The 55,954-nt window shown below is 71.7% G+C and carries 56 protein-coding genes (2 of these 56 running past the window's edge); 29 read left to right on the forward strand and 27 right to left on the reverse strand.

The features are described 5' to 3' along the window. The 5 genes in view from ABD733_RS00515 to ABD733_RS00535 are tightly spaced (at most 14 nt apart) and all read left to right on the forward strand, a layout consistent with a single transcriptional unit that may run on beyond the window. On the forward strand, positions 1-612 hold the 3' portion of the coding sequence (locus tag ABD733_RS00515; RefSeq protein ID WP_344793089.1) for an acyl-CoA dehydrogenase family protein. 594 nt of this gene lie to the left of the window's left edge; the window shows 612 of its 1,206 coding nt (coding positions 595-1,206); its start codon lies off the left edge, out of view; the stop codon is at positions 610-612. Beyond that, a complete protein-coding gene (locus ABD733_RS00520; protein WP_344793090.1) occupies positions 609-1,835 on the forward strand; it encodes an acetyl-CoA C-acetyltransferase in 1,227 nt (408 codons plus the stop codon). Before ABD733_RS00515 ends, ABD733_RS00520 begins: the two co-directional genes overlap by 4 nt. Next, the gene (locus ABD733_RS00525) at positions 1,832-2,950 is read left to right on the forward strand and encodes a zinc-binding dehydrogenase (protein WP_344793091.1); all 1,119 of its coding nucleotides are present in this window, start codon (positions 1,832-1,834) and stop codon (positions 2,948-2,950) included. Before ABD733_RS00520 ends, ABD733_RS00525 begins: the two co-directional genes overlap by 4 nt. Before the next feature lie 14 nt (positions 2,951-2,964). After that, positions 2,965-3,720 (forward strand): 3-oxoacyl-ACP reductase FabG, encoded by a 756-nt coding sequence (gene fabG, locus ABD733_RS00530; RefSeq protein ID WP_344793092.1) that lies wholly within the window; start codon positions 2,965-2,967, stop codon positions 3,718-3,720. Then, complete coding sequence (locus ABD733_RS00535) at positions 3,717-4,205, forward strand: MaoC family dehydratase (RefSeq protein ID WP_344793093.1); 489 nt, start codon at positions 3,717-3,719, stop codon at positions 4,203-4,205. The genes fabG and ABD733_RS00535 overlap by 4 nt, the downstream gene beginning before the upstream one ends. 111 nt (positions 4,206-4,316) lie before the next feature. Here ABD733_RS00535 and ABD733_RS00540 read toward each other — a convergent pair whose 3' ends face one another. Further along, positions 4,317-4,781, reverse strand: a complete 465-nt coding sequence (locus ABD733_RS00540) for a heme-binding protein (RefSeq protein ID WP_344793094.1) — start codon at positions 4,779-4,781, stop codon at positions 4,317-4,319. A gap of 94 nt (positions 4,782-4,875) precedes the next feature. Here ABD733_RS00540 and ABD733_RS00545 point away from each other — a divergent pair, with 94 nt between their 5' ends. Beyond that, complete coding sequence (locus ABD733_RS00545; protein WP_344793095.1) at positions 4,876-6,396, forward strand: LCP family protein; 1,521 nt, start codon at positions 4,876-4,878, stop codon at positions 6,394-6,396. A 27-nt stretch (positions 6,397-6,423) separates the two neighbouring features. Here the strand turns inward: ABD733_RS00545 and ABD733_RS00550 are convergent, their stop codons facing one another. Beyond that, positions 6,424-6,771, reverse strand: a complete 348-nt coding sequence (locus tag ABD733_RS00550) for a hypothetical protein (protein WP_344793096.1) — start codon at positions 6,769-6,771, stop codon at positions 6,424-6,426. A 180-nt stretch (positions 6,772-6,951) separates the two neighbouring features. Here ABD733_RS00550 and ABD733_RS00555 point away from each other — a divergent pair, with 180 nt between their 5' ends. Next, a complete protein-coding gene (locus ABD733_RS00555) occupies positions 6,952-7,257 on the forward strand; it encodes a hypothetical protein (RefSeq protein ID WP_344793097.1) in 306 nt (101 codons plus the stop codon). Between the two features lie 327 nt (positions 7,258-7,584). On the opposite strand, the gene ABD733_RS00560 is transcribed toward ABD733_RS00555, so the two are convergent. The 6 genes from ABD733_RS00560 to ABD733_RS00585 form a co-directional block, all read right to left on the reverse strand. Next, entirely contained in the window at positions 7,585-8,364 is a 780-nt protein-coding gene (locus ABD733_RS00560; protein ID WP_344793098.1) for a TetR/AcrR family transcriptional regulator, read from the reverse strand. Positions 8,365-8,381: 17 nt separating this feature from the next. Then, positions 8,382-10,169 (reverse strand): allophanate hydrolase, encoded by a 1,788-nt coding sequence (atzF, locus tag ABD733_RS00565; protein ID WP_344793099.1) that lies wholly within the window; start codon positions 10,167-10,169, stop codon positions 8,382-8,384. Further along, complete coding sequence (uca, locus tag ABD733_RS00570) at positions 10,166-13,870, reverse strand: urea carboxylase (RefSeq protein WP_344793100.1); 3,705 nt, start codon at positions 13,868-13,870, stop codon at positions 10,166-10,168. Before uca ends, atzF begins: the two co-directional genes overlap by 4 nt. Further along, a complete protein-coding gene (locus ABD733_RS00575; RefSeq protein ID WP_344795935.1) occupies positions 13,867-14,514 on the reverse strand; it encodes an urea amidolyase associated protein UAAP2 in 648 nt (215 codons plus the stop codon). The genes uca and ABD733_RS00575 overlap by 4 nt, the downstream gene beginning before the upstream one ends. A gap of 71 nt (positions 14,515-14,585) precedes the next feature. Continuing rightward, positions 14,586-15,419 (reverse strand): urea amidolyase associated protein UAAP1, encoded by an 834-nt coding sequence (locus ABD733_RS00580; protein ID WP_344793101.1) that lies wholly within the window; start codon positions 15,417-15,419, stop codon positions 14,586-14,588. Beyond that, on the reverse strand, positions 15,416-16,999 hold the full coding sequence (locus ABD733_RS00585) for an APC family permease (protein ID WP_344793102.1): 1,584 nt from the start codon (positions 16,997-16,999) through the stop codon (positions 15,416-15,418). Before ABD733_RS00585 ends, ABD733_RS00580 begins: the two co-directional genes overlap by 4 nt. Positions 17,000-17,200: 201 nt before the next feature. Here ABD733_RS00585 and ABD733_RS00590 point away from each other — a divergent pair, with 201 nt between their 5' ends. Then, positions 17,201-17,818 carry a dihydrofolate reductase family protein gene (locus ABD733_RS00590; RefSeq protein WP_344793103.1) on the forward strand — a complete coding sequence of 206 codons (618 nt, stop codon included), beginning with the start codon at positions 17,201-17,203 and terminating at the stop codon, positions 17,816-17,818. A gap of 116 nt (positions 17,819-17,934) precedes the next feature. Here ABD733_RS00590 and ABD733_RS00595 read toward each other — a convergent pair whose 3' ends face one another. Then, positions 17,935-18,945, reverse strand: coding sequence for an NADPH:quinone reductase (locus ABD733_RS00595; protein WP_344793104.1), 1,011 nt, complete (start codon positions 18,943-18,945; stop codon positions 17,935-17,937). A gap of 66 nt (positions 18,946-19,011) precedes the next feature. On the opposite strand from ABD733_RS00595, the gene ABD733_RS00600 reads away from it, so the two are divergent. Continuing rightward, entirely contained in the window at positions 19,012-19,428 is a 417-nt protein-coding gene (locus ABD733_RS00600) for a hypothetical protein (RefSeq protein WP_344793105.1), read from the forward strand. A 112-nt stretch (positions 19,429-19,540) separates the two neighbouring features. Here ABD733_RS00600 and ABD733_RS00605 read toward each other — a convergent pair whose 3' ends face one another. Continuing rightward, entirely contained in the window at positions 19,541-20,845 is a 1,305-nt protein-coding gene (locus tag ABD733_RS00605) for an MFS transporter (protein ID WP_344793106.1), read from the reverse strand. Between the two features lie 175 nt (positions 20,846-21,020). Here ABD733_RS00605 and ABD733_RS00610 point away from each other — a divergent pair, with 175 nt between their 5' ends. The 4 genes from ABD733_RS00610 (at position 21,021) to ABD733_RS00625 (ending at position 24,528) form a co-directional block, all read left to right on the forward strand. After that, the gene (locus ABD733_RS00610) at positions 21,021-21,878 is read left to right on the forward strand and encodes a LysR substrate-binding domain-containing protein (RefSeq protein ID WP_344793107.1); all 858 of its coding nucleotides are present in this window, start codon (positions 21,021-21,023) and stop codon (positions 21,876-21,878) included. Positions 21,879-21,924: 46 nt separating this feature from the next. Next, positions 21,925-22,302: a DoxX family protein gene (locus tag ABD733_RS00615; RefSeq protein ID WP_344793108.1), complete on the forward strand. Its 378-nt coding sequence runs from the start codon at positions 21,925-21,927 to the stop codon at positions 22,300-22,302. Between the two features lie 195 nt (positions 22,303-22,497). Next, positions 22,498-22,683, forward strand: a complete 186-nt coding sequence (locus ABD733_RS00620; RefSeq protein WP_344793109.1) for a hypothetical protein — start codon at positions 22,498-22,500, stop codon at positions 22,681-22,683. A gap of 393 nt (positions 22,684-23,076) precedes the next feature. Then, positions 23,077-24,528, forward strand: coding sequence for an NCS2 family permease (locus ABD733_RS00625; RefSeq protein ID WP_344793110.1), 1,452 nt, complete (start codon positions 23,077-23,079; stop codon positions 24,526-24,528). A 43-nt stretch (positions 24,529-24,571) separates the two neighbouring features. Here ABD733_RS00625 and ABD733_RS00630 read toward each other — a convergent pair whose 3' ends face one another. After that, positions 24,572-25,297, reverse strand: a complete 726-nt coding sequence (locus tag ABD733_RS00630) for an SDR family oxidoreductase (RefSeq protein ID WP_344793111.1) — start codon at positions 25,295-25,297, stop codon at positions 24,572-24,574. A 123-nt stretch (positions 25,298-25,420) separates the two neighbouring features. Here ABD733_RS00630 and ABD733_RS00635 point away from each other — a divergent pair, with 123 nt between their 5' ends. After that, the gene (locus ABD733_RS00635; protein WP_344793112.1) at positions 25,421-25,840 is read left to right on the forward strand and encodes a MerR family transcriptional regulator; all 420 of its coding nucleotides are present in this window, start codon (positions 25,421-25,423) and stop codon (positions 25,838-25,840) included. Here ABD733_RS00635 and ABD733_RS00640 read toward each other — a convergent pair. Both ABD733_RS00640 and ABD733_RS00645 read right to left on the reverse strand, forming a co-directional pair. Then, positions 25,827-27,590: a cytochrome c biogenesis protein DipZ gene (locus ABD733_RS00640; RefSeq protein ID WP_344793113.1), complete on the reverse strand. Its 1,764-nt coding sequence runs from the start codon at positions 27,588-27,590 to the stop codon at positions 25,827-25,829. The genes ABD733_RS00635 and ABD733_RS00640 overlap by 14 nt on opposite strands. 17 nt (positions 27,591-27,607) lie before the next feature. After that, positions 27,608-28,381, reverse strand: coding sequence for an SDR family NAD(P)-dependent oxidoreductase (locus ABD733_RS00645; RefSeq protein ID WP_344793114.1), 774 nt, complete (start codon positions 28,379-28,381; stop codon positions 27,608-27,610). 100 nt (positions 28,382-28,481) lie between these two features. Between ABD733_RS00645 and ABD733_RS00650 the strand changes: the two genes are divergently transcribed. Then, complete coding sequence (locus ABD733_RS00650; protein WP_344793115.1) at positions 28,482-29,372, forward strand: helix-turn-helix transcriptional regulator; 891 nt, start codon at positions 28,482-28,484, stop codon at positions 29,370-29,372. A gap of 13 nt (positions 29,373-29,385) precedes the next feature. Here ABD733_RS00650 and ABD733_RS00655 read toward each other — a convergent pair whose 3' ends face one another. Further along, entirely contained in the window at positions 29,386-29,928 is a 543-nt protein-coding gene (locus tag ABD733_RS00655; RefSeq protein ID WP_344793116.1) for a YbhB/YbcL family Raf kinase inhibitor-like protein, read from the reverse strand. A 208-nt stretch (positions 29,929-30,136) separates the two neighbouring features. Here ABD733_RS00655 and ABD733_RS00660 point away from each other — a divergent pair, with 208 nt between their 5' ends. Beyond that, entirely contained in the window at positions 30,137-31,081 is a 945-nt protein-coding gene (locus ABD733_RS00660) for a hypothetical protein (RefSeq protein WP_344793117.1), read from the forward strand. A gap of 59 nt (positions 31,082-31,140) precedes the next feature. Here the strand turns inward: ABD733_RS00660 and manD are convergent, their stop codons facing one another. From manD to ABD733_RS00700, 8 genes are all read right to left on the reverse strand, one after another. Continuing rightward, on the reverse strand, positions 31,141-32,379 hold the full coding sequence (gene manD / locus ABD733_RS00665; RefSeq protein WP_344793118.1) for a D-mannonate dehydratase ManD: 1,239 nt from the start codon (positions 32,377-32,379) through the stop codon (positions 31,141-31,143). Further along, positions 32,376-33,848 (reverse strand): mannitol dehydrogenase family protein, encoded by a 1,473-nt coding sequence (locus ABD733_RS00670; protein WP_344793119.1) that lies wholly within the window; start codon positions 33,846-33,848, stop codon positions 32,376-32,378. Before ABD733_RS00670 ends, manD begins: the two co-directional genes overlap by 4 nt. Before the next feature lie 82 nt (positions 33,849-33,930). Further along, positions 33,931-34,785: a sugar phosphate isomerase/epimerase family protein gene (locus ABD733_RS00675; RefSeq protein WP_344793120.1), complete on the reverse strand. Its 855-nt coding sequence runs from the start codon at positions 34,783-34,785 to the stop codon at positions 33,931-33,933. Beyond that, positions 34,782-35,939: a Gfo/Idh/MocA family protein gene (locus ABD733_RS00680; RefSeq protein ID WP_344793121.1), complete on the reverse strand. Its 1,158-nt coding sequence runs from the start codon at positions 35,937-35,939 to the stop codon at positions 34,782-34,784. Before ABD733_RS00680 ends, ABD733_RS00675 begins: the two co-directional genes overlap by 4 nt. Further along, on the reverse strand, positions 35,936-36,790 hold the full coding sequence (locus ABD733_RS00685) for a sugar phosphate isomerase/epimerase family protein (protein ID WP_344793122.1): 855 nt from the start codon (positions 36,788-36,790) through the stop codon (positions 35,936-35,938). The genes ABD733_RS00680 and ABD733_RS00685 overlap by 4 nt, the downstream gene beginning before the upstream one ends. After that, complete coding sequence (locus ABD733_RS00690; RefSeq protein ID WP_344793123.1) at positions 36,787-37,668, reverse strand: carbohydrate ABC transporter permease; 882 nt, start codon at positions 37,666-37,668, stop codon at positions 36,787-36,789. The genes ABD733_RS00685 and ABD733_RS00690 overlap by 4 nt, the downstream gene beginning before the upstream one ends. Further along, the gene (locus ABD733_RS00695; RefSeq protein ID WP_344793124.1) at positions 37,665-38,672 is read right to left on the reverse strand and encodes a carbohydrate ABC transporter permease; all 1,008 of its coding nucleotides are present in this window, start codon (positions 38,670-38,672) and stop codon (positions 37,665-37,667) included. The genes ABD733_RS00690 and ABD733_RS00695 overlap by 4 nt, the downstream gene beginning before the upstream one ends. Before the next feature lie 9 nt (positions 38,673-38,681). Continuing rightward, on the reverse strand, positions 38,682-40,034 hold the full coding sequence (locus ABD733_RS00700) for an ABC transporter substrate-binding protein (protein ID WP_344793125.1): 1,353 nt from the start codon (positions 40,032-40,034) through the stop codon (positions 38,682-38,684). 113 nt (positions 40,035-40,147) lie between these two features. Here ABD733_RS00700 and ABD733_RS00705 point away from each other — a divergent pair, with 113 nt between their 5' ends. The 4 genes from ABD733_RS00705 (at position 40,148) to ABD733_RS00720 (ending at position 44,490) form a co-directional block, all read left to right on the forward strand. Then, complete coding sequence (locus ABD733_RS00705) at positions 40,148-41,179, forward strand: LacI family DNA-binding transcriptional regulator (protein ID WP_344793126.1); 1,032 nt, start codon at positions 40,148-40,150, stop codon at positions 41,177-41,179. Beyond that, positions 41,176-42,594: a glucuronate isomerase gene (uxaC, locus tag ABD733_RS00710; protein ID WP_344793127.1), complete on the forward strand. Its 1,419-nt coding sequence runs from the start codon at positions 41,176-41,178 to the stop codon at positions 42,592-42,594. Before ABD733_RS00705 ends, uxaC begins: the two co-directional genes overlap by 4 nt. A 112-nt stretch (positions 42,595-42,706) precedes the next feature. Then, complete coding sequence (locus ABD733_RS00715; protein WP_344793128.1) at positions 42,707-43,360, forward strand: DUF1345 domain-containing protein; 654 nt, start codon at positions 42,707-42,709, stop codon at positions 43,358-43,360. A gap of 125 nt (positions 43,361-43,485) precedes the next feature. Then, complete coding sequence (locus ABD733_RS00720) at positions 43,486-44,490, forward strand: aldo/keto reductase family protein (protein ID WP_344793129.1); 1,005 nt, start codon at positions 43,486-43,488, stop codon at positions 44,488-44,490. Between the two features lie 81 nt (positions 44,491-44,571). Here ABD733_RS00720 and ABD733_RS00725 read toward each other — a convergent pair whose 3' ends face one another. Next, positions 44,572-44,973 carry a DUF3224 domain-containing protein gene (locus ABD733_RS00725; RefSeq protein ID WP_344793130.1) on the reverse strand — a complete coding sequence of 134 codons (402 nt, stop codon included), beginning with the start codon at positions 44,971-44,973 and terminating at the stop codon, positions 44,572-44,574. A gap of 96 nt (positions 44,974-45,069) precedes the next feature. Here ABD733_RS00725 and ABD733_RS00730 point away from each other — a divergent pair, with 96 nt between their 5' ends. Together ABD733_RS00730 and ABD733_RS00735 are read left to right on the forward strand one after the other, a co-directional pair. Further along, positions 45,070-45,705 (forward strand): hypothetical protein, encoded by a 636-nt coding sequence (locus ABD733_RS00730; RefSeq protein WP_344793131.1) that lies wholly within the window; start codon positions 45,070-45,072, stop codon positions 45,703-45,705. 55 nt (positions 45,706-45,760) lie between these two features. Further along, complete coding sequence (locus ABD733_RS00735; protein ID WP_344793132.1) at positions 45,761-47,008, forward strand: MFS transporter; 1,248 nt, start codon at positions 45,761-45,763, stop codon at positions 47,006-47,008. 77 nt (positions 47,009-47,085) lie between these two features. Here ABD733_RS00735 and ABD733_RS00740 read toward each other — a convergent pair whose 3' ends face one another. After that, the gene (locus ABD733_RS00740) at positions 47,086-47,973 is read right to left on the reverse strand and encodes an aldo/keto reductase (RefSeq protein WP_344793133.1); all 888 of its coding nucleotides are present in this window, start codon (positions 47,971-47,973) and stop codon (positions 47,086-47,088) included. Positions 47,974-48,025: 52 nt separating this feature from the next. Then, positions 48,026-48,997 (reverse strand): aldo/keto reductase, encoded by a 972-nt coding sequence (locus tag ABD733_RS00745; RefSeq protein ID WP_344793134.1) that lies wholly within the window; start codon positions 48,995-48,997, stop codon positions 48,026-48,028. A 101-nt stretch (positions 48,998-49,098) separates the two neighbouring features. On the opposite strand from ABD733_RS00745, the gene ABD733_RS00750 reads away from it, so the two are divergent. Next, the gene (locus ABD733_RS00750; protein ID WP_344793135.1) at positions 49,099-49,464 is read left to right on the forward strand and encodes a TIGR02611 family protein; all 366 of its coding nucleotides are present in this window, start codon (positions 49,099-49,101) and stop codon (positions 49,462-49,464) included. Between the two features lie 80 nt (positions 49,465-49,544). Here the strand turns inward: ABD733_RS00750 and ABD733_RS00755 are convergent, their stop codons facing one another. Further along, complete coding sequence (locus tag ABD733_RS00755) at positions 49,545-50,096, reverse strand: hypothetical protein (RefSeq protein WP_344793136.1); 552 nt, start codon at positions 50,094-50,096, stop codon at positions 49,545-49,547. A gap of 114 nt (positions 50,097-50,210) precedes the next feature. Here ABD733_RS00755 and ABD733_RS00760 point away from each other — a divergent pair, with 114 nt between their 5' ends. The 4 genes from ABD733_RS00760 to ABD733_RS00775 all read left to right on the forward strand — a co-directional run bounded on the left by ABD733_RS00760 (position 50,211) and on the right by ABD733_RS00775 (position 53,077). Continuing rightward, a complete protein-coding gene (locus ABD733_RS00760) occupies positions 50,211-51,161 on the forward strand; it encodes a DnaJ domain-containing protein (protein WP_344793137.1) in 951 nt (316 codons plus the stop codon). Between the two features lie 70 nt (positions 51,162-51,231). Beyond that, positions 51,232-51,612 (forward strand): VOC family protein, encoded by a 381-nt coding sequence (locus ABD733_RS00765; RefSeq protein WP_344793138.1) that lies wholly within the window; start codon positions 51,232-51,234, stop codon positions 51,610-51,612. A 66-nt stretch (positions 51,613-51,678) separates the two neighbouring features. Then, positions 51,679-52,101: a hypothetical protein gene (locus tag ABD733_RS00770; protein ID WP_344793139.1), complete on the forward strand. Its 423-nt coding sequence runs from the start codon at positions 51,679-51,681 to the stop codon at positions 52,099-52,101. A gap of 91 nt (positions 52,102-52,192) precedes the next feature. Then, on the forward strand, positions 52,193-53,077 hold the full coding sequence (locus ABD733_RS00775) for an NUDIX hydrolase (RefSeq protein ID WP_344793140.1): 885 nt from the start codon (positions 52,193-52,195) through the stop codon (positions 53,075-53,077). Positions 53,078-53,135: 58 nt separating this feature from the next. Here ABD733_RS00775 and ABD733_RS00780 read toward each other — a convergent pair whose 3' ends face one another. After that, positions 53,136-54,896, reverse strand: a complete 1,761-nt coding sequence (locus ABD733_RS00780; protein WP_344793141.1) for a S1C family serine protease — start codon at positions 54,894-54,896, stop codon at positions 53,136-53,138. Positions 54,897-55,081: 185 nt separating this feature from the next. Here ABD733_RS00780 and ABD733_RS00785 point away from each other — a divergent pair, with 185 nt between their 5' ends. Then, entirely contained in the window at positions 55,082-55,573 is a 492-nt protein-coding gene (locus ABD733_RS00785) for an FHA domain-containing protein (RefSeq protein WP_344793142.1), read from the forward strand. Next, positions 55,573-55,954 carry the 5' portion of a transcriptional regulator FtsR gene (gene ftsR, locus ABD733_RS00790; protein ID WP_344793143.1) on the forward strand. 317 nt of this gene lie beyond the right edge of the window, so 382 of the gene's 699 nt are visible here — the first part of the coding sequence; the start codon lies at positions 55,573-55,575; its stop codon lies beyond the right edge, outside the window. The genes ABD733_RS00785 and ftsR overlap by 1 nt, the downstream gene beginning before the upstream one ends.

Consider the following 55,954-nt stretch of genomic DNA (forward strand, 5'->3'; position numbering starts at 1 on the left):
AAGGGCTTCCTCGTCACGAGCGACACCCCCGGCTTCGTCGCGACGAAGATCGAGCGGAAGCAGTCGCTCCGCTCGGTCCAGAACGCCGACATCACCCTCACCGACGTCGTCGTCCCGGAGGAGCGTCGCCTTCAGCGGGTCAACTCGTTCCGCGAGACCGCCGAGGTCCTGCTCCTCACCCGCGCCGACGTCGCCTGGCAGGCCATCGGCAACGCGATCGGCGCCTACGAGGCAGCCGTCGCCTACGTGAAGGAGCGCGAGCAGTTCGGCAGGAAGCTGTCGTCCTTCCAGCTCGTGCAAGACCTCCTCTCGCGCTGCCTGGCCAACATCTCGTCGTCGATCGCGCTCTGCATGCAGACGTCCGACCTCCTCGACAAGGGCCGTCAGACCGACGCGCACGCATCGATGGCCAAGTCGTTCGCGACCTCCCGGATGCGCGAGACGGTCGCCTGGTGCCGCGAGGTCATGGGCGGCAACGGCATCATCCTCGACTACGGCGTCGCCCGCCGCTTCGCCGACGCCGAGGCGATCTACTCGTTCGAGGGCACCCGCGAGATGAACTCCCTGATCGTGGGCCGCGCCATCACCGGCACCTCGGCGTTCGTGTCGTGACCGAGGCAGTCATCGTCGCGGTCAGCCGCACGCCGATCGGCCGCGCCTTCAAGGGGTCGCTCCGAGACGTCCGGGCCGACGACCTCGCCGCGTTCATCGTCCGGGACGTCCTCGACAAGGTCCCGGAGCTCGACCCGCGCTCCATCGACGACCTCATGATGGGCTGCGGCATGCCGGGCGGCGAACAGGGCATGAACATCGCCAGGATCGTGGCCGTCGCCCTCGGCCTCGACCACCTCCCGGGCACGACGGTCAACCGCTACTGCTCGTCGAGCCTCCAGACCACCCGGATGGCGTTCCACGCGATCAAGGCCGGGGAGGGCGACGTCTTCCTCTCCGCCGGGGTCGAGTCGGTCTCGCGGTCCGCCCGTGGCTCGAGCGACTACATCCCCGGAGAAGACCTCGAGAACCCGCTCTTCGCCGAAGCCGTCGCCCGCACGGCGACGCGCACCCAGGGCGGGGCGGCCGCCTGGACGGACCCGAGAGACGACGGCGAGCTCCCCGACGCGTACATCGCGATGGGACAGACCGCCGAGAACGTCGCGAGCCTCACGGGCGTCTCGCGCGCCGACCAGGACGAGTTCGCGGCCCTCAGCCAGAACCGCGCCGAGCAGGCGATCGCCGACGGCTTCTGGGAGCGCGAGATCACGCCGTTCACCCTGCCCTCCGGCGATGTCGTGAGCGTCGACGACGGCCCTCGCGCCGGCGTCACGGTCGAGGCCCTCGCAGGCCTCAAGCCGGTGTTCCGGCCCGACGGCACGGTCACGGCCGGCAATGCCTGCCCGCTGAACGACGGCGCGGCGGCACTCGTCGTCATGAGCGATGCTCGCGCCGCCGAGCTCGGCCTGACACCGCTGGCCAGGATCGTCTCGACCGGCGTCACCGGCCTCAGCCCCGAGATCATGGGCCTCGGCCCCGTCGAGGCCTCACGCCAGGCCCTGAGGCGCGCCGGCCTGACGATCGACGACATCGACCTCGTCGAGATCAACGAGGCCTTCGCAGCGCAGGTGATCCCCTCGGCGCGCGAGCTCGGAGTCGACTATGACAGGCTCAACGTCTTCGGCGGAGCCATCGCCGTCGGCCACCCGTTCGGCATGACCGGTGCCCGGATCACGGGGACCCTCCTCAACGGACTCCGCACCCGCGACGCCCGCTTCGGCCTCGAGACGATGTGCGTCGGCGGCGGCCAGGGCATGGCGATGGTGATCGAGCGCCTCTCGTGACGACCAGCATCCGCGGGGTCGTGCTCGAGCGCACCGACGCCGAGAGGCCGTTCGCAGGATCACGGCCGCTCACGGTCTCGACGCTCGCTCTCGACGATCCTGGGCCGGGCGAGATCCTGCTCAGGATCGAGGCCGCCGGCGTCTGCCACAGCGACCTCTCGGTCGTGGACGGGAACCGGGTCCGGCCGGTGCCGATGCTGCTCGGGCACGAGGCCGCGGGCATCGTCGAGGGGCTCGGCGACGGAGTCGACAGCCTCGCGGTCGGCGACCGCGTCGTGATGACGTTCCTGCCGCGCTGCGGCGAGTGCGACCACTGCCGGACCGACGGCCGCCTGCCGTGCCGGGTCGGGAGCGCCGCCAACAACGAGGGTTCGCTCGTCGGAGGGGGCAGCAGGCTGCACCGCGACGGGGAGACGGTCCACCACCACCTCGGGGTCTCCGCGTTCGCGACGCACGCCGTCGTGAGCACCACCTCCGTCGTCCGGGTCGACCAGGACGTCCCCGCCGACGTGGCAGCACTCCTCGGGTGCGCCGTCCTGACCGGCGGGGGAGCGGTGCTGAACGCCGGTCGCCCGCGCGAGGGCGACGCGGTCCTGGTGGTCGGGCTCGGCGGCGTCGGGATGGCGGCCGTCCTCGTCGCGAAGGCGACCGGACACCGCGTGATCGGCGTCGACGCCCTGCCCTCGAAGCTGTCCCTCGCGCTCGACCTCGGCGCCGACGAGGTCTACACGCCGGAGGAGGCCGAAGAGAAGGTGGTCCGCGCCCCCGTGGTCATCGAGGCTGCCGGCCACCCGCGCGCCTTCGAGACCGCCGTCGCGCTGACGACACCCGGAGGGACGACCGTCACCGTCGGCCTCCCGCGGCCCGACGCCCGCTCGTCGATCTCGCCCCTCACTCTCACTGCGGAGGCCCGGACGATCGTCGGCAGCTACCTGGGGTCGTCCGTCCCGAGCCGCGACATCCCGACCTACGTCGACCTGTGGCGAAAGGGTCTCCTCCCGGTCGAGAGGCTGGTCTCCTCGACCGTGCCGCTCGACCGGCTCAACGAGGCGATGGACGCGCTCGCCGCGGGCGACGCCCTCCGCCAGCTCATCGTCTTCGACACCACCCCCTGACCGAAAGGAATCCCATGGCCGACACACGAGTCGCCATCGTCACCGGAGCCGCCCGCGGGATCGGCCGCGCAACGGCCGCCCGCCTCGCCTCCGACGGCTACGCCGTCGCGTTGCTCGACCTCCGCGAGGAGGACGCCGCAGCGGCAGCCGCCGAGATCGCCGAGAGCGGCGCCTCGACCGTCGGACTCGCTGTCGACGTGGCCGACGAGGCCTCCGTCGAGACAGCGGTGGCCGCCGTCGCCGAGCGCCTCGGTGCACCGACGGTCCTGGTCAACAACGCCGGCGTCCTCCGCGACAACCTGCTCTTCAAGATGACCGCCGACGACTGGGACACCGTCCTCGGCGTGCACCTCCGCGGCGCGTTCCTGATGAGCCGCGCCGTTCAGAAGCACCAGGTGGAGGCGAAGTGGGGGCGCATCGTCAACCTCTCGTCGTCGTCGGCGCTCGGCAACCGCGGCCAGGCCAACTACTCGGCCGCGAAGGCGGGCATGCAGGGCTTCACCAAGACGCTGGCCATCGAGCTCGGCCCGTTCGGCGTGACCGTCAACGCGATCGCGCCCGGCTTCATCGAGACGGCGATGATCGAGCAGACCGCCGCGAGGATGAAGGTCTCGCTCGACACGTTCCTCGAGGAGGCGGCGAAGCAGATCGCCGTGCGTCGCGTCGGCCAGCCCGACGACGTCGCCGCAGCAGCATCGTTCTTCTGCTCGGAGGAGGCCGGTTACGTCTCCGGTCAGGTGCTCTACGTCGCGGGCGGGCCGCTGTCGTGACCGGCAGCCCCGTCGTCTTCGCCTCGCCCGCCGCACTCCTCGAGCCCCAGCACGACGGACGCGCCGTCGTCGGCACGGAGCTCGGCCCGTCGAGGTGGGTCGAGATCGACCAGCAGCGCATCCAGGCGTTTGCGGACGCGACCGGCGATCAGCAGTGGATCCACACCGATCCTGCGCGCGCCGCCGAGGGCCCGTTCGGGGTGACGATCGCCCACGGGTACCTGACGCTGTCGCTCCTGCCGACCCTGACCGACGACCTGGTGCGCGTCGACGGGATCTCGGCGGCGATCAACTACGGGGCCGACCGGCTGCGCTTCGTTCAGCCTGTCGTCGTCGGGAGCCGCGTGCGGGCTGTCGGCACGATTACGTCCGCCGACGCAGGATCGACCGGGGTCAAGCTGGGCTACCGGGTCACCGTCGAGATCGAGGGCTCCGAGAAGCCCGCGGTGGTCGTCGACACGATCACGCTCTTCGTCCCGGTGTAGCCGCTGCCGTGCACTGTCTAGCGGCGCGGCCTCTGCCTCGCAACGTCTGGCGGACTACCCACCCCGCCGCGGCAGGGTGCACAGTCCGCGAGACGTTGCGCGGCGTCCGCCTCAGTTCGCGAGGTAGCTGCGGAGCGCGCTCACGACCACGTCGTGGTCGACGACGTCGGGCTGGCCTGAGCCGGTGATCGTGCCGACGACCTCGCCGTCGACCAGGATCGGGAACGCCCCGCCGTGCGACGCGTGGTCGGTGTCCTCGAAGGGCTCCTCGCCGCGCGCCTCGGCCCGGCGCCGGACGAGCAGCGACGGCACGCCCGCCTCCACCGCGACGTTCGCCTTGCGTCGCAGCCAGTCGGTCGTGCCCTGCTCCACTCCACCGAGCGCGGCCTTGTAGACGATGTGGTCGCCGATGACGACCTGCACCGCCAGGGCGAAGCCGCGCTCCCGCACGATCTCGGCGGCCAGAGTGCCGAGCGAGTACGCGGCCTCCTGGTCGAAGCTCTCGAAGACGAGCTCTCGCAGCTGCTCCTCGATCTGGTCGGCGGTGAAGGTGGGCAGGTCGTCAGGAGTGGTCATGACCCCATCCTGGCCGCTCCGGGTGTCGCCTCGCCCGGCGCCGTGTCGGCAGCTTCGCCGGAGAGGCGCAGGAAGCGTCCCCTACCCTGGACGCGTGGCTGACGCAGGAGACCAGACGAGAAGCGGCGCCCGGGAGCAGCGAGCCCTGCCCCAGGGACCCCGGCACGCCAGGCGGCCGAGACGACGGGTGCTGCCGTGGGTGGCGTTCGGGCTCGTCGCGATCCTGCTCATCGGCACCGGCTACGGCGTGTACAACTACCAGCGCTTCGTCGGCGGCGTCACGCGCATCGATGCGATCACGCCGCACTCCTCGTCGACCACGGGCACCGTGACCGATTCGAAGGCGCAGAACATCCTGCTGGTCGGCGACGACCACCGCCCGGCGGGAGCGACCGCCGCGCAGATGGCCGAGCTCGGCACCACGCAGGACGGCGGCAGCTCCAACACCGACACGATGATCGTGCTGCACCTCTCGGGCGACGGGAAGAAGGCGACGATGATCTCGTTCCCGCGCGACTCGTACGTCCCGATCCCCGGCCACGGCACCGGCAAGCTCAACTCGGCGTTCTCGCTCGGCTCCGAGAACGGCGGCGGCGACTCCGGCGGAGCGAAGCTCCTCATCCAGACCATCGAAGACCTGTCCGGCCTCAGCATCGACCACTACGTCCGCATCTCGCTCCTCGGCTTCTACCAGCTGGTCAAGGCGCTCGGGCCGGTCTCCGTGTGTCTGAACAACGCCGTCCAGGACCGCTACTCCGGCATCGACCTCCCGGCCGGGACCTCGTCTCTCGACGCGAAGGAGGCGCTGGCCTTCGTCCGGCAGCGGCACGGGCTCCCTCGCGGCGACCTCGACCGCCAGGTGCGGCAGCAGTACTTCCTCACCGTCGAGGCCCGGCAGATCGCCTCTGCCGGAACGCTCCTCAACCCGGTCAAGCTCGGCAACGTCATCGACGCCGTCTCGCAGTCGATGCAGGCCGACCCGGGTCTCGACTTCCTGCAGCTCGCCAACGAGATGAAGAACCTCCGCGCCGACGACATCCGCTCCGCGACCATCCCCATCACCGGGACCCCGACGATCACCGTGAACGGAGCACCCCTCTCGATCGTCGCGGTCGACACGGTCGGCATGCCCGCCTTCATCCAGAACCTCTTCGGCCCCCCGCAGGCGTACCTCGATGCGAAGGCGTCCTCGCCGACCGCGACCAGCGTCACGGTCCTGAACGGCAGCGGCGTGCAGGGCGCGGCGACGGCGGCGACGACCGCGCTCACGGGTCTCGGCTACAAGACCGGCCCCGCAGGATCGACATCGGTCACCAAGCAGACGCTGGTCGAGTACCCCAAGGGCCAGGAGGCGGGCGCCAAGGCCGTCGTCGCCCGGGTTCCCGGTTCCACCGCGGTGCAGACCAGCGCCGTGTCGTCCGTCACCCTGGTGCTCGGCACGGACGGCCGCTCCGTGACCGTGCCGTCGACGACTCCCGCCACTGCGCCTGCCACGACGCCTGCCACGAGCCCCGTCGTCCCGTCCGTCCCGGCGGCCAGCACTCCGGCGTCGCAGCCGACCCCGAGCTCCACTCCGGCCGGCACGAGCTACACGAAGTCCTCCTGCATCAACTGACGCGCCTCTCCCGGTGAGCGTGTTCGGTTACGCGTCCGCATCGAGCCGCTGCTGGGCGGCCGGTCCGACGGCTGGCCCGACGGCACGGATGACGGCGCCTGCGGCCACGCGTACCGCGATCACCACCACCCCGGTGCACCCGACGACGACGGCCGCGAGGACCGCCGTCTCGGAGAGGTGCCGGAGTCGCGGGTAGCCCGCCCCGGTGTCGTGCGGCGTCTGCAGCGGAAGAGCCAGCACGATCCCGGCCGCGACCAGCAGCGCGACTCCGAGCCACGTCAGGACCCGCAGCCCCGGCAGGATCACGGCCCCGTCGCCCGGTCGTGACTCTCGTGCCCGCGCCCCCTGCCGCTCGTACTCCCGTGTCTCGTTCATCTGGTCCCCCTCGCTCGCCGACGCCTCATGCGTCTGACGACAGTGTGCCCGTCCTGCGGGTCGCCCGCGAGGCTTCTGGCGGTGCCTGTGGAGAAGCCCTCGGTGCGCGGTGGCTGGGGAGCAGGGATGAAGCCCGAGGTGATCGGCGCGGGGTTGATGGCGCCGGTGTAGAACGGCCCGATGACGAACCAGGAGCCCGACCCGAACTTCGTCCGGAACCAGCCCGCCCTCCGGCGCTCCCGCGGCACCGAGTGGATCGTCGTCGGCGGCATCTTCGCGGCGGTCACGGTCACGGTCCTGCTGCTGACGGGTACCGTCCCGGGCATCGTCGGAGCGGTCGTCAACGCGGCGGCGTTCGTGGCGATGGTCGTGGTCCGGTTCGTCGCACCGCTGCAGCGGCCCCGGCTGTGGACGCTCGCGATCCTGCTCGGGGTCATCGCGGTGTCGTCGCTCGTCGCGATCCTGCTGGCCATCGCGGTCACGTAACCCGCCCGCCCGTGCCGAGATCGCAGAAGACGTCGCTCGGCGGGGCCTGGAGGCGACAGGTAGTGCGATCTCGGGGGAGGGGCATGTCGAGATCGCAGTTCGACGAGGTCCTGGGGCCCGCGAGCGTGTCGAAGTGCGATCTCGGCGGGCGGCGCAGGGGTGAGATCGCAGTAGTCGTCGCTTCGCGGGGCCTGGAGGCGACAGGTAGTGCGATCTCGGGGGAGGGGCATGTCGAGATCGCAGTTCGACGCGGTTTGGGGGCCCGCGAGCGTGTCGAAGTGCGATCTCGGCGGGAAGGAACCGCGCGCCAGGGACACCGCGACGAACTCAGACGACCGGCAGCAGCCCCGCGGCGGCGCCGGCAGCACGAGCGATCGCTTCGTCGTCGAGGCCGAGCAGGCGCAGGCACGACGCGGCGATCGCGGGCCCGTCGACCTCGGCGGGGACGGACGCAGACCCCGGGCCGGCCACCGCAGAAGCCCGCCGCAGCTGGATGACGACCTCCACGAGCTGGATGAGCACCGCCCCGAGAAGCGGCTCTTCCAGGGAGGCGACGCCACCGGCAGCAGACCCGCCGACACTGCCGGCACCGCCGACACTGCCGGCACCGCCGGCACCACCCGCCCCCCGCACGATCGCCCCGAGCCGCCCGTAGATGCCCTGCAAGCGGTCGCGCTCGCCTCGGAAGCCGTCGTAGCGGGGATCCTGCGTCTCGGGCAGGAGGTACAGGGTCCCGATGTTGTGGGGCGTGCCGGCCAGGGTGCGGACGTCGACGAGGGCGAGCGCGTAGAGGGTCGCGGCGGCAGCGACAGGATCGTCGCCGACGCGCTCCAGGAGGGCCTGGGCGATCTCGACGCTCGGCCGGACCGAGGTCTCGAGGAGCTCGCTGAGGATCTCGTCCTTGCCGGCGAAGTGGTAGTAGAGCGACGCCTGCCGGATGCCGACGGCCTCGGCGATGGCGCGGGTCGACGTTGTGCCGAAGCCCTGCTCGACGAAGAGGCCGGCAGCGGCGCGCAGGATCTGGTCGCGCGGCGACGTGTCGGGCTCGGCGTCGGAGACCGCTCGGGGTCGTCCGACCTTGGCCGGGCGGGGGGTGCGGGTGGTCATGCGGTCCATTCTGCCGCTCAGGGCCGCGCGTCCGCCTTGCCGGCCGGCGCATCCGCGCCGGCCCGCGCGTCCGTGCCGCCCCGAGCCTCCGCGCCGCCCCGCGCGTCCGCCGCGCGGCCGGCGAGGTACGCGACCCAGCCGCCGTACCTCGTGACGTCGCGCGCCCCCACGAGCGCCGCGGGCTCGCAGACGAACCCCCGGAGCACCCGGCCGTCGGCCAGAGTCACCGCTCCGATCGCCATCGGTGCGGGGAGCGCGTCGACGAACGTCGCGAACCCTGCCGCCGGCAGCGACCAGACCTCTCCCCGGATGGAGGCGCCGCCCGACGCGACAGCGACGAGGCCCGGCTTCGGCGGGGTGGTAGGGAGCGCGTGCAGCCGGTACGCGGGCGCCGTCTCGACGGCCTCCGAGAAGGCGCCGCCCGCTGCGACGAGCTGGACGTTCAGCGGCTGCCCGCGGAGGTGCGCCCCGACGACGAGCAGGTCGATCCGGGGCGAAAGGAACCGCCGCGCCAGGTCGGCCAGGGCCCGGTCCGAGAACGCGCGCCCGGTCAGCATGACGCCGAACGGCAGGCCGTCGACGAAGCCGGCGGGCACGGCGACGGCGGCGAGGTCGAGGAGGTTCGCGAAGTTCGTGAAGCGCCCCATCCTGCTGTTGGCCCCGACCGGATCGGCGGCCACCTCGTCGAGCGTGGGGTGCCAGGTGGTCGTCGGCGTGAGGAGCGCGTCGAACCCGGCGAGGGACGCGAGCCCCCGCTGCCCGAGGAGGTCGAGCCGCTCCCGGTCCCGGTAGAGGTCGACCGCGCGCGCCTCGGCGCCGCCGAGCACGATCGACGCGACGGTCGCGTCGAGGTCGTTTCCGACGAGGTCCGGATGCGCCGCGATGAACTCTCCGACCGCCGCGTACCGCTCGGCCACGAACGCGCCGCCGTAGAGGAGGGTCGCAGCCTCGAGGAGATCGGCGATGTCGACCTCCACGATCTCGACCCCGGTCGCCCGCAGGCGCTCGACGGCCGCGGCGAATGCCTCCGGCCACCCGGGAGCCAGGCCGTCCAGGTGCTCGGGCGTGGGGATCGCGACGCGCGGCCGGGCCGGGAGCACGACCGCGCGGGGATCGTCGTCTCTCGCGAGGGAATCGCGCCCGTCGGGGCCCGACACGAACTCGACGGCCAGCCGGGCGAGGTCGAGGTCGCGCGCGAAGACGGTGATGCAGTCGATGGAGCGGCACGCCGGGACGGATCCTGTGGTGGGGAGCAGCCCGCGCGTCGCCTTGATCCCGACGATCCCGTTGAGCGCGGCGGGAACGCGTCCTGATCCCGCGGTGTCGGTCCCGAGGGCGAGGTCGACGATCCCGAGGGCGACCGCGACCGCCGATCCGGACGACGAGCCGCCCGAGATCCTGCTCGGATCCCAGGCGTTCCGCACGGCTCCGAAGGGGCTCCGGGTGCCGACGAGGCCGGTGGCGAACTGGTCGAGGTTCGTCTTGCCGACGACGACGGCCCCGCGTGCCCGAAGACGCGCGATGACGGTCGCATCGACCTCGGGATCGTAGGCGTACGCGCGCGATCCCGCCGTCGTCGGCAGCCCCTCGACGTCGATATTGTCCTTCACGGCGACGACGAGACCCGCAAGCGGCAGGATCACGCCCTCCGCCACTCGAGCATCGATCCCCGCGGCCTCGGCCAGAGCATGCTCCCGGTCGCGGAGGCTGATGAACACCTCGGGCCGGTCGACCTCGGCGATCCGGTCGAACGCCGCGGCGACGCGCTCGGCGGCACTCGCGACACCGGTCGTGAACCCGCTCACGACACGGCCCCGATCGACACGAGCACCTGGCCCGGCGCGACCTGGTCGCCCGCCTTCGCGTAGACCTCGAGCACGCGGCCCGACACGGGCGCCTGGATCACCGACTCCATCTTCATCGCCTCCACCGCCAGGATCCTGTCGCCCGCCTCGACGACGGCCCCGACCTCGACGTTCAGCTGCCAGATCGTCGACAGGAAGGGCGCCGACACCCCCGTCACACCGTCCGGCAGCACGATCTCGTCGCTCGCGACGGCTGCGGGCTCGTCGCGCACGTCGAACTCGCCGGACGCCCGCCAGCGCTCCTTCTCCTCGTCGAAGGCTCGCGCCTGCTGGGCCCGGAACGCGGCGATCGAGTCGTCGTTGTCGACCAGGAAGCGCTCGTAGGCGGCGATCGAGAACTCGCCCCCGACGGTCTCGAAGTGCCCGCGCCCGGCGTCGGTCTCGGCCCGGAGCTCGAGGAGCTCGTCGGCCGACACCGGGTACCACTCGATCCGGTCGAAGAAGCGCAGTGCCCAGGGCTGCTCGTCGAAGAGCCCGCCCTTCCGGAACCGGTTCCAGATCGGCACGGTGCGGCCGACGAACTGGTAGCCGCCGGGGCCCTCCATCCCGTAGATGCAGAGGTAGGCGCCGCCGATCCCGACGGAGTTCTCGGCCGTCCAGGTCCGGGCCGGGTTGTACTTCGTCGTCACCAGACGATGCCTCGGATCGAGCGGCGTCGCGACCGGGGCGCCGAGGTAGACGTCGCCGAGCCCGAGGACCAGGTAGCTGGCGTCGAAGACGGTGCGGAAGACGTCGTCGACGCTCTCGAGCCCGTTGATCCGGCGGATGAACTCGATGTTCCAGGGTGTCCACGGGGCGTCGCTCCGGACTCCCGCCATGTACCGCTCGATGGCGAGCCGGGTCGCAGGATCGTCCCACGACAGCGGCAGCCGGACCGTCCGCGACGGCACCACCAGCTCGCTCGTCGCGGGGATCTCGTCTTCGAGCTCGCGGAGCAGCGCCGCCATCCCCGACGCCTTCAGGATGCTCGCGTCGGTGTGCACCTGCAGCGACCGGATGCCCGGGGTCACGTCGACGATCCCGCGGGGGGAGTGCTCGGCGAGCTTCTCCTGGAGGGCGTGGACGCGCATCCTGAGTCCGATGTCGAGGGTCATGTCGCCGTACTCGACCAGGACGTTGTCGTCGCCGTCGCGCCGGTAGGTGACGCTCGGGCGCGCGTCGGTCTCGTCGAGGCGCGCGAGCACCCCGTCGTCGCCGTCGCCGCCGGAGGTGAGGAGCGTCAGCGAGGCGCGCTGATCGATGAGACCCGCGGCCTCGTCCTCGCGGACCGGCACGAACCGGATGGTGTCGCCCGGGCGGAGCTGCCCGAGCTTCCAGAGCTCGCCGCTCGCCACGACGGCGGGGCAGACGAAGCCGCCGAGGCTCGGGCCGTCGGGCCCCAGGATGATCGGGGTGTCACCGGTGAAGTCGATGGCGCCGACCGCGTAGGGGGTGTCGTGGATGTTCGAGGGGTGCAGGCCCGCCTCGCCGCCGTCCTCACGGGCCCAGCCGGGGCGCGGCCCGATGAGCCGCACGCCGGTGCGGGCCGAGTTGTGGTGGACGCCGTACTCGGTGGCGTAGAAGACGGCGAGGTCGCCGCGGGTGAAGAAGGTCGGCGCTGCGTGCGGGCCCTCGGTGACGCCGATCTGCCAGGTGGAGGTCAGGGCCGGGCGTCGGTGCGCGGGCGTCGGCCCCGGGATCCTGGTCAGCCGCTCGTCACCCGCGATCGCCGGGTGCGGGGCCTCCGAGTCGGGCGATCCCGTGCGGAGGACGTCGCCGGCGAGGAGGGCTCGGCCGGCATGCCCGCCGAACCCGCCGAGGGTGAAGGTCGAGGCGCTGCCGAGGTAGGCGGGAACGTCGATCCCGCCGCGGACCGCGAGGTAGGCGCGGAGGCCGGGGCCGGGGATCGTCCCGACGCTGAGGGTCTGGCCGGCGGCGACGTCGAACGGCTCCCAGAGCGGGACCGCGACGCCGTCGAGCGTGACGGGGGCCTCGGCGCCCGTGACCGCGACGACGGAGGCAGCCGAGAAGGTCAGCACCGGGCCCGTGGCCGTGATCTCGAGGGCGGGCGCACCGTCGGGATTGCCGACGGCCAGGTTGGCCTCCGCGAGCGATACAGGATCGAAGGGTCCCGACGGCGGCACGCCGACCTGCCAGTAGCCGATGCGGCCCGGGAGGTCCTGCACCGTCGTCTGGAGTCCGGGGGAGACGACGTCGATCCGCGGGTCGGGATCGGAGGTCGTGTCGAGGGTGGAGGTCGAGTGGGTCGCGGTCCGGAGGTCGGGATCGTCGGCGAGCGAGCGGACGAACCCGAGGTTCGTGACGACGCCGTCGATCCTGGACGCGTCGAGCGCCTCGCCGAGGAGGTCGAGGGCGCCGTCGCGCGTCGGCGCCGAGGCGATGACCTTGGCGAGCATCGGATCGTAGAACGGCGACACGGTGAGGCCGGTCTCGATCCAGCCGTCGACCCGGACCCCGTCGAGGGCGTCGCCGCCCTGCCCTGGGAACACGGCCCGCGTGACGAGGCCGGAGCTCGGGAGGCTCTGCTTGGCAGGGTCCTCCGCGTAGACGCGCGCCTCGACGGCGTGACCGGTGGGCGTGGCGGGCCGGTCGAAGAGACCCGCGTCGGGGCCCCGGTCGAGCCCGGGTGCCCCGTCGCGCGCCAGCCGGAGCATGAGCCCCACGAGGTCGACCCCGTAGACCTCCTCGGTGACCGGGTGCTCGACCTGCAGGCGCGTGTTGACCTCCAGGAAGGACGCCTCCTCGCGCACCGGGTCGTAGACGAACTCGACGGTGCCCGCCGATCGGTACGACACGCTCTCGGCGAGTGAGCGGGCCGAGGAGTGCAGGATCGCGCGCACGTGATCCGGCAGGGCGGGCGCCGGCGCCTCCTCGATCACCTTCTGGTTGCGGCGCTGCAGCGAGCAGTCGCGGTCGCCGAACACGGCGACCCGCCCCTCGCCGTCGCCGAAGAGCTGCACCTCGACGTGCCGGGCCGGCCGGACGAGGCGCTCCAGGAACACCCCGGCCGAACCGAAGTTCTTCTCGGCGAGGCGGGCGACACCGAGGTACGCGTCGCGCACCTCGTCGAGGGTGTGGCAGGCCTGCATGCCGATCCCGCCGCCACCGCCGGTCGCCTTGAGCATGACCGGGAGGCCGATCCTGCGCGCCTGGTCGACGGCCTCGTCGACGGATGCCAGGAGCCCGGTGCCCGCGAGCATCGGCACGCCGGCCTCGGCGGCGAGGGCCCTGGCCGTGTGCTTGGCACCGAACGAGACGATCTGCTCGGGCGTCGGGCCGATGAAGACGAGTCCGCGCTCCTCGACGGCGCGGGCGAACTCGACGTTCTCCGAGAGGAAGCCGTAGCCCGGGTGCACCGCGCCCGCGCCGGTCCGCTCGGCGGCGTCGAGGATCGCCTCGATCCGGAGGTACGACTCGCGCGCCGGGGCAGGCCCGAGGTGCACGCGCTCGTCGGCCTCCCGGACGTGCGGCGCTGCGCGGTCGGCGTCGGAGAAGACCGCGACGGCGCGCAGGTCGTTCTCGTGGGCCGCGCGGATGATCCTGCGCGCGATCTCGCCCCGGTTCGCGATGAGGACCGTGTCGAAGCGGGCGGTGCCGCTGCCGGCGCTGCCCGAGCTGCCGGTCCCGCTACCGGCGCTCACGCGGCGGTCTCCTTTCGGGTCACGAGCATCCTGAGCGGGGTCGGGTTGAAGTCGTTGCAGGGGTTGTTCATCTGCGGGCAGTTCGACACCACGACGAGCACGTCGCGCTCGGCCGTGATCGCCACGCGGCGGCCGGGCGCGCTCATGCCGTCGACGATCCCGAGGGTGCCGTCGGCTTCGACGGGCACGTTCATGAACCAGTTGAGGTTCGACACCAGATCGCGGGCGCCGAGCCCGTGCTTCTGGCCCTCGGCGAGGAAGTTCTCGCGGCAGCCGTGCTGGAAGTGCGTGTGGTAGCCGTAGCGGAGGGTGTTCGACTCCTTCGAGCAGGCGCCGCCGATGGTGTCCTGGCGGTCGATCTCGTTCGCGGTGACGGTCATCAGAGCCGCTCCCGATCCTGAGCGGAGGACGGTGCCGGTGCGGACGTAGGCGTTGCCCTGCCAGGTGATCGTGTCGGGGACGCTGTACCTCTCGTCGTGGTCGAGCGCGTCGAAGATCAGGCAGTCGGCCGACTGGTTCCCGCCGACGTCGACGATGGTCAGCGTGTCTCCTCGGGCGACGACGGCCGACCAGGAGGCGCGGGGCTCGACCCGCTCGTCGAGGACGACGCGGCCGTCGGACAGCGGGGACGACCAGTCGAGCACCGAACCGGGAGCGAACGACGCCCCGACGGGAACGCTGGTCTCGAGGGAGCCGAGAGGGGTGGTGAAGGTGCTCACTGTGCGCGGGCCTCCCAGTAGTCGGTGGTGTTGAGGTAGGCGCGGGTGCGCTCGGGGCTGGCGGTGTACGCGTCGTCGCCCGGCCCGGTCGGCGAGCCCGGCCAGGCGTGCACCCGGAGCGGCCCGACCGTGTACGCCGGTCGAGGGTCGAGCGGGTGAGGGACGTTCGCCAGCAGGATCACGAGAGGCAGCTCGGCCGTGAACTCGACCGCGGTGCCCGGCCCGGCACTCCCCGTGTACGTCACCCCGCCCTCGTCGTCCACGCGGGCGCCCTGGAAGAACGACACCGACGGCGGCAGGTCGCGCGGGGTGAGGCCGTGTTTGGCAGCCCCGAGCGCGAACAGCGACCGACCGGCGGGAGCCGGGCCCTCGGGGATGCTCGAGCCGTACTTCCGCTCGTTCCACGCCGCCGAGGAGGTGCCGCAGAATGCGTCGTGCCGACCGGAGGTGTCGGTCCGGATCGTGGCGAGCACGCGACCGTCGCCGGAGAGGAGCGGGTGACCCGCCGACAGGTAGGCCTGCCACGGGATCTTCAGCGTGTCGGCGACGTTCAGCCGCTCCCACGGCTCCAGCGCGTTGAACAGCAGCAGGTGCGCGCACGCGTCGCCGGTCGGGTCGTCCAGCCGGAAGCGCGTGCCCCGGGCGACGACGCGGTGCGTGTAGCCGCCGGGCGCGACGGTCTCCGCCCAGACGAGCGATTCCGGATCGACGCCCGCGGGCGCGAACGGCGACGACGAGGCCGGCAGGTAGGGCATGAAGTCGCTGGTGAGGTCGGCCCGGGCGCGCGCGTCGCTCCGCGCGGCCCAGACGGTGTCGGTCTGGTTCGTCATGCGGCCTCCGCGCCCTGGACGGTCGGGATCTGCGCGGTCGTCGCGACGGTCCGCAGCTCGCTGTGACTGCGGTGCGTCGTCGCGTAGTAGGCCGCTCCGACCGCGAGCGTCGCACCGATGAAGAGGGGCGCCGACCACTGCAGCCACCAGCTGTGCCCGGTGAGGTCGTAGATCGCGGCCCTCGGCCAGGCGAGGTTCACGACCATGAGCACCTGGAACACCACGGCGACGATGTTGACCGGGATCGCCCAGCGCCCCATCGAGAAGAGCGGCTTGCCGTCCTCGTCGACGCCGGCCTCCTTGTCGCGGGTCCAGCCCTGGATCCTGCGCACCAGGAGCGGCACGGTCACGCCGAGGTAGGCCAGGTAGAGCATGGCGATGCAGAGGCTCGACAGGGCGGTGAACAGCGCGGACTGCCCGATGTTGACCAGCAGGGCGATCGCAGCGCCCGCACCGACGACGATCGAGGTGCCGATCGGGGTGCCCGTGCGCGGCGAGACGCGCGACAGGAAGTCGGAGAAGGGCAGGGCGCGCTCGCGGGCCATCGAGTAGACCATCCGGGAGCCCGAGGTCTGGACGGCGAGGGTGCAGGCGAACACGGCGACGGCGACGCAGCAGAGGAGGAGGCGGCCGAGGACGCCGCCCAGGCGGGTCTCGACGAGGCCCGCGAGGCCTCCCGAGACGAGCGATCCGTCGGTCAGGCTCGGCGCCGCGACGAGGGCGGCGACGATGAGGAGCGCGCCCCCGAGGCCCGATACCGTGAGGGCGCGGATGATCGTCTTCGGCGTGGTGCGGCGCGGGGAGTGCGTCTCCTCGCTGAGCTCGCCGGCGGAGTCGAAGCCGACCATGACGTACGCGGCCATCAGCGCCGAGGCGAGCCACACCCAGAGGTAGGCGCCGCCGGGGGCGCGGCCCTCGTCGGTGAAGACGACCGAGGGGGAGCGCTCGGGCAGGAGGAACAGCGCCACGACCAGGACGACGACGCCCACGATCTCGATGAGCACGCCGATGCTCGTGACCCGGGCCATGAGCCGCACCGACACGATGTTCACGGTCGTGGTGATCACGAGCATGATGCAGCCGAGGAGCACGGCGTTCGCAGCTCCGGTCGGCGACAGCGGGGCCGAGTCGGCGGTGGGGCCTCCGACGATCTGGAAGCCCGACCAGATGGCCGGCAGGACCGCCTGCACCGCGACGGCGGCGACCGCGACGGTCAGGATCTGCCCGATGATCATCGTCCAGCCGGTGAACCAGCCGACGACACTGCCCGCGAGGCGGCTCGACCACTGGAAGATCGCGCCGGAGATCGGCCACCAGGCGGCGAGCTGCGCGAAGTTCAGCGCGACGAGGAGCTGCCCGGCGAAGACGACGGGCCAGGCCCAGAAGAACGCGGCGCCCCCGAACGAGAAGCCGAGGCCGAAGAGCTGGAAGACGGTCGTCAGGATCGACACGAACGAGAACCCGGCGGCGAATGAGGCGAAGGAGCCCACGCCGCGGTGGAGGTCCTGCGGGTAGCCGTGCGAGGCGATCGTCTCGCTCCGCTCGGGAGCCGGGGCCGTGGTGGTGCGAGAGGAGCTCATGAGGTGCCTTTCGCTTGCGCTGGTCTGGGGATATCTGTCGGGCGACAGGTATTGATCCCTCAGTCTGGGAGCGCGCGGTCACGAGCCGATTTCCCGCCTGTTTCGAGCGCATTAAATGCGTCGGGCGGCACCCGCCGACCGCGGGGGTAGCGGGATCAGGCAGACCGGAGAAGGATCGGACGACGACGAAGGGGAGACGACATGGGTTCGATCGTGGTCCAGGCTTTCATCACTCTCGACGGGGTGGTCCAGGCGGGCGGTGGTCCCGACGAAGACCGCGAGGGCGACTTCCCGTTCGGCGGCTGGCAGCAGGGGTACGACGCCGAGGACGAGGGCGACACCATCGCCCGATGGGAGAGCCGCGACGAGGCCCTCCTCCTCGGCAGGAAGACGTACGACATCTGGTCGAGGTCGTGGGGTGTGTGGGACGCCGACGCCGAGGGCTTCCTCGGCGACCTGACGAGGCTCTACAACCGGATCCCGAAGTACGTCGCCTCGCGCACCCTGAGCACCCTCGACTGGCAGAACTCGCACCTGCTCGGTCCCGACCTGGCGGCCGACGTCGCGCGGATCCGCGAGCGGACAGACGGCGAGATCCGCGTGTGGGGGAGCACCGAGCTGATCCGGACCCTCGCCGAGCACGACCTGATCGACGAATACCGGCTCATGGTCCACCCCCTCGTGCTGGGGCGAGGCAAGAAGCTCTTCCCCGAGGGATTCCCCCTCGCGAGACTCGCCCTGACCGAGACCCGCCGACTGGGTTCGGGCATCCTGATCACCGTCTATCGGCCTGTTCGCGATGAGGCGGCCGCGCCCTAGATCGCGGATGCGGTGCTCCGTGCCGCCTTCGCTCGCGCGCCGCCCGACGTCTCCCGGACATCGCACCCGGCCTCGGCAGGGTGGGATGTCCGGTAGACGTCGGGCGGCAGAAGTGCCTAGCGAGAGACGTCGATGAGCACCTTCCCGACGACGCTGTCCTCCACGGCCTGGTGCGCCTTCGCCGTGTCGGCGAGCGAGAACCGGACGAGGGGGAGTCCTGCGTCCTCGCCGACGGGCAGTGCGCGGGCGACGAGCGCTGCGGTGACGTCCTCGACGCCCCGGCGGAGCGCCTCCTCGCCGATCGTGTACAGGAGGACGAACTGGTAGCGCGTGTTCTTGCCCATGTTCGGCCGCACCGCGAGCTCGGCGGTCGAGCCGCCGTCGTCGGCGTACATCGCGACGACCGCGCGCTGCCCGACGACCTGCGCGTCGAGGTCGGCGTTCTTGACGATCGACACCTCGACGACGATGTCGACGCCGTCGGGGGCGATCCTCGAGATCACGTCGGCGGCGTCCTCGGTGCGGTAGTTCACGACGTGGTGCGCTCCGGCGTTCCGGGCGAGGGTCGCCTTCTCGTCGCTCGAGATCGTCGAGACGACGGTGGCTCCGGCCCAGCGCGCGAGCTGGATGGCCGCGTGGCCGACCGCCCCCGCGCCTCCTGCGACCAGAACGATCTTCCCCGCCAGCGCGCCGGGGGAGAGGCGGTCGGGGCCGTCCTCCAGGACGGTGAGGGCCCGGTGGGCGGTGATCGCCGGGACGCCGAGCGAGGCGCCGATGTCGAAGGAGGTCCCGTCGGGCAGCGGCACGACGTGGGCGGCGTCGACGGTGGCGAACTCCTGCGCCGTCCCCGAGGCCCGCTGGTAGGCGGAGAGGTACAGCCAGACGCGGTCGCCGACGCCGAGGTGCGTCACTCCCTCGCCGACGGCGTCGACGACGCCCGCGCCGTCCTGGTTCGGGGTGACCTCGGAGTCGGGGTCGGTGTTCGAGCGCGACTTCCAGTCGGTCGGGTTGACGCCCGAGACGACGATGCGGACCCGGACCTCGCCGGGGCCGGGGTCGACCGGATCACGGTCGACGAGCTGGAGGACGTCGGGCGAGCCCTTGTGCGAGTAGACGATGGCTTTCATGCCTGAAGTCAACTCCTGCTGACCCCGAGAGCATTCCGAGCATCGGCCCGGTCGTAGGATCGCAGCGTGGACGACCGCTTTCGCATCGACGGGGTCGAGCTCGGCGTGGACGCCCGCCGGTCGTCCGCCACGCTGTCCGCCGAAGGCGTGCTCGATGCGACCGTCGTGGCGCTCGGGGTCCCGGGGAGCGTCGCCGAGTGGGCGACGGTGCCGCCCAGGCTCCTGCTCGAGCTGGTCCCGGTCGCCTTCGACGGCGAGGGGCTCGGCGCGACGGTCGATCAGGACCTCCTCGACGACCTGTCGTTCGGCGACGGCGGGTTCTCGTTCTCGCTCAGCTCGCGCTTCGACCCGCAGGGCCGCCTGGCGGTGCTGGCCGGCGACCGCCTGCGCTTCACCGGCGAGGTCGAGACGCCCTGGTCGTCGACGCCGTGGCGGCTCGACGTCTCGCTCGGCTTCGGCGGCCGGCGGAGACCTCTGATCTGATGCGGACCGTCGGCCATGCCCGGCCCTCCGACCCGCGCTGGGAGCGGGTGCAGAGCGTCGCGAATCCCTGCCTCGCGGGAACGCCTCGCGATCCCCGGGCCGGTCTCTCGCGCTAGGTGATCGTCACCGTCGGCAGGTGGTGCCGCATCCGCACGTGCAGGTGGAGCTGGCCGCGCCTCGCGAGAGCGATCCCGGCGACGACCGCGGCCAGCGCCGGCATGCCCCCGGAGACGAGCATCCCGATGTGCACGCTGAAGGACGACACGATCCAGCCCATGACGGGTCCGCCGATGGCCTGCCCGCCGAGGAGCACCAGCACGTACAGCGACATCACGCGCCCGCGGACGGCGATGTTCGACGACATCTGCACGAGCGAGTTCGACGCGGTCTGGAACAGCAGCGCCGAGAGGCCGACGGTGATCAGCAGGATCGAGAACGGCACGATCGACGGCATGAGACCGGCGGTGGCCTGCAGGATCCCGGTCACACCGACCCCGACCACGACGGTGCGCAGCCGGAGGTTCGCGCGCCGCGTCGACAGCAGGGCGCCGGTGAGGGCGCCGACGGCGATCATGGAGTTGAAGAGGCCGTAGCCGCCCGCGCCGACCTTGAAGACCGTGTCGGCGTAGGTCGCCAGGAGCACCGGCATGGTCAGCCCGAAGACGGCGAAGACGGCGACCAGGAACACCGGCCAGATGATGGTCGGCTTGTGGACCGCGTAGCGGAGGCCCGCCCGGAGCTGCCCGGGCTCGCGCGGCGGCGGCGCGATCCTGGTCATCTGACTCGTGCGGAGCCTCGACAGCGTGAAGACGACGAGAGCGCAGGCCAGCCCGTTGATGACGAAGGCCCAGCCCGCGCCGACCGCGAGGAGGAGGACGCCCGCGAGCGCGGGCCCGATCATGCCGCCGAGCTGGAACACCGACGAGTTGACGCTGATGGCGTTCCGGAGGTTCTTCTGGCCGACCAGCTCGGTGACGATGACCTGCCGAGCGGGGTTGTCGATCACGGTCACGAGGCCCGTGGCGAACGCGATCGCCCAGACCATCCAGGCCTCGACGTTGCCGGACAGGGTGAGGGCTGCGAGACCGATCGACAGGACGGCGAAGGTCGACTGCGTGATCATCATCAGCATCCGCTTCGAGAAGCGGTCGACGACGACGCCGCCGAAGAGGCCGAACAGGAGCATCGGGGCGAACTGCATGGCGACGGTCACTCCGACCGCGGTCGCGCTGCCGGTGAGCTCGAGCACCAGCCAGTCCTGAGCGACCTTCTGCATCCAGGTCGCGGTCATCGCCACGAGGTTGCCCGCGGTCCAGATGCGGAAGTTCGGCACCGACAGCGCGATGAACGTGTGGCGCCACGGCGGCCGCTCGGTGACGACGCGGAGAGGCTCGGTGGGCGGGTAGGGAGTCGGCACTGCCTGACTCGAAGGGGCCTGGGTGGGAACGGCGGAGGTCGACGTCGACGTGGTCACGCGGAATTGTCCTGAGGTCGAGAGCGAGAGGTGATCTCCCTCCACGCTAGGGGGAGCGCTCACATTTGGTTCCCGAATCAGCCCTATCAGTGTCATTCGTTCCTGTAATACTGGTCGGGTGTACGATCCTGCGCTCCTCCGGACCTTCCTCGTCGTGGCCGAGACCCACAGCTTCACGCTGGCCGCCCAGCGGCTGGGCATCAGCCAGCCGACCGTGAGCCAGCACGTGTCGAAGCTCGAGAAGGCGGCGGGCAGGATGCTCGTGGCCCGCGACACCCGAGAGGTCGCCCTCACCGACAACGGCGACGCGATGGCCGGCTTCGCCCGGACGATCCTCGCGGCCCACGCGTCGGCCGAGAGCTACTTCTCGGGCTCGGCGATGGCGGGGCGGCTGCGGTTCGGCGCGGCGGACGACCTCGCCATCACGCAGCTCCCGCGGATCCTGCGCCACTTCCGACAGCTCTACCCGCAGATCAACCTGGAGCTCACCGTCAACCAGAGCGTGCCGCTCCGACGTCGGCTCGCGTCCGGCCAGCTCGACCTCATCTTCGTGAAGCAGAACGCGGGGGAGTACGACGACGGCACCCGCGTCGCCGGCGACCCCATGGTCTGGATTGCCCAGGAGCGCATGCGCCTCGAGCCCGACCAGCCGGTGCCCCTCATCACCTACCAGGCGCCGAGCCTCTCCCGGCAGATGGCCATCGACGCGCTCGAGCGGTCCGGCCGCACCTGGCGCATCACCTGCAACACGCGCGACGTCAACGGCATCCTCGCCGCCGTCCGCGCCGGCATCGGCATCGCCGTCTTCCCGTACTCGCTGATCCCGGCCGACCTCGTCAAGGTCTCGGTCCGGTTCGGGCTCCCCGACCTCGGCGACGTCGACTATGTGCTCGTCGCCAACCCGACGGCCGCGCGCGAGCCCGTCGAGGCGCTCACCTCCGCGATCCTGAGCCGGGGCGTCAGCCGAGCCGAGTGAGCGGGGCCGGGTCCGCGCGCACTGTCTTCTGAGGCAGGATCGAGGCATGACCTCCGCCTCCCCGAGAACCCTCGCCGCCGCCCTCGCCGCCGTGCTCGCCGCCTCCGGCACGCTGCACCTCGTCCGCCCGCAGACCTTCGACCCGATCGTGCCGCGCGCTCTGCCCGGCGAACGGCGGACCTGGACCCTCGTCTCGGGCTACGCCGAGCTCGCCACGGCAGCCGCTCTCGCGGCGAAGCCCTCGCGCAGGATCGGCGGGAGCCTCGCCGCCCTCCTGTTCGTCGCCGTGTTCCCGGCCAACATCGTGATGGCCAGGCAGTACCTCCGCAGCTCGAAGACGACTCGCACCGCGAAGGCGATCGTGCTCGCCCGGCTGCCGCTGCAGGTGCCGCTGGTCCTATTCGCGCTCCGCGCCCGCGGCTGAGCCCGGTCTGGGCCATAGTGCGCGATCGGAGGCTGCGCGGAAAGAAGCAGCGGCCCTCGGGCGACGTCACCGACACGAGGTGGCGGTGGTCGCTGATGAACTGGGGCCACGATCCGGAGAAGTGACGGCGGGTCGTCCGGTCTTGTCCCCCGATGCGGTGCTCCGTTCCAGGGGCCTCGGCGTACCGTCCCGCCCATGAGCGATCAGACGAACCACACGGAGCACACCGGACACCACTCGAGCTCGGACGGGTCCACGGACGTCACCGAGAGCGACAAGGAGTACACGGAGGAGCTCGGCGACGGAAGCGCGTCGGGCGACACCCAGGACTCGCAGGGCGACACCGACTTCGTCTCCGGCGGAGACCCGGAAGGCGAGTGATGAGCGACCCGAAGCGCGACGACGAGCCGATCGACCCGTCGACTCCGAGCCCCGACGAGGTCGACCCCGGTGAGGGCACGACCGAGGAGGGCACGCCCGTCGAGAACCCCTCGGGCTGACCGGCTCCGAGACAGAGGGCCCAGTCCCCACCGCCCCGAAGCCCAGGCACCCCGGTGCACTCATGGAACGAAGCAGCGGGGTCTGGGCCTTCCCCCCGCCCTGATCCAAGCGTGGGGTGCCCACAGGCTACGCCACCACCCGCTGCCCGGTAGACCTCCCGTTCGGGGGGTGCCGGTGCGCGGCGGGGGCTCGTCACGGGGGGCGGGATGGAGCGCTGCGGCCGATCCAATAGGCTGTGAGGGTTTGCCTTCTGTGAGCCTGAGGAGAAGCCCGATGACAGCCACCACCGAGACCGGCATGATGTCGCGGGTCGACCGCTTCTTCGAGATCACGAAGCGCGGATCGACCTGGGGCCGCGAGGTGCGCGGCGGCCTCGTGACGTTCGTCACGATGGCCTACATCGTCATCCTGAACCCGCTGATCCTGGGCGGCTTCTCGGGCGACCAGGCGGCGAAGGACGTCCTCGGCCACTGGCTCCAGAACGCACAGGTCGGAGCCGTCACCGCTCTGACAGCCGGCGTCATGACGATCCTGTTCGGCATCGTCGCCCGCCTCCCGTTCGGTCTCGCCGCGGGCCTCGGCATCAACTCGTTCCTCGCGGTCAGCGTCGTGAAAGACGTCACCTGGCCCGAGGCGATGGGCCTGGTCGTCATCGAGGGCCTCGTCATCGTCATCCTCGCCGCCACCGGCCTCCGCACCCTCATCTTCAAGGCGGTGCCGCAGGCGCTCAAGACGGCGATCACCGTCGGAATCGGCCTCTTCATCGCCTTCATCGGGCTGGTCGACGCCGGATTCGTCCGCTCGAGCGGCGCCGCGTCGCCCCCGGTCCAGCTGGGCGACGGCGGATCGATCGAGACCCTCCCGACGATCGTCTTCGTGATCGGCCTCATCGTCATCGGCGTGCTCGTCGCGCGTCGTGTGAAGGCCGCGATCCTGATCGGCATCGTCGCCACGACGGTCGTCGCGATCATCCTCAACGCGATCTTCAAGGTGCCCGAGTCTCTCGGCACGAATCCGGCCGGCTGGAACCTCAACGCCCCGGTCCTCCCGAAGGGCATCGTCTCGCTCCCCGACCTGTCGCTGGTCGGCCAGTTCGACTTCGGTGCGTTCGGCAGGATCGGCGGGGTCGCGGCCACCATGCTCGTCTTCACCCTGGTCTTCACGAACTTCTTCGACGCCATGGGCACGATGACGGGCCTCGCCCGCCAGGCCGACATCGCCTACCCCGACGGCACGTTCCCCCGTCTCCGCCCGGCGCTCATCGTCGAGGGCATCGGCGCCGTCGCGGGCGGTGCGACCAGCGGGTCGTCCAACACGGTCTTCGTCGAGTCGGCCGCGGGTGTCGGCGAGGGCGCCCGGACGGGCCTCGCCTCGGTCGTCACCGGCGTGCTGTTCCTGCTGGCGATGTTCTTCACGCCCCTGACGCAGGTCGTGCCGCTCGAGGTGGCCGCGGCTTCTCTCGTCGTCGTCGGAGCTCTCATGGTGTCGCAGATCAAGGACATCGACTGGTCCGACTTCTCGGTCGCGCTGCCCGTGTTCCTGACCGTGATCGTGATGCCGCTGACGTACTCGATCTCGAACGGGATCGGCGCCGGCTTCCTCAGCTGGGTGCTCGTGCGGTCGCTGTCGGGCAAGGCGCGCGAGATCAGCCCGCTGCTGTGGGTCGTGGCCGCCGGGTTCCTGATCTACTTCGCGCGCGGGCCGATCCAGGCCTTCATCGGCTGATGCGCGGCGGGCCCCCGAAGGGCCCGCCGCACCGGTGCACCGGTCAGCTCGCGCCGAGGATCTCCGCCATCTGCGCGTAGAAGGCGGCAGGATCGCCCGCGAGCGACGCCTTGACCATCGCGGTCCAGTCGTCGACGATCACCTCGATCGAGCCCTGCTCGAGGCCGTCCAGCGACCTGCGGGGCACGTCGCGGGGATCGATCTTCGGGCCGTCGTAGGAGGCGGCGATGTCGGTGTCGGCGGCTCCGAGCAGGACGCCCTGCACGAGCGTGCCCTGCGCTCCGAGCTCCAGCCGGACGGCGTTCGTGAGATTCCACTCGGCGGCCTTGGCCGACGCGTAGGCGCCGGTGCCGCGGGTGGCGAACCACGACAGCGCGGAGAGCACGTTCACCACGGCGCCGCCCCCGTTGCCGGCGAGGACGGGGGCGAACTCGCGGATCACGTCGAGCGTGCCCCAGAAGTGCGTGTCGAACTCGCGGCGGATGTCGGCGAGGTCGCCCGCGACGAGGTCGGCGCCGGTCGAGATGCCCGCGTTGTTGACGACGATCGTGACGTCTCCGGCAGCGCGGGCCGCCGCGACCACCGAGTCGTGGTCGGTCAGATCAAGTCGGAGCGGGACGACCCGGGCGTCGTCGAAGTCGAGGGTCTCGGGTCGGCGAGCGGTCGCGTAGACCCGCGCCGCGCCGCGGTCGAGGAGTTCGAGGACGAACTCGCGGCCGATGCCGCGATTCGCTCCGGTGACGAGGGCTGTCTGATCGGTGATGTCCATGGTGTTCTTCCTGTCGACGTTCCGCGGGCCTTCATCGACCCGCCTTCGGGTACGGTAGACGTTGACGTCAACGTCAGGTGCAAGTCGGCATCCGGCGACGGCGTCCGAGACGAGGAGGACGCCGTGCGCATCGGAGACGTGGCCGGCCGGTCCGGGGTCTCGACGAGAGCCCTCCGCTACTACGAGGAGCAGGGGCTCCTCTCGTCCGACCGGACGGCGTCGGGGCAGCGCGTCTACCCGGAGTCGGCGGTCGAGCGGGTGCGGATGATCCAGCGGTTCTTCACCGCGGGCCTGGCCAGTCGCACGATCCTGCGGATGCTGCCCTGCGTCGACGCCGGAGTGGCCTCGCCGGAGGTCTTCGAGCTGCTCGAGTCCGAGCAGGAGCGGATCCGCACGGCCATCGCCGACCTGCAGGCGGCCCAGGCCGAGCTCGACCGCATGATCGAGATCGCGCACCACCCGACGCCCGAGCACTGCCCGGCCCTCCGCGACGTGGCCTGGGGGCCGTACGCGGCGGAGGCGGCCGGCGCTACCCGAACGTGAACGAGTGGGCCGACAGCCCGGGGGAGAGCTCCACGGTGACGGTGCCGCTCCGGGCTCTGCCGGCATCGACCACGGCGTGGATGTTCGGGGCTCCCGAGACGCGGATCGTCCTGGTCGAGGAGCCGGAGCGGACCGTCAGCGTGCCGGTGCCGCCGACGTCGAGGTAGACCTTCGACGCGGTGTACGCCAGCTCGATGCTCGAGGAGGAGACGCTCGTGAGCGCCTCGTCGGACGCCTTCCAGCGGCCGCCGAGAGCGAACGTGTCCTGCTCGACCCCCTGGGGCGCCGTGAACGTCGTCGTGCCGTTCCGGAGCCTCATCGTGCCCGAGTAGGCGGTCGCCCGCTTCGTGCCGAGATACGTCTCGGGTGTCTGCGAGCGGTCCGTCGGCGTCGTGTCGGCGACGTCCGTGCGGGCGGGGAGGGTCACCTCGGGGTCGGCTGCCGTGAGGAGCTGACGGATCATGCCCTCGATCCCGTCGTAGTTCCCTTCGCCGACCGAGACGTGCCGGATCTCACCGGTGGCGTCGATCAGGTAGTCGGAGGGCCAAGAGGTGTTCGCGTACGCGGTCCACGTCGTGTAGTCGTTGTCCTGCGCCACCGGGTAGGTGATTCCGAGCCGCTTCGCCCCGGCGACCACGTTGGCGTGCTCGTGCTCGAACGCGTACTCGGGCGTGTGCACACCGATCACGACGAGGCCGTCGGGCTGGTAGGTGCGGTACCACTGCTCGACGTGCTGGATCGCGCGCTGACAGTTGATGCAGGAGTACGCCCAGAAGTCGACGAGCACGACCTTGCCGCGGAGCGAGGCCAGCGTCACCGGCTGGTCGTCGGCGGTGTCGAACCAGCCGTCGAGTCCCGTGAGGGCGGGCGCCCGGCCGCAGTTCCGGAGGGTCTTCGGGGTGGTGAAGGCGGCCTCCGAGGCGCAGGCGGCGAGCGTGCCCGGGCCCGATCCTGCGCCGGAGGTGCCGGTGCCTCCGCCGGTGCCTGTGCCAGCGCCGCTACCACTGCCGCCGCCGCCGGTCAGCGCGCCCGCGCCCGTGTCGCCCTCGAGCTGGTGGTTGAGCGACGCCGTGTAGTCGGGGATCGCCCGCTGGATCGCGTCGGTCGCGTTGAACGCCAGGGCGACCGCGAGGGCCAGGACGACCACGCCGGCACCTGTGCGGACGGCGCGCTGCCTGGTCCGGAACGCCTTCACCCGCTCTGCGACGCCGCGTCCGGCGAGGGCGAAGAAGAGCAGCGGGGCGGCCGTGCCGATGGCGAACGCGACGGTCAGGATCACGGTCGACGCGCCGATCCTGCCGGTCGCTCCGGCCACGGTGATCGCGGCCAGCACCGGACCCGCGCACGGGACGTAGACGGCGCCGAGGGTGAGCCCCAGGACGAAGCCGCCGCGGTCGGTCTGCGCCCGGGCCTGCGGGAGACGGGAGAACGGCTTCTCGAGCAGGTGCTGGAACCGCGGCACGATCATGCCGACGCCGATCAGCACGAGGGCGGCGAGCCCGACCCAGCGGATGATGTCCTGCGGCACCGGCAGGGCGCTCAGCACGAGGGTGCCGAGGAGGGTGAACAGGCTGAAGCTGATCGTGAGCCCCAGGACGACGAGGAACGGCCTCCTGCCTGGTCCCCGGCCGTCGGGCCGGGCACCCTGGGCGCCGCCCGAGAGCAGGATCACGGGCAGCACCGGCAGGATGCACGGCGAGATCCCGGTGATGAGGCCGCCGACGAGGCCGAGGAACAGGAGGGTGATCACCGTCGGAGCATAGGCGCTCAGTTCTGACGCGTGGCTGAGATGCCCCCGTCGACGTCGAGCGTGGTCCCGTGGATCGCTCGCGCCCGGTCGGAGACCAGGAAGAGGACGGCGTCGGCGATGTCCTGGGGGAGGACGACGCTGCCGAGCGGCGTTCCGGCCGTCATCTGGTCGAGGACGTCCCGTGCGGCCTCGTTGCCCGGCGTCAGCGTCGCACCCGGCGCGACCGTGTTGACGCGCACGCCGCGCGGCCCGAACTCGGACGCCCAGGTGCGCGTGAGCTGCTCGTCGGCGGCCTTCGTCGCGGAGTAGAGGGCCGCGAAGCCCACGCCGGTGCGCGACATCCACGAGCCGATGCCGACGATCGCGCCCGATCCCCGCTCGGCCATCCTCGGGGCGATCTCGCCGACGATCACGTGCGGGGCGCGGATGTTGACCCGCAGCATCAGGTCGAGGTCCTCGTCGGACAGGTCCGCCGTCGCCGTCGCCGGGTAGACGCCGGCGTTGTTCACGAGGATGTCGGGCGTGCCGCCGAGGGCCGAGGCCGCTTCGGTTGCGAAGGCGCGGAGGGCTGCGGGGTCGGCGTCGAGGTCGGACGCCACGAAGACGGCGCGGCCGCCCGCCGCGGCGATCGCGTCGACCACGGCCTGCCCGCGCTCGGCGTCGCGGCCGGACACGGCGACGGTGGCGCCGGCTCCGGCGAGGGTGAGGGCGATGGCGCGGCCGATGCCGCTGGTGGAGCCGGTGACCAGGGCGGTCCGGCCGGTGAGGGAGAGGTCGTTCGAATTCGTCATGACCCGAGTCGACCAGCGCCCGGTCGATCGGACCAGAGCAGGATCGACCTGGGCACGGCGTGACCAGGCTGACCCGGCCTGGCGCTCCTAGCATGGGGGCATGACGCAGGATCGGCGGGCACTCGGGGCGTTCCTCCGTTCTCGGCGCGACGCGATCAGCCCGGCCAGCGCCGGCATCGAGCCCTTCCCCGGAGCCAGGCGCGTCCCCGGCCTCCGCAAGGAGGAGCTCGCCGTGGCGGCAGGCCTCAGCCCCGACTACTACAGCCGGGTGGAGCAGGGCAGGCAGGCCACCGTCTCCCGGGAGGTCCTCGACGCCCTCGCCCGCGCCCTCCGGCTCGACGACGTGGAGCGCGCGCACCTGCACGACCTGGCCGATCCCGTCGAGAGCCGCGGAGTGCGGCGCGCCGACGGCCACGAGGCCGCGCAGCGGGCCGATCCGGGACTCCTCCGCGTGATGGACGCCCTCGGCCACCTGCCGGTCCTCCTGCTCGGCCGGCGAGGCGACGTCCTGGCGGTCAACCCGCTGGTCGGAGCGGTGCTCGGCACGACGCTCTCTGCCGGGTCGTCGTTCCTCGGCTGGCTGTTCCTCGACCCGGTCGCCCGGGAGCGCATCGTCAACTGGGAGGTCTTCGCACAGGCGTCGGTGGGAGCGCTTCGCCGCGAATCGGGGCGGCATCCGGGCGACGCGCGGCTCCGCAGGCTGGTCGCCGAGGTGAGCGCCGCGGACGACGACGTGGCCCGGTGGTGGGACGACCAGGGGGTCCGGGACTACGCCTCGGTGGCGAAGCGGATCCGGCATCCTGCGCTCGGCGACCTGGAGTTCGGCATCGAGATCGTCACCGGACCCGCCGACCCCGAGCAGCGGCTGGTGGTCTACACGGTCGAGGCCGGCTCGGAGACGGCGCGGACGCTGCCGATCCTGGCCAGCTGGGAGGCCGACGGACAGCCGGCCCCCGTCCTCGGTGGACGGGAGCCGGCTGGTCCTGCGTGATGCGGTCTGGTCGTCAGTCGACCTGGTAGACCGGCGTGATGACGGCGCGAGCCAGGGTGTGGCCGAACATGTTGAACCCGAGGAACGCAGGCGACGCCGACGCGTCGACGTCGAGGTGGTCGACGTCGAGCGCGTGGACGCCGATGAAGTAGTGGTGCGTGCCGTGGCCCGAGGGCGGGGCCGCGCCGAGGTAGTGGGCGAGGCCGCCGTCGTTCTTCAGCTGCACGGCGCCGTCGGGGAGCCCTGAGCCCTCGGCGTCGCCCGCTCCGGAGTCGAGCGAGGTGACCGACGCGGGGATGTTTGCCACGGCCCAGTGCCAGAAGCCGGCGCCGGTCGGGGCGTCGGGGTCGTAAACGGTGACGACGAAGCTCTTCGTCCCCTCGGGGAAGCCCGACCACGACAGCTGGGGGCTGACATCCTCCCCTCCGGCGCCGAAGATGCCGCTGACGTGCGGCTGGGCGAGCGTCTGACCGTCGGCGACGTCGGTCGAGGTCAGTTCGAACGACGGCACCTCCTGGATCTCGTCGTAGGGGGAGCGGGGCGTGGACGTGGACATCTGGTCTCCTTCGGTGATGCGTGCCCTCAGCCAACACCAGGTTGCTCGGAGCTCTCTTGCAGGCCGCGCCGAGATCGCAGAAGACGTCGTCTGCCGGGGGCCAGAAGCGACACCTGCTGCGATCTCGCCACTCGGGCGCTGTGGACAGAGAGTGCACGGTTGTGGAGAGGAGCTCCGGCGTGCCGGTGAGAGTCCGCAGGATGCTCGTATGAAGCCAGCAGCTCTTCCTCCCGACCTCGCAGCGCGCCCCTTCCTCGTGCGCGAGGCGCTCCCGCTGACAGGGAGCGAGCGGCTCAGACGCCTGGATCTCTGCGCGCCCACCCGCGGCGTCCGAGCGCCGCCTGACACGGCGCTCACACCCGCGATCCTCCGCCTGGTCCTCGGCCCGTCGCAGTTCATCAGTCATACGACGGCGGCGCGCCTCCACGGGCTGCCCGTCCCGACGCGCGAGCAGGAGACCCTGCACGTGAGCACCGTGGGCGACGGCTCGGTCATGCGTCGCGCGGGCGTCACGGGTCACCGGATCGCGCAGGATCTCGCCCAGGTCGACTCGGCCGGGCCCGTCCGCGCCTCGACGCCGGCGGCCTGCTGGGCCGAGAGCGCGACTCTCCTCGCCCTCGACGACCTGATCGTCCTGGGCGACGCCGTCATCGCTCGGAACCGTCCTGGTTCGGTCGCCGACCTCGCCGCGCTGGTCCGGCTGCGGGCAGGACGCCGACGGGCCGGAGTCCTCCGGGAAGCGCTCCGTCTCATCCGGGAGGGATCGGAGTCGCCGCAGGAGACGCGTCTCCGTCTCCTGATCGTCCGAGCGGGTCATCCGGAGCCGGCGCTGAACGTGCCGGTGCTCGACTCACGCGGCCGCAGCATCGGTCGTCCTGACCTCAGCTACCCCGAGCTGCGCATCGGCATCGAGTACGAGGGCGACCACCATCGCACCGACGTCGGCACCTGGCGCTCCGACATCCGTCGTCGCGAGCGCTTCGCCGCCGAGGGATGGCGCACCCTCCGAGTGGTGGCGGACGATCTGACCGTCCACGCGCAGTCGTTCCTCACTCGTCTCGAGCGTGCGCGTTCCGTCGCTGCTGCCGAGCGCGGCGCGACTTCGCGAGATCGCACTCGCCGTCGCGTCGGAGCGCCCGGAGGCGACGACTAGTGCGATCTCGGCGCCCCGCGCGCGGCGCGAGCGCGCGGAGGCGCAGGCGCGCACGCGAGCTACCAGTCGTGCACAGTCCCGTCGGCGAGGCGGTTGTACGGCAGGTACGCCTTCTCGTAGGGGTACCAGCCGGCCTCGTCGACGTCGAGGGTCACGCCGATGCCCGGCTCGTCGCCGGGGTGCAGCATGCCGTCCTCGAACGTGAAGGTCTGCTGGAACACGCGGTCGGTCGCCGCCCCGTGCTTCATGTACTCCTGGATCCCGAAGTTGTGGATCGACAGCCCGAGGTGCATCGCGGCGGCCATCCCGACCGGCGAGATGTCGGTCGGTCCGTGCATGCCCGACTTGATCTGGTACTGCGCCGCGTACTCCAGGACCCGCTTCAGGTGCGTGATCCCGCCGGTGTGCGTGACCGCGCTCCGGACGTAGTCGATCAGCTGCTCGCGGATGATCAGCTGGTAGTCCCATACCGTGTTGAAGATCTCGCCGATGGCCAGCGGCGTCGTGGTGTGCTGCCGGACGAGGCGCAGCGCCTCCGGGTTCTCCGCGGGCGTGACGTCCTCCAGCCAGAAGAGGTCGTACGGCTCGAGCGACTTGCCGAGGGTGGCGGCCTGGATCGGCGTCATCCGGTGGTGGCCGTCGTGCAGCAGCGGGATCTCGGGGCCGAACTCGTTCCGCACCGCCTCGAAGACGGTGGGCACGTGGCGGAGGTAGGAGCGGGTGTCCCAGTCCTCCTCGTTCGGCAGGGCTCCGCGCTGGGCGGGCTCGTGGTCGTAGCGCACGCCCTTGTTCGCCTCGAAGGTCGCGTTCGACGCGATGCCGTAGATCGACTTGAGGCCCGGCACGCCGGTCTGCACCCGGATCGCCTTGTAGCCCTGCTCCTGGTGGGAGCGGATCGAGTCGAACAGCTCGGGCAGGTCTTTGCCCGACGCGTGCCCGTAGGTGAGGAGCCCCGTCCGAGACGCTCCGCCGAGCAGCTGGTAGAGCGGCATGCCGGCGGCCTTGGCCTTGATGTCCCAGAGCGCGACGTCGACCGCGGCGATGGCCGCCATCGTCACCGGACCGCGCCGCCAGTACGCCGACCGGTACAGGAACTGCCACATGTCCTCGATGCGGTGGGCGTCCTTGCCGATGAGGAGGGGGACCACGTGCTCGGTGAGGTAGGCGACGACGGCGAGCTCCCGCCCGTTGAGGGTCGCGTCGCCGAGCCCGGTGAGCCCGTCGTCGGTGGTGAGCTTGAGGGTGACGAAGTTGCGGTCGGGGCTGGTGACGACCACTTCGGCCTTGTCGATGATCATGCGGGGACTCCGGTGTCGAGGGGGGAGGAGGCGGATGGAGAAGAGGTGGCAGGGTCGGCGGGCGACAGGCGCAGGATCCGCGCCCGCGCCTCCTCGACCGCGGTGACGAGGCGGTCGTCGCCTGCGAGGTCGGGTGCGACGAGCCGCAGGATGTCGCGGGCACCGAGATCGGCGGAGAAGTCGCCCGAGCGCGGGTCGGCCACGAGCGACGGGTCGCCGGTGACGTGCAGCCACCAGGCGGCGAGCAGCGTGGCTGCGCCCGGGCCGATGCCCGATCCTGCGACACCGCCTGCGCCTGCACGAGCGCCGTCGGCCCGCGCGAGCCGCCGCCGCAGCGGATCCACGACCCGGATCGGCAGCTTCACCGACCCGTCCGAGGCGATCTGCTGCAGGCGGTGCCGGATCCGCGGGTTGCCGAAGCGCTCGCCGAGAGCCGCCCGCGCGGCAGCGATCTCGTCGGCCGGGAGCGGCAGCTCGGCGGCGGCCTCGTCCCAGAGCTGCTCGAGAGGCTCGACGCAGCGGGGATCGCCGACGGCCTCGTCGACCGTCTGGTGCCCGAGGTGCAGACCGAGGTACGCGAGCAGCGAGTGTCCTGCGTTCAGCAGCCAGAGCTTCCGCTGCTCGTACGGCTCGAGGTCGTCGACGAAGCGGGCGCCCGCGGTCTCCCAGGCGGGGCGCCCGGCGGGGAAGCGTCCCGACAGCACCCACTCCGCGAACGGCTCGGCGACGACGACGGCCGGGTCGTCGAGGCCGGTGAGCGCGAGGGCGTCGGCACGGTCGCCGTCGGTGGTGGCGGGCGTGATCCTGTCGACCATGGACGCGACGAACGAGACCTCGCGCAAAATCCACGCGCCGAGGCCCGCATCGACCTCGTCGGCGAGCGAGAGCACCATGTCACGCGTCATCCTGCCGTTGTCGGTCAGGTTGTCGCAGCACACCACCGCGACGGGGCCCGATCCTCGGTCGCGGCGCGCCCGGAGCCCGTCGACCAGACGCCCGGGCGCGGTCGTGCAGGCCTCGGGTGCTCCGCGCCGGAGCAGCTCGGCGTCGGCCGCGACGTCGGGGTCGTCGAGGTCGATGCGTCCGTCGGGGGCGCGGTGGTAGGCGGCCTCCGTGACGGTGAGCGTGACGACGGCGGTCTGAGGGTCGGCCAGGGCGGCTCGCCAGCGAGGGGCGTCGGCGCCGTCGTGCGCTTCGACGATCGCGTCGACGAGCTCGGCGGTGGCGCCGTCGGCGGCGCGGGTGAGGAGCGTGTAGACGGCGTCCTGCCGGGACAGCAGGTCGGCCTGGTCGGGGCGCCGGCCGGTGAAGGCGACGATGCCCCACGGGGCAGACCCGGAGGCAGACCCGGAGCTGGACCCGGAGCCGCCCGACCCTTCGGCGACGTGCTGAGTGAACCACGCCTGGTGCGACCGGTGGAACGCGCCGAGCCCGAGGTGCACGATCCTGCGCTCCCGAGCGTCGCGCACCGCGCGCTGCTCAGCAGACAGGGCCCCGAGGCCGACCGGGCGCGAAGCCCCGCCCGCAACCCGGCCCGAGCCCGCCTCCGCCTCAGACATGCGCCCCGACGAGCGCCCGCAGGTAGGCGAGGTCGTCGCGGAGGCGCTCCTCGAGCGGCAGGTCGGTGGAGAAGTCCTCGATGGTCACCCATCCGTCGTACCCGTGATCGCGGAGGTCGGTGAGGTAGCGCCCCACATCGGCCTGCCCGTCGCGCAGCGGCGCCCACTCGTGCCGCCAGGTCAGCGACCCGTCGGCGGATCGCTCGCCGTCGGCGACCCAGCGCGCGTTCTTGACGTGCACGTGCGCGAGGTACTCGCCGAGCAGCTCGAACGAGGCCCGGTGGTTCTCCCGCCCCTCGATGACGAGGTTGCCGAGGTCGTGGATGACGCCGACGTGCCGGGGGTCGAGTCCTTCGAGGAGCCGCCGGGCCGCCGAGGCCGACGGGGTGATCGTCTCGTGGTGCAGCTCGACGAGTGCCTTGACGCCGTGCTCCCCGGCGCGCGACACGACCCACTCGAGGTCGGTGCGCGTGCGGGCGAAGACCTCCGGGTAGGGGACGCCCGTGTCCGTCCGCGGCATGGTGACCCGCACCTGACCCGCACCGAGCGCGGCGGTCGCGGCGAGCACACGGTCGACGTCGTCGTGCAGCCACGCGCCCGCGTAGCCGCCGAGCCCAGAGAACCCGAGCCCGGCCTCCTGGGTGATCCTGCGGATCTCGGGCACCGCCTCTTCGAGCCCGGTGAGCGGCCAGGTCGCCCGGTTGCCGGACCAGAAGCCGGGCGTCTCCGACTCCTGCTGGTCGACGACGCGCCACTCGACGCCGTCCCAGCCCTGCTCGGCGAGCTTCCTCGCGACGACGTCGGGCGTCCAGTCGGGGGTCGACGCCGTGAAGACGGAGAACCTCACGAGCGCACCCCCACGGTCACGTCCTGGTCGTCGAGCACGCCGGTCAGCACGTCGTCGACGGCGACCGGCCGCCCGAGCGTCGCCGAGACGTAGATCGCCTTGACGGTCGCCAGAGACAGCAGCGCGTCGTCGACCGTGACGCCGGGCGCCTCGCCCGTCCGGATCGCCCGCAGGATGTCGTCGTACTGCCGCGCGTGCCCGCGGAGGAAGTGCTGCTCCTCGGGCGGCCCGCCCACGAGCTGGTCGGCCTCGACGAGACCCTCCGCCTGGTTCGCCGTGTCGAGCGCTTCCTGGAGGCCGGTCCCGGCACCCGGGGCCGCCACGTGGAAGTACTCCAGCCGGTCGTCGGTGACGACACCCGAGCCCGCGTCGCCGTGCACCTGGATGCGGGTGGTCAGCCCCGGGTACGCGGCCGTCGTCGCGTGGACGACCGCGAGAGCACCCGACTCGAACCGGACGGTCGCGACCGCGACGTCCTCCACCTCGATTCGCTCGTGCGCGAGGAGCCCGGTCTGGGCACTCACCTCGACGGGTCGCCCCAGCATCCACACCAGCAGGTCGACCGTGTGCACGCCCTGGTTCATCACGGCGCCGCCGCCGTCGAGCGCCCAGGTGCCGCGCCAGTCACCGGAGTCGTAGTAGCCCTGGCTCCGCCACCACGCGACCGAGGCGAGGCCCGACGAGACGCGGCCGAAACGGCCGTCGTGCGCCGCCTGGGCCACGACCCGGTTCGCAGGATCGAAACGGTGCTGGCTGATCACCGTGACGCAGAGTCCCTGCGCCCGCGCGTCGGACGCGAGGTCGGCGATCCTGCGCGCACTGGCGATGCTGACGTCGAGCGGCTTCTCGATGACGACGTGCCGGCCCCGCGCGAGAGCGGTCTCGGCGAGCTCGACGTGCAGCCCGCTGGGGGAGCAGACCACGACGACGTCGACGTCGGCCTGATCGAGCGCCTTGTCGAGGGTCTCCGAGACGACGGGGCGCTCGCCGGTGGAGGCGGCGACCTCGTCGGCCAGGGCGGTGGCCGCGGGCAGGACGGCGTCGACGGCGGCGGTGACCCGGAAGCCGGGGTGGCCGACGAGCACGCGGGCGTGGTGGCGTCCGATGACGCCGCAGCCGACGACGGCTGCTGTGAGGGGGGAGGCGGTGGTCATGAGAGCTGGACTCCGATCCGGTCGGTGAGGGTTCTGAGGGCGCGGGCGGCGCGCCCGAATTCGCTGGGTCCCGAGAAGCCGCCGAGCGCGTTCGTGTCGGCGAGGTGCGGCTCGAGCGAGGCGAAGCCGTCGTAGCCGGTGTCGCGGAGGGCGGTGACGGTCTCGAGGAGCTCCCCGTCGCCCGATCCTGCGGGCACCACCTCGCCGGTCGATGCGACGGCGTCCTTGACCTGCAGGTACTCGACGTGCTCGTGGAGCAGCGGCCAGGCCTCGGTGAACGGCCGGACCCCGCACTGCACGAAGTTGGCGTTGTCCCAGGCGAGGCGGAGTGCCGGCGAGCCGACCGCCTCCACGAGGTCGAGCACCCGCCTCGGGATGTCGCCGAAGATCTCCTTCTCGTTCTCGTGCAGCAGGATCACGCCCTCCCTCTCGGCGACGTCGGCCAGGGCGCGCATCCGCACCAGCACGTCGTCGCGGATGTCGTCGGGGTCCTGCCCCTCGGCCGGATAGAACGAGAACAGCCGGATGTACCGCGCCTCCAGCGCGTGAGCGGCCCGGATCGCGCGGCCGAGGCGCTCGACCTCGTGCTCGACCGGGAGCGCCACGGGCACCTTGCCGATCGGCGAGGCGATGGCCGAGACGCCGGTGGAGCGCCGGTCGAGGACGCCCTTCAGAGCGGCCAGCCGGTCGTCCGTCAGGTCGACGATGTTGGTGCCCCAGGCGGCGCGCACCTCGATGTGGCGGGCGCCGAGCGCGTTCAGGACGGCCGCCTGCACGTCGGGGTCGTCGTCGATCTCGTCGCCGAACCCCGAGAGGGTCCAGGTGAGCGGGGGACTGCTGGGCTTCGTCATTTGACGCCTCCTGCTGTGAGGCCACCGACGAGGTAGCGCTGGAAGATGAGGTAGAGGACCACGACGGGCAGCGCGCAGACGAGCGCGGCGGCCATCATCTGCCCGTAGACGGGGAGCGCGCCGCCCTCCTGCGTCGCCCCGAAGACCTGCAGGGCGACCGCGGCTGTCCGGCTGTCCGGGTTGGTCATGATCGAGGCGAAGAGCACGTCGTTCCAGCCGAGGAGGAACGCGAAGATCCCCGAGACGACGATGCCGGGCCACGACAGCGGGACGACGATGCGGGTGAGGATCCGCCACGACGAGGCGCCGTCGATCCTGGCGGCCTCCTCGAGCTCGCGGGGCAGGCCGCGGAGGTAGGTCACCATCACCCAGGTCGAGAACGGGAGCGCGAAGGTGAGGTAGGTGATGAACAGGCCCCACCTCGTGCCGATGATCTGCACGCCCGTGTACGTGGCGGCGCTCGAGAACAGGACGAACACCGGCAGCAGGAGCAGCGTGCCGGGGATCGACTGCAGGGCGAGCAGGCCGCGCAGGAACGTGAGACGGCCGCGGAAGCGGTAGCGGACGAGCACGTAGGCGGTCGCGACGGCCAGGAACGCGCAGACGAGGGCGACCGACCCTGCGACCAGGACGCTGTTGGCGAGGCCGGTGCCGAGGGCGACGGTCGTCCAGATCCGCGAGTAGTTCGCCAGCGTGAACTCGGTCGGCAGGAACGCGCCGTTGGCCACGGCGATGTCGGAGTTGACCGAGGCGAACAGGATGTAGACGACCGGGACCAGGACGAAGACCATCAGCACGGCCAGGATCACGATCAGCAGCGGCCGGGGGAGGAGCCTCGTGACGTCGGCCCCGCGCCCCTTCGGCGTGATGACGGTCATCGGGCGACTCCCGTCTCGCGGACGCCGCGGACGACCCGGTCTTCACCGGAGTCGAGACGCACGGCCTTCAGGTAGATGAACAGCGGGATCGCGACGATCACCAGCGAGCAGATCGCCATCGCGGCGCTCAGCCCGAAGCGGAAGCTCTGGAAGCTGGCGATGTAGGTCAGCACCGGCATCACCTGCACCGCGTCGGGCGTCGGGATGCCGAACAGCACGAACGGCAGGGTGAAGTTGTTGATGTTGTGCAGGATCGCGATGATCACGGCCAGCGAGATCGGCCCGCGCAGGTAGGGGAAGATCACGTACCGGAGCTTCGCCCACCAGAGCGCGCCGTCGAGGGCGGCGGCCTCGTGGACCTCCGTGTCGACGCTCTGCAGGCCCGACAGCGCCAGCAGGTAGATGAACGGCCACGACGACCAGATCGCCACGAACACCAGCGCCCAGTAGCTCTTCGGCCCGTTCAGCCAGAGCCCGCCATCGATCCCGAAGAACGACAGGAAGTGGTTGCCGATGCCCGAGGGCTGCAGGATCGTCCGCCACACGGTCGCGACGACGAACGCCGGGAGCACGTAGGGGATCAGGAAGATCGAGCGGACGACGGCCCGCCCCCGGAACGCGTTCTGCGTCGCGAGCGCGGCGACGACGCCGATCGGCAGGGTCACCGCCGTCACGATGAGGGCGAAGCTCGCGCTGATCCCGATGGAGCGGAGCAGCGGCGACTGGGTGAGCGCCTCGACGAAGTTGCCGAGCCCGACGAACGGCGCCTGCAGCCACGACCGCAGCGTGTACTGGTCGAGGTCGAGGAGCGAGATCACGACGCCGAGGATCAGCGGGACGACGATCACGATCGCCATCAGGATCCCGCCCGGGAGCAGCATCCACAGCGGGCGTCCGCGGGTGTCGAGGCTGCGGCGCCTCGCGGGCCTCGGCGTGCGGCCCGGGGCGGGGGCGGTGCCTCCCGCCCGGGCGACCGGGCGCTCGGTGGTCGACGGTGTCGTCACGGCCGTCGCCTACTTCGCCCGGGAGAGAGCGGACGAGGCCGCCTTCTGCGCGGTCGCGAGCCGCTTGTCGATCTCGGACGACGAGATCGAGCCGGACTTGAGCGACGGGATGCTCTGCACCGTGATGTCGGTGATGGCGAGCTGCACGTCGCCCCAGGCCCCGGAGAACGGGGTCGCGACCGACTTCTTCGCGGCCTCGACGATCGGCTGGAGCGACGAGTCGTCCTTCTCGAGGGCCGTCGCCGCTGCCGCGTTGGTCGGCAGCTGACCGAAGGTCGTGTAGAAGTCCTCCTGCTCCTGCTGGCCGGTGACCTGCTTGATGTAGGCGAAGGCGAGGTCCTGGTTCTTCGAGTAGTTCGCAACGACGAGGTTGTCGCCGGAGAGGATCGACGCGGCGTCCTTCCCGTCGCTCGGCCTCGAGGTCTCGCCCGGCGGCACGGTCGGCATGAGGGCGTAGGCGTACTTGCCCGCGACCGGCGACTTGTCGAGCGTGTTCTTCGAGGTCGCGGTCGTCATCGGGAAGTAGGCGGCCTTGCCGGCGGCGAAGGCGGCGAGCGCCTGCGCGTTGTTCCACCCGACGGCCGCAGGATCGACGACGCCGTCGGTCGTCACCCAGCCGAAGTACGCCTTGTACGCGGCCTTCATCTCGGGGCTGTCGATGTCCGCCTTCTTGCCGTCGACCAGCGGGTTGCCGGCCTGGTTCGACATCGCCCAGACGAACTTCCAGACGTCGAAGCCGTCGGCGTAGCCGGTCGAGACGCCGTAGACGCCGTTCTTGGTGAGGGTCTTCGCCTGCTGGGCGAACTCGTCCCAGGAGGTCGCCGGCTTCGTGATCCCGGCCGCCTTCAGCAGATCCTCGTTGTAGGCCATCACGAAGGGGCGGCTCGCGAACGGGACGCCGATCTCGTCGCTCTTCGAGGGGCCCGAGATGCCGAGGCTCGCCGGGACGAACCGGTCGCGCCCGCCCACCTGGCCCCACTGCTTGTCGCCGAGCTTCACGAACGCGCCGGTCGAGTAGGCCGTCGGCGTGAAGGTGGTGCCGATCGAGTAGACGTCGGGGCCCTGCCCGGAGACGACCGAGGTCTGGATCCGGGTGAGCTCCTCGTTGGCCGAGGCGTAGGTGTCGTACTTCAAGGTGGCACCGGTGCTCTTCTTGAAGGCCGCTGCCTGATCCTGCTGCCACTGCTTCTGCTCGGTGGGGTAGAGGGTGTCGACGCCGGTCAGGACGTTGAGCGTCTTGCCGGATCCGTCGATCTTCCCGTCGGCGCCGGTGGTGGAACCACCCGACGCGGAACAGCCCGTGAGCACGAGTGCCACGGCGGCGAGGCCTGCGACGGCCCCTGCCAGAGTGCGCTTCTTCATCTGTTTCCTCCTCGAAACGGTGAACTGGCACGAGACTAGGAGCGTGGCAAATTAGCGGCAATTATTTGCCGCTAATTTGCCAAACCCGTAATTTCGTGCCGGAGGAGGGACCGATGACCGACACCGCCCCGCGTCGCAAGGCCGCGACGATCACCGATGTGGCAGCCCTCAGCGGCGTCGCCCCGTCGACCGTGTCGAGGGCTCTGACGACGCCCGACCGCGTGAACGCCCTCACCCGGGCCCGCATCGAGAAGGCCGCCGAGGAGATCGGCTACGTGTCGCCGCGCGGCGCGTCGTCCGGGCCGGGCACCCGGACGAGAGCGGTCGCCGTCCTCGTCGCCGACATCACGAACCCCTTCTTCTTCGGCATCATCCGGGGCGCGCAGCAGCAGCTGAAGGCCGCGGGCTACCGGCAGATCCTCGTCGACACCGAGGAGTCGGGCGAGCTCGAGGCGGCGACCCTCGACTCGCTCGGCGCCAGCGCCGTCGGGGCCGTCGTCACCGCCTCCCGGCTCCCCGACGCCGACCTGGCCATGTACGCCAGGAACACCCCGCTCGTCGCGATCAACCGTCGGCCCGAGGGCGTCGCGAACGTCCTGATCGACACCCCGGGCGGTGTGCAGCAGGCCCTCGAGCACCTCCACTCACTCGGGCACCGCGACGTGGTCTACGTCTCCGGCCCGGTGTCGTCCTGGTCGAACGAGCGCCGCTGGAAGTCGCTCGAGCGCGCCGCCGACCGCCTCGGGGTGGCCCTCCGCAGGATCGGCCCGTTCGCCCCGACCACCGCGGCCGGCGTCGTCGCCGCCGACGTGGCCGTCACCACCGACGCGACCGCGTTCATCGTCTTCAACGACCTCATCGCCATCGGCATGCTCGCCCGCCTCCGGGAGCGCGGCGTCGATGTTCCCGGCGACCTCAGCATCGTCGGCTGCGACGACATCTTCGGCGCCGACTTCTGCAACCCGCCGCTCACCACGCTGCACGCCCCCATCGAGCGCGCCGGCCGCGTGGCCGTGTCGATGCTCCTGGCCAGGATCGAGGCGGGGTCGCCGGATGCCGCCCAGCGCCAGTCGGTGCTCCTCCCGACCACCCTCACGGTCCGGTCGACGACCGGACCGGTCCCCGAACGAAAGGCCCGACGATGACGTCCCTCTCCCCGCACCCCGACCGCCTCCTGCCCGCCGATCCGGCGACGCGCGACATCGCCCGCTCCCTGTACGAGAGCGTGCGGGAGGCGCCGATCCTGTCGCCGCACGGGCACGTCGACGCCGGTCTGCTCGTGGACGACCGGCCGTTCGGCGATCCTGCGGCCCTCCTGATCACCCCCGACCACTACGTGCTGCGGCTCCTGCACGCCTCGGGCGTCCCGCTCGAGCAGCTCGGCGTCGTGCCGCGCGACGGGCGTGGCGGCGTCGCGGACGGCCGCGAGATCTGGCGGGCGCTCGCGACCCACTGGGACGTCTTCCTCGGCACCCCCGTCCGCTACTGGTTCGAGACCGAGCTCCACGACGTCTTCGGGCTCACCGAGCAGCCGTCGCCCGCCAACGCCGACGAGCAGTACGACCACCTCGCCGAGGCGCTGGCTTCCGAGGCGATGAGGCCCCGCGCGCTGTTCGAGCGGTTCCGCATCGAGGTGCTCGCGACGACCGACGACCCCGCGTCCGACCTGAGAGCCCACGCGGCGCTCCGCGACGACCCCGCGTTCGCCGGCCGGGTGCTGCCGACCTTCCGCGCCGACAGCTACTTCGACCCCGCGAGGCCCGAGTGGCGCGACTCGCTGGCGCGGCTCGCCGAGGTGTCGGGCATCGACACGACGACGCACGCGGGGCTCCTCGAGGCCCTCCGAGCCCGCCGGGAGCACTTCGTCCGCCACGGCGCGACGGCGTCCGACACCGGAGTCCCCGATGCAGGATCGGAGCCGCTCGAGAGGGCGGACGCCGAGCGCATCCACGCGGCGGCCCTCCGCGGCCCGGTGTCGGGCGCCGACGCGGCCGCGTACCGGCACACCATGCTGTTCGAGAGCGCGGCGATGGCGGCGGACGACGGCCTCGTCATGCAGCTGCACCCGGGCATCCTGCGGAACCACCACCGGCCGACCCTCGAGCGCTTCGGACCCGACACCGGGCACGACCTGCCGCTGACGGGCTCGACGTACACGGAGCCGCTCCGGCCGATCCTCGAGCGCTTCGGCACGCACCCGCGGTTCCGGCTGGTGCTCTTCACCGTCGACGAGACCGCGTTCACCCGCGAGATCGCCCCTCTGGCCGGCTTCTACCCGTCGGTGTACGCCGGAGCCCCGTGGTGGTTCATCGACACCCCGGCCGCGATCCGCCGCTACCGGGAGGCCGTCACCGACTCCGTCGGCTTCACGAAGACCTCGGGGTTCATCGACGACACCCGGGCGTTCTGCTCGATCCCGGCGAGGCACGACATGTCGAGGCGGGTCGACGCCGGCTACCTCGCGTCGCTCGTCGTCACGCACCAGCTCTCGGAGGAGGACGCGCACCGGACCGCCCGCGACCTCGTCGACCGGATCCCGAGGCAGACCTTCCGCCTCTAGCAGGCCGCTGCGGGTGCCTGACACGGGGCTCCCTCTCCTCGAACCCGCCGATTCGCGCCCACAGAGCGTGTCGCGGCGCCCGAGTCGGCCTCCCGCCAGCCACGATCAGGGCATGCAGCCCCTCAGCGTCGACGCCACGAGAGGCGCCTCCACGACCCGCGTCGTCGTCATGTTCGCGGTCGGGATCGTGGTCGGCGTCGCCGCCGCGCTCCTCGGCCTCGCGGGGAGCTCGCTCGTCATCGGCTGGATCGCCGCGTGCCTCGTCTACCTGATCTGGGTGTACGCCATCGTGTTCCGCTTCGACGGCGAGCAGGCGAGGCAGCACGCCCGCGCAGAAGACCCCGACCGCAGCGTGTCGCAGATCCTGCTCGTCCTCGCCTGCGTCGGAAGCCTCGGCATCGTCGGCTTCACCGTGATCGAGGCCGGTCACGCCTCAGGGGCGAGGGCCGACGCGCTGGCGATCCTGGCCGTGGTGAGCGTCGTGCTGTCGTGGTTCTTGATCCACACCCTCTTCATGCTGCGCTACGCGGTGCAGTACTACGCCGGCGAGGAGGGCGGGATCGACTTCAACCAGCCCGAGCCGCCCGACTACCGCGACTTCGCCTATCTCGCGTTCGACCTCGGCATGACCTATCAGGTGAGCGACACGACGATCTCGAACCGGACCATCCGGCACCTCGTGACGCGGCACTGCCTGCTGTCGTACCTGTTCGGCACGGTGATCCTGGCGACGCTGATCAACCTCGTGGCCGGGCTCGGCAGCTGACGTCGGCCGCGCGGCCGCGATCCTGCGCCCCTCGCCTCGTCTGGGGAAGCGCGTGAACGTTCACGCCGGGTGTACCGTTCACCCCGGCGACGCACCGACGCGCGCCACGACAGGGAGCATCTTCGATGGAATTCAGGTATCTCGGCAACTCCGGTCTCAAGATCTCGGAGCTCACCTACGGCAACTGGCTGACCCACGGCTCGCAGGTCGAGAACGACACGGCGACCGCGTGCGTCCGGAAGGCCCTCGACGTCGGCATCTCGACGTTCGACACCGCCGACGTGTACGCCAACACGCAGGCCGAGGTCGTCCTCGGCGAGGCGCTGAAGGGCGAGCGCCGCGAGTCGCTCGAGATCTTCACCAAGGTCTACGGCCCGACCGGCCCCAAGGGTCACAACGACACCGGCCTCAGCCGCAAGCACATCACCGAGTCGATCAACGGGTCGCTGAAGCGCCTCCAGACCGACTACGTCGACCTCTACCAGGCGCACCGCTACGACGTCGAGACCCCTCTCGAGGAGACGATGCAGACCTTCGCCGACCTGGTGCGCCAGGGCAAGGTGCTCTACATCGGCGTCTCCGAGTGGAACGCGCAGCAGCTCCGCGACGGTGCCGCCCTCGCGAAGGAGCTCGGCATCCAGCTCATCTCGAACCAGCCCGAGTACTCGCTGCTCTGGAGGGTCATCGAGGAGGAGGTCGTCCCGGCCTCGAAGGAGCTCGGCATCTCGCAGATCGTCTGGTCGCCCGTTGCCCAGGGCGTCCTGACCGGCAAGTACAAGAAGGGCCAGGAGCTCCCGGCAGGATCGCGCGCCACCGACGACAAGGGCGGCGCCGGCATGATCTCGCGCTGGATGAAGGACGACGTGCTCGACGCCGTCGCCCAGCTGGAGCCGATCGCGCAGGATCTCGGCCTCACGCAGGCGCAGCTCTCGCTCGCCTGGGTGCTGAACAACGACAACGTCGCCTCGGCCATCATCGGGGCGTCGCGCCCCGAGCAGGTCGAGTCGAACGCCGTCGCGTCGGGCGTGAAGCTCGACGCCGACGTCGTCGGCCGGATCGAGCAGATCTTCGCCGGCCTCGCCGAGACCGACCCCTCGAAGACGCAGATGCCTGCCCGTCGCGAGGCCTAGGCCGGCGCTCTCACCCGAACGGCCAGAATCCGCCCTCCGCTCGTCTCGGCAGGGCGGATTCCGGCCGTTCGGCGGCGGTCCTCAGCTCGCGATGAGGCTCAGGACGAAGAACGGCCCGTCGTCGTCGTGCTGGATCGACGCGCTGCCGGCGAACCGGGCGAAGTCGCCGGTGCCGCTGCCGGGCACGATGTTGCCGAACTGCCCGGAGTCGTCCGGGGTCTGCATCGCCCCGTGGTGCACGGTGAAGGCGCCAGACCGGCCGTCGTCGAGGGTGCCGTCGATGCGCTCGACCGCGACGTACCCGCGGCCGGTCTCCTCCTCGCCGCTGGTCAAGAAGATGAGGTCGCTCTGGCCGGACAGCCCGCTGGTGAACGTCTTGTGCATCGCGAGACCGGAGGCCCAGCCGCCGACGACGCCCGGCAGGTCGATCGGCGTGGCAGCCGACAGGGTGAAGCGGCAGGTCAGGGTCTCGACGATGTCCATGCGTCCACGCTACAAGCCCGGCACCGTGCCCGTGCCCGTGCCCGTGCCCGTGCCCGTGCCCGTGCCGGGGTCGGTGGTCGATGGCAGGATCACGCCATGAGCTCCGACACGTTCGCGAACGTCATCCAGGTGGTCGCCACCCTCATCGCCCTCGTCGGCCTCGCCGTGTCGTTCGAGTTCTCGAGGCGCGGCCAGAAGCTCCAGCAGCAGGCGTCGGCCGATGCGGCGCGGCAGGCCGAGGAGTCGAACCGGGCCGCGCAGGCGGCCGCCCAGCGCGCGTCGGCGGCGGCAGCACTGACGATCGACGACCTCACCCGCATCGCCGACGGCGTCGAGCGGCTCGCGGCGGCGACGCGGGCGAGTGTCGCCGGGGCACAGGCGGCGGGCGCAGGATCCGGCGCCGCCCCGCGATCCGCAGGCGACCCCGCCCGGTTCGAGTCGCCCGGCCTCCCCGCCGCCCCGGCCTGGCGCCTCGAACGCGTCGGCGGCTCCGAGTACCGCCTCACGAACACCGGCACGGCGCCGGCCTTCGACCTGTGGGTCGGCGGCGCCCCCTCGCTCGACGGCCCGCACGGGGTCGAGCCGGGCACGGAGCTCCCGCACCAGGCCTCGGTGATGTTCCGCGCCGCGATCCTGCCGACCACCACCGACTCGACCATCACCGTGACCTGGGCGAGCGCCCGCGGCGGGGCGGAGAGGTCGTCCTGGCGGTACCCGCTGCCGGAGGCGTGACGACCGGCGCGCCCCCCGCGGGAATGCTGAGACGCCGCCGGGCGTCGTACTCACGGTGACCACCGCAACGATCCCCACCCCTGTCGTCTCTCAGGCGCGAGCGCGCGCCGGCAGCTCCTCGATGCTGGTCTACGCCGGCACCCTCCTCGTGATGGTGGCCTCGGGCGCCGCCCCGTCGCCGCTCTACCCCGTGTACCAGGCGGAGTGGGGCTTCTCGCCGCTGTTCCTCACGGTCGTCTTCGCCGTCTACGTGCTCGGCCTGCTGGTCACCCTGCTCACCGCGGGCGCGATCTCCGACTTCATCGGCAGGCGCCCCGTCGTCCTGGTGGCCCTCGCCGTGTCGATCACCTCGATGCTCGTGTTCGCGTTCGCGTCGGCGCCCATGATGCTCATCGTGGCGCGGGTCGTGCAGGGCCTCGCCATCGGGCTCGCCACCGGCGCCCTGGGCGCGGCGATGATCGACCACCAGCCCGCCCGGCGTCCGATCGCCCCGTTCCTGAACGGGGTCGTCCCGCCGATCGCGCTGAGTGTCGGAGCCCTCGGCTCCGGCCTGCTCGTGCAGTTCGTCGCGGGGCCGGAGCAGACGGTGTTCTTCGTCCTGGCGGGTCTCATGGTCGTCGCGGGCGTCGGAGTCGCCCTGACGCGCGAGCGGATCGATCCCCGGCCGGGAGCGCTCCGGTCGCTGACCCCGGTGATCCGGATCCCGCAGGCGTCCAAGGCGCTCTTCGCGGGCGTGATCGGCTGCATGATCGCCAGCTGGGCCCTCGGCGGCATGTACCTCGCCTTCAGCGGCAGCGTCCTGTCGGCCGCGTTCGGCATCCACTCGCCGCTCGCCGCCGGCGCCATGATCTTCCTCTTCGCCGGCACCGGCGCCGCCACCGGCATCGTCATCCAGAAGCGGGACGCCCGGCGGAGCATGCTCGTCGGCGTGGTCGCCCTGATCGTCGGCCCGATCGGCACGGTCGCGGCCCTCTGGACCGACTCGCTGCCGCTCCTGATCGTCTCCTCGGTCGTCGCCGGCGTGGGCTTCGGCGCCGGGTTCCAGGCCGGTCTCCGTCTCCTCCTCGCGACGGCGCCGGCCGACGAGCGCGCAGGCCTCCTGTCGAGCGTGTACGTGGCCAGCTACCTCGCCTTCGGCGTGCCGACCGTCGTGGCCGGGGTCTTCGTGCCGACCGCGGGGCTCACGCTCGTGCTGACCGTGTACGCGGCGTTCGTCGTGGCGTCGGCGGTGACGGCCCTGATCCTGCAGCGCGTCCTCGCCTCGCCCCGTCGCGCCGAGCTGCGAGCCGACCGCCTGGCGTAGGACGCCGGCCCCCCGACACGACGAAGCCGCCGCGGACCCCTCGAGGGACCGCGGCGGCTTCGTCTGTGTGCCGCGGGCTAGGCGTCCTGCGTGGTCGCCGCCTCGAGGCGGGCGAACTCGTCGTCGCTCAGCTTGATCGACGCCGCGGTGGCGGAGTCCATGATCGACTGCGGGCGCGACGAGCCCGGGATCGGGATGACCGTCGACGACTTCGCGAGCTCCCAGGCGAGGCAGACGACCTGGGGCGACAGCCTCCGGGCGTTCGCGATCTCGGCGAAGACCGCGTGGTTCGCGCCGAGGTCGCCCGCGTTCGTGATTCCGCCGAGCGGGCTCCACGGCAGGAACGCGATGCTGTTCGCGTCGCAGAACTCGAGCTCCTCGGTCGACGACAGGAACGCCGGCGAGAACTGGTTCTGCACGCTCACGAGACGGCCGTCGAGGACCTCGTTCGCCTCGGTGATCTGCGCGATCGACGCGTTCGAGATGCCGGCCATCCGGATGACGCCCTCGTCGAGCAGCTCGACGAGCGCCCCGATCGAGTCGGCGTAGGGCACGCTCGGGTCGGGCCGGTGGAACTGGTAGAGGCCGATGGCCTCGACGCCGAGCCGCTTCGCGGAGGCCTTGGCGGCCTCCTTGAGGTGCTCCGGCCGGCCGTCCTGGTCCCAGCCGCCGTCCTTGTTGTGGACGCGGGTGTGACCGCCCTTGGTGGCGACCAGGATGCCGTCCGTGTCGCCGTGCCAGGCCGACAGGGCCTCCGCGATCAGCGTCTCGTTGTGGCCCTCGTCCTCGAGCTTGCCCGAGAGGCTGTAGGCGTCGGCCGTGTCGATGAGGGTGATGCCGGCCTCGAGGGCGGCGTGGATGGTGGCGATCGACCGCTGGCGGTCGGGCCGGCCCTCGATCGACATGGGCATGGCGCCCAGGCCGATGGCAGAGACCGTGACGTCGCCGATGGTGCGTGTCTTCATTCGTGTTCCGTTCGTCGTCGAAGGGGGAGGGGGGAGAGCAGGATGCGGGTGGTCACCACGCGTAGTCCTCCGGGGCGGGCTTGTGCCCCGGGAACAGCGCGTCGAGCTTGTCGAGGGCGTCTTCGTCGAGCGAGATGTCGACGGAGGCGACCGCCGAGTCCCACTGTTCCATGGTCCGCGGCCCGGTGATGGGCCCGGTGACGCCCGGCTGGTGGAGGAGCCACGCGAGGGCGAGCTCGCCGGGGGCGTGGCCGAGCTCCTTGGCGAGGGTCTCGTAGGCCTCGAGCTGGTCGCGGTGGGCGTCGACGAACTCCTTCGACCGGCCGGTCAGGCGGCGTTTGCCCTCCTGCTCCTTGCCGACGATGCCGCCGAGGATCCCGCCGTTGAGCGGCGACCAGGGGATGACGCCCAGCCCGTAGTGGATCGCCGCCGGGACGACCTCGAGCTCGACCTCGCGCTTGATCAGGTTGTAGATCGACTGCTCCGAGACGAGCCCGGTGAAGTGGCGCGCCTTCGCGGCCTCCTGAGCCTGGGCGATGTGCCAGCCGCCGAAGTTGCTCGATCCGACGTAGAGGATCTTGCCCTGCTGGACCGCGACCTCGATGGCCTGCCAGATCTCGTCCCAGGGGGTGGCGCGGTCGATGTGGTGGAACTGGATCAGATCGATGTGATCGGTCTGGAGCCGCTCGAGGCTGGCGTCGATGGCCTGGCGGATGTTCAGGGCGGAGAGCTTGCCCTGGTTCGGCCAGTCGCCCATGTCGCCGTAGAGCTTGGTCGCGAGGACCGTCTTCTCGCGTCGCTGGCCGCCCTTCGCGAACCAGCGGCCGATGATGCTCTCGGTCGCGCCCTTGCCGGCCGACCCGCCGTAGCCGTTGGCCGTGTCGAAGAAGTTGACGCCCACCTCGTGCGCCTTGTCCATGATGGCGTGCGAATCCTCTTCGCTGGTCTCCGGCCCGAAGTTCATCGTGCCGAGGATCGCTCGAGAAACGGACAGCCCTGTTCGTCCCAGATGCGTATATTCCATAGGATCTTTGTAGTCCCTCCGAGCCGTCGGCGCATCCTGCGCTCAGGAGTCTGCCGGGCGACACCGGGGCTCTCCCCACCGGCGGTGCGTACGATCGGGCCATGTCGCTGCACGACGAGCACCACGGCGCTCACCACCACCGGCTCCGCAATACGCGGATCGCCCGGCGTGCCCGCCTGTTCCGCGCGCGGCTCAACGGCTACCCGCGGCTCCGCCTGGCCTACAAGGTGGCGATCGGGGTCGTCGGCATCGCGGTCGTCATCGCCGGCGTCATCCTGATCCCGCTGCCCGGGCCCGGCTGGCTGATCGTGTTCCTCGGACTCGCGATCCTCGGCACGGAGTTCCCCGCCGCGCACCGCCTCAACATGTGGGCGCAGAGCCGCGTGAAGCGGGCGATCGCCTGGCTGCAGGATCGGCGCCGACGCCGGGCTGCCGCGAGGAGCCAGCGCGCTGCGACCGGTCGCTGAGCGGACGAGGTGCCGCGGCGGTCGACCCGCGACGGTGAGACTGCTGGTGTCAGTGCTGGTGCTGCTGCTGCCGGTGCCCGTCAGACGTCGGCAGCGGCCTCGTTGCCCCAGGAGGTGATCTCACGGGGCACGGCCAGCGCGTGCTCGCCGGCCGGCTCGAGCAGCTCGATCGACCGGACCCGGGGCGCGACGGCTCCGGCCGTCGAGGCGATCCACGAGCCGACCAGGATGCTGTCGTCGACACTCGAGTGCACGGCCACTCCGGAGATGTCGAAGACCCCGTAGGCGTTCTCGGCGAAGGTCACCCGCACCAGGTCGCCGTGCGACACCTGCGCGAAGGTCGACGGGGCCTGGTCGAGCGCCTCGTCGGCTGCCTGGCGCTCGGCCGAGTGGTAGGTGCGGAGCAGCTGCAGAGCCTTCTGGGGCTTCTTGTTCGCGTCGAGGGGGTGGCTGCCGAGGGCGAAGGCCGCCATCGACTGCGACTGCGTCACGAGTCCGCGCACAGCGAAGACGCCGTAGCGCTCGGTCGTGAAGGTGGCGACGACGGCGTCGCCCGGCTCCAGCTCGGCCAGGAACGCCGTCAGGTTCTTCACGTTGCGCTTGGCCGGGGGAGTGAGGTCGTCGTCTGCCACACAGCCGACCCTACCGTCCGTCGTCCTCTCACACCTTTCATCGGATTCCCGCCGCGTCCTCACGGCGGAGCGCCTCCTGGTTCTCAGTCCGCTGCCGGTATTCTCTGTGGACACATGACCGAGAGCCCTGCCGCCGCCACCCCCTACGAGGTGCTCGGCGTCACCGCTGCCGCGACTCAGGACGAGCTCAGACGGGCCTACCGCCGACTCGCCCGCGAGACCCATCCCGACCTCGGCGGGACCCCCGAGCGCTTCCGCCAGGTCCAGCTCGCGTGGGAGCGCGTGGGCACCCCCGAAGACCGCGCCAGATACGACGGCAGCCGCACCTCGTCGTCCTTCGGCAGCAGCGCAGGCGGCAGCGGCGCAGGGGCCGACGAGCCGTCCTCCGCGTGGGCCCCGCGTCCTCCGCGGAGGCGCGCCGAGTCGAAGCCGCGGGCCCGCGCATTCGGTCACCCGGGCGGCCAGGAGCGGGTGCGCTACCTCGAGCTCATCCGCGAGTGGGTGGGACTCGGCGACGAGATCGACGACCCGTACGACCCGGCACTCGTCCGCTCCGCTCCTCCCGAGATCCGCAGGATCCTCGCCAAGGCCGTCGCCGAGGAGTCGACCGCGAAAGCGGTCCTCGAGCTCGGCATCGCCTACACGATCTGGAGCAACGTCGCAGCGGGCCGGGAGCCGGAGCTCGACCACGTCGTCCTCGCGCCGAGCGGTCTCTACGCCATCGACTCCGAGGACTGGGGCTCGCCCGTCCGGCTCGTGAAGGGCGAGGTGGAGGGCGACGGCCTCGCGCCGGGGGAGCAGCCGGCGCGGACGCTCGCGCGGAGCGCCCGCGCGTTCCAGAAGTCGGCCGGCGTGCCGTTCACCGCTCAGCTCCTCGTCGTCCCCGACGACGCCCTGGAGGAGGCTGTCGAGCCGGTCAGCCGCGGACGCCGCAACCAGGCGTTCGCCGTCCGGCGCTCGGTCCTCCCGCACGTCCTCCGCGGCGGCCTCGCCGGCGACGCCACGGCCCTCGTCGACGTGTTCGAGATCCGCGCGCGGCTGCAGCAGACCGTCCGCTTCGTCTGAGGCCGGGCGGCTCCGGCAGCGGCGGGAGGTGGGACTGTCGGCGCCGGTCGATCGGTGCCAGAGTGTCGGCATGATCACGACCGACCACGCGTTCAGCGGCTTCAGCGTCCGCGACACTGCCGAGGCGAGAGCCTTCTACCAGGACGTCCTGGGTCTCGTCGTCTCCGAGAACGCGATGGGGATCCTCGATCTCACGCTCCCGGGCGGCGCCCACGTCATCGCCTACCCGAAGACCGACCACGTCCCGGCGGCGTTCACGGTGCTGAACTTCCACGTCGCCGACATCGACCGGGCCGTCGCCGAGCTCGAGGCGGCGGGCGTCCGGCTCGAGGACTACGGCGGGTACGCCGACGAGAAGGGCGTGATGCGCGGGAAGGCCGCCGGGCGGGGGCCCGACATCGCCTGGTTCCTCGACCCGTCGGGGAACATCCTGTCGATCCTGTCCGACTGACCGGGCCCCCTCTCATCCTGCGCTCGCTATCCTTTCCCGAGTGCCAGACAGGACGAGGAGGCCGCGGTGAGCGACGAGCAGGACCACGTCGACGACCGCGGCGACCGGGCGAGCACCCGACCGGTGACGTCGATGTCGCTGCGGGCCGAGCGCCTCCGCCGCACCATGGCGAAGGCTGCGGGCGCCTCGCTCGAGAACGACCCCGGGCTGTCCACGCCGCCGCCGCCCCGCGATCCCGAGCTCGTCAACCGCTTCGCCGTCGTCGGCTTCAGCGTCGGCCTCGTCGCCCTCTTCGTCGACGCGGTCGGAGTGCCGAGCGTCGTCGCCCTCGTCTTCTGCGTCCTCGGGCTCCGGCGCGCCCGCGAGCTCGACGCCCGCGGCAAGGGCCCCTTCGGTCGGCGGCGCTGCCTCTGGGGCATCGGCTTCGCCGTGTTCGGCCTCGCGAACATCGCCTTCACCCTCTTCGTCCGGCCGCTGCTCGCCCCGTGATCCCGGGGCGCTCCTCCTCGGCGGATGGGAAGCCCCTTCACGTTTCGACACCTGCGCGTCGCCGCTTGCGAGACGTGGCAAGCTCGGAGGCGTGACCATCCACGGACCAGCCGACGGCTGGGTCGTCGCGCCCGACGGCCGGAAGTTCTGGGGCCGTGCCGGTGCCGCAGGGCTCCTCGTCGTCGATCCCGAGCGCGGCGTCCTCCTCCAGCACCGCGCCGTCTGGAGCCACTTCGGCGACACCTGGGGCATCCCCGGCGGCGCCCGGGCCTTCGACGAGACCGCCGTCGAGGGGGCCCTGCGCGAGAGCGCGGAGGAGGCCTCGGTGCCTCCGGCGGCGCTCCGCCTCCTGTTCTCGTCGGTCGTCGACCTCGACATCTGGTCGTACACGACCGTCGTCGCGCGCGCCGACACCCCCTTCGAGCCCGTCATCGCGGACCGCGAGAGCGAGGCGCTCCGCTGGGTGCCGCTCGACACCGTCGACGACCTCCCGCTCCACCCGGGGTTCGCGTCGTCCTGGGCTCGCCTCCGCGACCTCGTCACGACGCCGCTCCACCTCGTCGTCGACTCGGCCAACGTCGTCGGGTCGAAGCCCGACGGCTGGTGGCGCGACCGCGTCGGCGCGACCGACCGGCTCGCCGTCGCTCTCGAGGCCCTGGCGGTCTCCGGGCTCCCCGCCGCCGCCGTCGGCGACCGCGACGGGCTCGTCAGCACCTGGTGGCCCGACGTGTCGCTCGTGGTCGAGGGGCAGGCGAAGGCCGCGCAGGATCCCGCCCCCGGCTCCCCGCTCCGCCTCGTCCGCGCTCCGGCCGACGGCGACCAGGCCCTCGTCGACGAGGTCGAGCGCCTGCGGGCCGGCGGCGGTGCCGCCCCCCACGTCGTGGCCGTGACGGCGGACCGGGAGCTCGCCGCCCGGGTGGAGGCCCTCGGAGCGACTGTCGTCGGGCCGTCGATCCTGCGCGACCTGCTGCCCTGATACACGAGCGCCCCCTCGCCGATCGGCGAGGGGGCGCTCGTGGTCGCGCGGCGACCGACTACGCGGCGGGACCGGCGCCGAGCGTCACGGTGACGGTGTGGCTGGCACCCGCGGCGTCGGTGTAGGTGATGGTCACGCTGTCGCCGACGTCGTGCGCCTGGATGGCGTCGGTGAGGGCCGTGGAGTCGGCCACCTGCGTGCCGCCGACCGCCGTGATCGTGTCTCCGGCGACGAGGCCCGCCTTGGCGGCGGCGCTGCCCGAGACGGTCCCGGCGATGGTGACGCCCGAGGTCGTCGTCCCGGTGCCGGTGCCCGCGCCAGCCCCGGCCGAGGAGATCTGCGCGCCGAGGAAGGCGGGCAGGCCGATCTTGATCGTGCCCGACTCCGTGCCGTCGAGGATCTTGTCGGCGATCTTCAGAGCGGACGAGATCGGGATCGCGTAGCCGGTGACGGCGGCGGTGCCGGACGACGCCGCGGTGACGATGCCGACGACCTTGCCGTCCGCGTTCCGGAGCGGACCGCCCGAGTCGCCCGAGACGACGTCGGCCGAGATCTCGATCAGGTTCGACAGCGACTCCGTGCCGGAGCCCGACTCGCTCTGCACGGTGATCGACTGCTTGGTCGCCGTGACGGTGCCCTTGGCTGTCACGAGGCTGCCCGTCCCCTCGGCATTGCCGGTGGAGTGGACGGAGTCGCCCGCAGCGACGGACGCGTTCTTGCCGAAGGTCACCGGGGTGAGGCCCGAGGCGCCCTGGAGCTTGAGGACAGCCACGTCGTTGGTCGCGTCGGTGCCGACGACGTCGGCCGTGTAGGTCTTGCCGGTCGAGACGACCGTGACCCGGATGCTCGTGGCGCCCTGGACGACGTGGTTGTTGGTCAGGATCTCGCCGTTCGAGGTCATGATCATGCCGGTGCCCGCCGACTTCGACGACTCGTCGTAGTCGAGGGTCGACACGATCGTTACGAGGCCCTGCTTCTCGGTCGCGGTGGCCGCGGTGGCGTCGCTCGGGACCGTGCCGGTGCCCTGGCTGCCGCCCTGCGTGCCGCCCTGCGCGCCGCCGAAGGTGCCGGTGCCGCCCTGGCCGTAGCCGTAGGTCCCGGACGAGCCGGACCCGCCGGACCCGTTCGGAAGCTGCAGGGTCTGGCTCTGGCCGGCCGCGTCGGCCGCCTTCTCGCCGGTGGCGTGCCCGAGGGCGTAGGCCCCGCCGCCTGCCGCGCCGGCGATGAGGACTCCCGCGGCGATCGCGCCGGTGATGGCCAGCGAGCGCCTCCTGCGCGGGTTCCGGTTCTGGAACGCCGGGGGTACCTGCCCGTAGCCGTACCCGTAGGGCGGCTGGCCGCCGTACGGGGGCTGCCCGGCGTAGGGCTGGCCGCCGTACGGCTGCTGTCCTGCCTGACCGCCGTACGGCTGGGCCGGGATGGGACGCCCGTACTGGTCGTACGCTTGGGGGGCCTGCTGCTGGGGGCCCTGCGGCTGGGGGGCGTGCTGCTGCGAGGCCTGCGCGGCGTACTGCTCGGCGCCGTACTGCGCCGCGTAGCCGTCCTGGCCGGTGTGGGCCGCAGGATCCTGCGCGACGGCGTCGTCGGGACCGGTGGCGCCCGCATCGCCCGGCTCCGAGGCGCTCGAGACGTAGCGGGCCGGTGTCGGGCCGGTGCGGTGCGGGAGCGTGTGGGCCGTGGGCTGCTCGGGCTGCTCGGGGAGCTGCTCGGTGGTCTGGTCGACGTCGTCATGAGGAAGCGGGACCGTCGGGTTCTCGGTGTTCTCGGCCGCGCCCTCGGGCTCGGGAGCACCGGAGACGGAGTTGCTGCTGTCGTTCATGATTGCCTTTCTGGGGCTGCTGGTGACGTGTGTTCATCAAAGGCGGCCCGCCATGGAAATCCCTATGACGACTCTGAGCGCCTCTGGTGAAGACCGAAACAAGACCCTTTGAGAGGGTGCCCCTCCAAAACGGTTCCAAAGGCCGGTAACGATTCCGCTACGCTTGGACGCCACAGGAGGTCACGATGGCAGAGCCAGCCAACCCGTCGCACGGGGCGCATGCGAACGGTGAACACGACGCCCGACGCGAGGTCGAGACGACCCTCAGTTTCAACGAGGAGTTCCAGGCCCAGCTCGCCGCCCTCGAGGGCGGCGTCTCCGCTGACGAGCGCGAGGCGGTCGGCGCACTGCCGTCCGGTTCCGCGCTCCTCGTGGTGCGTCGCGGTCCGAACATCGGCGCCCGCTTCCTCCTCGACGCCGACGTGACCGTCGCCGGGCGTCACCCCGACGCGGGCATCTTCCTCGACGACGTCACGGTCAGCCGCCGTCACGCCGAGTTCCACCGCCACGGCACGTCGTTCAGCGTCAAAGACCTCGGGTCGCTCAACGGCACCTACTTCGACGGCGTCCGGATCGACGAGGCCCTCCTCAGCGACGGCGCCGAGGTCCAGGTGGGCAAGTTCCGTCTCACCTTCTACGCGTCACGAGTCGATCTCGCCAACCTGGCGATCAAGTAGTGCCCCGCGCACTGGCCCGGGCGGTCCACGCCCAGGGCTCTCCTGATCTGTTGACGATCGGTCAGGTGCTCGCACGACTCAAGCCCGAGTTCCCCGACCTGTCGAACTCCAAGCTCCGGTTCCTCGAGGAGCGCCAGCTCGTCACCCCGGTCCGGACCGAGTCGGGCTATCGCAAGTTCTCGGCCGACGACGTCGAGCGGCTCCGCTTCATCCTGGGGCTGCAGCGCGACCACTACCTCCCGCTGAAGGTGATCCGCCAGCACCTCGACGACCTCGATGCCGGGCGGCCCTCGCAGCTGCCGAGCGGCGCGGCGCCCTCGTCGATGCTGACGGGCGCCCGGCGCATCAGCCGCGACGAGCTCATCGCCGAGTCGGGCGCCT

The sequence above is a fragment of the Frondihabitans peucedani genome (assembly GCF_039537585.1).
GTDB lineage: Bacteria > Actinomycetota > Actinomycetes > Actinomycetales > Microbacteriaceae > Frondihabitans > Frondihabitans peucedani.

Coding starts and splice junctions, on each gene's coding strand:
- fabG (WP_344793092.1), top strand. CDS start 2,965: ATGGCCGACACACGAGTCGCCATCGTCACCGGAGCCGCCCGCGGGATC.
- ABD733_RS00540 (WP_344793094.1), bottom strand. CDS start 4,781: ATGACCACTCCTGACGACCTGCCCACCTTCACCGCCGACCAGATCGAG.
- ABD733_RS00550 (WP_344793096.1), bottom strand. CDS start 6,771: ATGAACGAGACACGGGAGTACGAGCGGCAGGGGGCGCGGGCACGAGAG.
- ABD733_RS00555 (WP_344793097.1), top strand. CDS start 6,952: ATGACGAACCAGGAGCCCGACCCGAACTTCGTCCGGAACCAGCCCGCC.
- ABD733_RS00560 (WP_344793098.1), bottom strand. CDS start 8,364: ATGACCACCCGCACCCCCCGCCCGGCCAAGGTCGGACGACCCCGAGCG.
- ABD733_RS00580 (WP_344793101.1), bottom strand. CDS start 15,419: ATGACGAACCAGACCGACACCGTCTGGGCCGCGCGGAGCGACGCGCGC.
- ABD733_RS00585 (WP_344793102.1), bottom strand. CDS start 16,999: ATGAGCTCCTCTCGCACCACCACGGCCCCGGCTCCCGAGCGGAGCGAG.
- ABD733_RS00590 (WP_344793103.1), top strand. CDS start 17,201: ATGGGTTCGATCGTGGTCCAGGCTTTCATCACTCTCGACGGGGTGGTC.
- ABD733_RS00595 (WP_344793104.1), bottom strand. CDS start 18,945: ATGAAAGCCATCGTCTACTCGCACAAGGGCTCGCCCGACGTCCTCCAG.
- ABD733_RS00615 (WP_344793108.1), top strand. CDS start 21,925: ATGACCTCCGCCTCCCCGAGAACCCTCGCCGCCGCCCTCGCCGCCGTG.
- ABD733_RS00620 (WP_344793109.1), top strand. CDS start 22,498: ATGAGCGATCAGACGAACCACACGGAGCACACCGGACACCACTCGAGC.
- ABD733_RS00625 (WP_344793110.1), top strand. CDS start 23,077: ATGACAGCCACCACCGAGACCGGCATGATGTCGCGGGTCGACCGCTTC.
- ABD733_RS00630 (WP_344793111.1), bottom strand. CDS start 25,297: ATGGACATCACCGATCAGACAGCCCTCGTCACCGGAGCGAATCGCGGC.
- ABD733_RS00645 (WP_344793114.1), bottom strand. CDS start 28,381: ATGACGAATTCGAACGACCTCTCCCTCACCGGCCGGACCGCCCTGGTC.
- ABD733_RS00650 (WP_344793115.1), top strand. CDS start 28,482: ATGACGCAGGATCGGCGGGCACTCGGGGCGTTCCTCCGTTCTCGGCGC.
- ABD733_RS00655 (WP_344793116.1), bottom strand. CDS start 29,928: ATGTCCACGTCCACGCCCCGCTCCCCCTACGACGAGATCCAGGAGGTG.
- ABD733_RS00660 (WP_344793117.1), top strand. CDS start 30,137: ATGAAGCCAGCAGCTCTTCCTCCCGACCTCGCAGCGCGCCCCTTCCTC.
- manD (WP_344793118.1), bottom strand. CDS start 32,379: ATGATCATCGACAAGGCCGAAGTGGTCGTCACCAGCCCCGACCGCAAC.
- ABD733_RS00680 (WP_344793121.1), bottom strand. CDS start 35,939: ATGACCACCGCCTCCCCCCTCACAGCAGCCGTCGTCGGCTGCGGCGTC.
- ABD733_RS00685 (WP_344793122.1), bottom strand. CDS start 36,790: ATGACGAAGCCCAGCAGTCCCCCGCTCACCTGGACCCTCTCGGGGTTC.
- ABD733_RS00690 (WP_344793123.1), bottom strand. CDS start 37,668: ATGACCGTCATCACGCCGAAGGGGCGCGGGGCCGACGTCACGAGGCTC.
- ABD733_RS00700 (WP_344793125.1), bottom strand. CDS start 40,034: ATGAAGAAGCGCACTCTGGCAGGGGCCGTCGCAGGCCTCGCCGCCGTG.
- ABD733_RS00705 (WP_344793126.1), top strand. CDS start 40,148: ATGACCGACACCGCCCCGCGTCGCAAGGCCGCGACGATCACCGATGTG.
- uxaC (WP_344793127.1), top strand. CDS start 41,176: ATGACGTCCCTCTCCCCGCACCCCGACCGCCTCCTGCCCGCCGATCCG.
- ABD733_RS00715 (WP_344793128.1), top strand. CDS start 42,707: ATGCAGCCCCTCAGCGTCGACGCCACGAGAGGCGCCTCCACGACCCGC.
- ABD733_RS00720 (WP_344793129.1), top strand. CDS start 43,486: ATGGAATTCAGGTATCTCGGCAACTCCGGTCTCAAGATCTCGGAGCTC.
- ABD733_RS00725 (WP_344793130.1), bottom strand. CDS start 44,973: ATGGACATCGTCGAGACCCTGACCTGCCGCTTCACCCTGTCGGCTGCC.
- ABD733_RS00730 (WP_344793131.1), top strand. CDS start 45,070: ATGAGCTCCGACACGTTCGCGAACGTCATCCAGGTGGTCGCCACCCTC.
- ABD733_RS00740 (WP_344793133.1), bottom strand. CDS start 47,973: ATGAAGACACGCACCATCGGCGACGTCACGGTCTCTGCCATCGGCCTG.
- ABD733_RS00745 (WP_344793134.1), bottom strand. CDS start 48,997: ATGGAATATACGCATCTGGGACGAACAGGGCTGTCCGTTTCTCGAGCG.
- ABD733_RS00750 (WP_344793135.1), top strand. CDS start 49,099: ATGTCGCTGCACGACGAGCACCACGGCGCTCACCACCACCGGCTCCGC.
- ABD733_RS00760 (WP_344793137.1), top strand. CDS start 50,211: ATGACCGAGAGCCCTGCCGCCGCCACCCCCTACGAGGTGCTCGGCGTC.
- ABD733_RS00765 (WP_344793138.1), top strand. CDS start 51,232: ATGATCACGACCGACCACGCGTTCAGCGGCTTCAGCGTCCGCGACACT.
- ABD733_RS00780 (WP_344793141.1), bottom strand. CDS start 54,896: ATGAACGACAGCAGCAACTCCGTCTCCGGTGCTCCCGAGCCCGAGGGC.
- ABD733_RS00785 (WP_344793142.1), top strand. CDS start 55,082: ATGGCAGAGCCAGCCAACCCGTCGCACGGGGCGCATGCGAACGGTGAA.